This window comes from Streptomyces sp. HUAS YS2 (assembly GCF_033343995.1).
Classification (GTDB): domain Bacteria; phylum Actinomycetota; class Actinomycetes; order Streptomycetales; family Streptomycetaceae; genus Streptomyces; species Streptomyces solicathayae.
In genome coordinates this window covers 4,633,471-4,688,516 of the sequence record NZ_CP137573.1, presented here as the reverse complement: position 1 = coordinate 4,688,516, position 55,046 = coordinate 4,633,471, and the positions used below count along the sequence as shown (strand labels likewise).

The window sequence follows — 55,046 nt, the reverse complement described above, 5'->3', positions numbered from 1 at the left end:
TGGCGCTGGTGACGGACCTCGACGCGGGTACGGAGACGGGCGAGGGCGTCTCCCACACCGAGGTGCTGCGGGTGTTCGGTGAGAACGTCGGACGGCTGCGGACCGTGCTGTCCGACGCGATCGGAGCGCTCCCCGCGACGATGGACCGGGACTGTCCCTGCACGCGAGCGCTGGACGGATGGGAACCGGGGATCCGGCTTCCTTGACCACTCTCCCCCTCCCGCGAGACCGCGGCAATCGCCGTCACGGGTGAGGAAGTTGTCCACAACCGGTCGGTGGTCCACAGGCCGGAGCGGGATCGTGGCGGAAGGCGGAAGGTGGTGCGTGCTCCGGAAATCCCGGGGCCCCACGCACCGAACGGCGGTGTCCGCGATGACCACCCGACCGTCCTCCCCATCCCCTTCCTCCTCTCCTTCCCCCCCTTCTCCCCCTTCCCCTGACGCCTTCCGCTCCGGCGGCTTCTCCCCCGCCTCCGACGCGGACTCCGACTCGGCCTGCGCCAGCCACGCGTACGTCCCGCACGTGCCGGAGCCGTCCGCGGTGCCGCAGTTCGCGCCGCTGCGGGTGCGCGGCGGCCGCAGGCGGCTGCGGCGCACCCTGCGGCGCAGGCGCAGGACGCCCGCCGCGGTGCTCGCGACGGCCGCCGTCGCGCTCGCCGCGGGCGGCGCCGCGAGCGCGGTGTCGGCCGACTCCCCGGCCGAGCGGAACGCGCTCGCACGGGAGAAGCGGAAGCCGCCCGCGGTGCGGCTGGTGGCCGCCCCGGTACGGATCGCGGATGCCGCGACCGTCCGGCTGCTGCGTCCCGGCGACCGGGTCGACGTGATCGCCGCCGCCAACTCCCCCACGGGCACGGAAACTGACGCCCACGTGGTCGCGACAGGCGCTCGAGTGGCCGAAGTTCCGCGCACCAGTGAGACTCGACCGGACGGCGGAGCACTGGTCGTGCTGTCCGTTCCACGGTCGACGGCGACGGTGCTCGCCGGCGCGGGCGCCACCTCCCGACTGGCGGTGACACTGTGCTGATTCGTACTGACTGCCTGTCAAGTAGCCGGTCCGTGTGTACGGATTGGACGTTCCTGCACCCTTCACGGCGTAATGGCTCCGCCAACTGCACACGCAACGAGAGGCGCCCTGGTGAGTCAGAAGAAGGAAAGCGTGCTGGACGGCTTCAAGGCCTTCCTGATGCGCGGGAACGTGATCGACCTGGCCGTCGCGGTGGTCATCGGCGCCGCGTTCACGAACATCGTGAACTCGGTCGTGAAGGGCGTCATCAACCCGCTGGTCGGCGCTTTCGGAACCAAGGACCTGGAGAGCTACAAGTCCTGCCTCAAGGGCCCCTGTGTGGTGGACGACGCGGGGAACGTCGTCTCGGGCATCCCGATCATGTGGGGCACGGTTCTGAGCGCCGTGCTGAGCTTCGTGATCACCGCCGCCGTCGTCTACTTCCTCATGGTCCTGCCGATGGCGAGGGTCCTCGCCAAGCGGGCCGCGCACGACAGGGCGAAGGAGGGCGTCGAGGAGACCCTGGAGGTCAGCGAGCTGGAGGTGCTCAAGGAGATCCGCGACCACCTCATCTCGCAGCGCGATGGCGGTCACGACTCCGCGGCGCGCAACACCCCCTAGCCGGCACAGGCCGGCATCAGAGGTGGTGCGGCGGCTTCTCGTCGAGGAAGCGCGCGAGATCGGCGGCACTGTCACCGCCGGGAGGCCGCTCGCCCCACCCGCGGTCCGTATCGTCCGCGGACTGCTGGTCCAGTGGATCGTCGAAGATCAGCGTCGGCCTGGGACGTGCGTCGGGCTGGTTCTCGGCTCGCGGTCCGTGGGCGGGGGCGGTGCTCATACCCCCAGGGTACGCCGCGGCGCCCGGCCCACAGCGTGCCCAGCGTGGCCCTCCGCGTGAGCCTCTGCTGTGCTGGGCGCATGACACAACCGTTCCTGCCGCTCACCGCACGCTCCCGCGAGGAGTCCCATCGCGCGGCCACGCCGCTCGAGCTCTTCTTCGACCTGTGCTTCGTCGTGGCCGTCGCCCAGGCCGGAGCCGAGCTCGTGCACGCGGTCGCCGAGGGGCACGCCGGCGAAGGCCTCGGCTACTACGTCCTGGTCTTCTTCGCGATCTGGTGGGCGTGGATGAACTTCACCTGGTTCGCCTCCGCCTACGACAACGACGACGTCCTGTACCGCGTCGTCACCCTCGTTCAGATCGCCGGCGTCCTCATCCTCTCCGCGGGCGTCTCCCGGGCCTTCCAGGAGCACGACTTCCTGGTCGTCTTCCTCGGCTACCTGGTGATGCGGCTGGCCATGGCCAGCCAGTGGCTGCGCGCGGCGCACCACGCAGGATCGGACGCCGAGCGGACGATGTGCCGGCGGTACGCGGGCGGAGTGATCGCCTGCCAGATCGGCTGGGTCGCGCTGCTCCTGGCCCCCGAAGAGGCCCGCCCATGGATCTTCGTGGTCATGGCGCTGCTGGAACTGGCCGTCCCGATGTACGCGGAGAAGGACCTCAACACCCAGTGGCACCCGCACCACATCGCGGAGCGGTACGGGCTGTTCACGATCATCGTGCTCGGCGAGAGCATCGCCGCGGCGACGGTGGCGGTGAAGTCAGGGATCACCGAGAACGACGCACTCGGCGAGGTGCTCCCGATCGCGGCGGGCGGGCTGCTCATCGTCTTCGCGGCATGGTGGATCTACTTCGTCGTCCCGGCCCACGACCGGCTGGCGGAGACAGGGAAGGGGTTCCTGTGGGGCTACGGGCACTACGTGATCTTCGCTTCGGCGGCGGCGATCGGCGCGGGCATCGAGATCTCGGTCGAGCAGGCGGTGGGTGAGGCCCACATCTCGACGCTCGCCGCCTCCTCGGCCGTGACGATCCCGACCGCGGTGTTCCTGCTGTCGGTGTGGGTGCTGCACGCCCGGTACTTCAAGGTCGGTATCGCGCAGCAGCTGGTGCTTCCGGTGTCGTCGCTCGTGATCCTGGTGTGCACCTTCGCCGGCCACTGGGCGGTGCCGGCCGCCGGTGCGGTCGCGGCGGCCACGGTCGCGGTCGGGGTGACGCTGACCCGGCGCAACCCGGCCACCCGGCACTGACCCCGTGGTAGGCAGGAGGACATGACGAACCAGGACGCGGGCAGACGGGGCGGCGGGTACGACGGGCTCACGGATGTGGCGGGCCTCCGGGTGGGGCACGCGCGGGTCGCCGGTCCGGGGGCACTGAGCGGCACCACCGTGGTCCTCGCCCCGGACGGCGGGGCCGTCGCGGCCGTGGACGTGCGCGGCGGCGGTCCGGGCACCCGGGAGACGGACGCTCTCGACCCGCGCAACCTGGTCCAGCGGGTCGAAGCGGTGGTGCTGACCGGCGGCAGCGCGTACGGCCTCGAATCGGCTGCGGGGGTGATGGCCTGGCTGGAGGAGCGGGGCCGCGGGGTGCGGGTCGGCCCGGACCCGACGCACGTGGTGCCGGTCATCCCGGCGGCCTGTGTGTTCGACCTGGGCCGCGGCGGGGACTTCCGCGCCCGGCCGGACGCGTCGACGGGCCGGGCGGCCGTGGAGGCGGCGGCCGCGTCGGAGGCCGGCGCGCCGGTGGAGTGCGGGGCGGTGGGCGCGGGCACGGGCGCCGTCGTCGGCGGCCTCAAGGGCGGGGTCGGGACGGCGAGCACGGTCCTGCCGTCGGGCATCACGGTCGCCGCGCTGGTCGTCGTCAACGCGGTCGGCTCCGCGATCGACCCGACGACCGGCGTGCTCTACGGCCGGTACTTCGGCCCTGTCGAGGGGGCGGACGGGGTGGGTGGCGCGGGTGGGGTGGGCGGGGCGGGGGAGGGGGGAGGCCCCCCGCCCCTGTACCCGGATCCGGCCGTGCATGCGGCGGCGCAGGAGCGGCTCGCGCGGGCGAGGGAGACGAGCGTGCCGCCGCCGTTGAACACGACGCTGGCCGTGGTCGCGACGGACGCCGACCTCACCCGCGCACAGGCGCACAAGCTCGCGGGCACGGCGCACGACGGCATCGCGCGCGCCGTCCGTCCGGTGCATCTTCTCAACGACGGGGACACGGTGTTCGCGCTGGCGACCGGGGAGCGCCCGCTGCCGCCGGAGGGCGGGCCGCTGGCCCCGAACGAGATCCTCGCGGCCGGGGCGGACACCGTCACCCGGGCGATCGTGCGGGCCGTGCTCGCGGCGGAGGGCGTGTCGGGGCCGGGCGGCACGTTCCCCTCGTACACGGAGCTCTACGCCCCAGGGGCGACGCGGGCGTCCACGGCCGAAAATACGAAGAAGGCCAGCGGTCAAGGGAGTTGAGGGCGCGCGGGAACTTGGCGCGCTCCCCCTTCGTTTTGCCGAACCCCGGACACGATGTCAGACCCAGGGGCTACGTTAAGCGAGCACCACGTGACATGCGGCGACGGCCTGGAGACCCACCTTGAACGATCCTCACGATCCGTACGAGACCACCGAGACGCACGTCGAGCGGCTCCTGGGCCGGGCCCTCAACTCCTTCGAGCTGCCCGATTCCACGGTCGAGCGGCTGGAGACCGCGCTCGCCCACTCCTCCGCCCTGCACTCCTCGCACCACAGCTCGACGCTGCATCGCAGCACCTACCGGCACACCTACCTCCTGGCGGACGGCACCGCGCTGAGCCTGTGGGAGCTGGTGCACAACGGCGGTCGCGACGGCGCCGAGCACCACGAGCTGTACGCGGACGAGGCGGAGGCGACGCTCGCCGCGTCGCGGCTGCCCGTCACCTTCGACGGCGAGTGGGGGGTGGAGCGGTCCGGTGTGCTGTCCAACGACCCGGACGACGAGCTGGAGAACGACCTGGAGGTGCTGACGGCGCTGCTGTCCCGGCCGGTGCCCCGGCAGCCCCGGATGTACGTGCCGGACAACTCGGCGGACCACGCGCGGCGGGTGCTGCGGCGCGCGGAGAACGCGGACCGGCCGGGCGAGGAGACCGCCCACCGGCTGCGGGTGGCCTTCGCGCACCACATCACGCAGGCGTTCGGACGGCAGTGCCCCGTGGAGGGCCGGGACGCCGGGTTCACGCTCTACGAGCACGCGTTCCTGCTGCTCGACGGCAGCGAGATGAGCCTGTGGGAGGTCGAGCACACGGCGACGCCGGACGGACGACACATGTGCGAGGTCTACGAGGACGAGAACACGGCCCGGGAAGCGATGGAGTCGCGGGCCCGGGTCCGTTGAGGGCCCGGGTCCGTCGAGGGCCCGGGTCCGCGGGCCCGCTGGGCACCGCCTCTCGGTCCCGCTGAGGCCCGCCTCTCGGTCCCGCTGAGGCCCGCTGGGCATGCGAAAGGCCGGCGGCACCCGAACGGGGGGGGTGGGTGCCGCCGGTCGCTGAGGGGCGCCCGCGTGGCGGGCGCGTCGCCGTCGGCCCGGCCGACGCGCCGGTGCTTACTTGGCGAGGGCGTTGACGCCGGCCTGGGCGAACTTCTCGTCGAGGTCGCCGCTCGGGGCGCCGGCCACACCGATGCCCGCGATCGGGGCGCCCTTGGCGGTGACAGGGGCGCCACCGGCGAGGAAGAGGGTGCCGGGGATGTCCTTCAGGTTCGGCGCCTGGGCGAGGCGGCCCGCGAGGGTCGAGGTGGTGGCGTTCCAGGAGACGGCCGTGTACGCCTTCTTCTCCGCCGACTCGTACGACTGCGGGCCGGCGCCGTCGCCGCGCAGCGTCACGATGGTGTTGCCGTTGCGGTCGACGACCGCGACGGAGACCCGCTGGTTCTCCTTCTCCGCGGCGTCGAGCGCGGCCTGCGCCGCCTCGGTCGCGGCCTCGATCGTCAGGTGCGTCGACTGCGTCGTGTTCTTGTCGGCCGCGTCTGCCTTCGCCACCGCGGCGGCCGGGGCGGCGGCGGGGGTGGCCGCGTTGGCGGACACGGCGCCGAAGGCACCGGCGGCGAGGGCGGCGCCGGCGACGGTACCGGTCAGGACACGGGTGCGCAGGGACAGCTTCTTCATGGTCAACGGCTCCTTTGGAATCTCCCCCTGAGGGGTTCGGGAAGCTCTGCGTTCCCGCTCTGACATCCATCCTGGTGCCGCCCAGGGCCTCGTACGGTCGGCCTGCAGGCTCCCGTCGGCGCGCCCGCCGGGGGACGCGAGAGTCAACCGATCGGCTGATGGGGAAGCCGATACGGTCGCGAACGGAAGCGGAGACGGAGACGGCTCGGGGCCCGGGGGACGTGTCCCCCGGGCCCCGAGCCCCGGCCCCTTCGGGCCCGTACCGCCTGCCGGTCCGCCGACCGCCGGCAGCCGACCGCAGTCACCCGGCCGCCGGTCAGCCTGCCAGTGCCGGTTCCTTCGTCGGCTCGCCCGCGTCCCCGGCATCCCCGGCGTCCTCCGCCGAGTCGTCTCCCGCGTCCGCGCCCTCCATGTGCTGCTTCGGCTTCGCCGGCAGCGCGAACATCACCAGGAAGATCGCCGCCAGGACCGCGACCACCCAGCCCAGCGCGTTCTGGAAGGCGTCCGCGAACGCCGTGCCCACCTCGGCGGGCATCTGCTGCAGCCGCTTCTCGTCGATCACTCCGAAGAAGACGACCGACACCAGACCGAGTCCGAGCGCGTTGCCCATCTGCCCGGTCGTGTTGATCAGGCCGGACGCCGAACCGGCGTGCTCGCGCGGCACGTCGGACAGCACCGCGTCCGTCAGCGGCGCGACGATCAGGCCCATGCCGACGCCCATGACCACGAGCGGCAGCGTCATCTGCCAGGGAGCGATGGAGGTCCCGTACCGGCCGGCCTCCCAGATGTAGAGCAGGACGCCCGTCGCCATCGTCAGCGCACCGGCCTGCAGCACCTTGCGGCCGAAGCGCGGCACCAGCTTCTGCACCGACATGCCGGCCGCGGCCGAGACCGCGATCGAGAACGGCACGCCGGTCAGGCCCGCCTTCAGCGGGCTCCAGCCGAGCCCGATCTGCATGTACAGCGTCCAGACCAGGAAGAACACGCCCATCACGACGCCGAAGGTCAGCTGGACCGCGATGCCCGCCGCGAAGCTCTTCACGCGGAACAGGCTCAGCTCCACCAGCGGCGAGCCGTCCTTCTTCGTCTTGTACTTCTCGTACGCGACGAGGGCGCCGAACACGACGAGGCTGCCGGCCATCATCAGGTGGCCCCACAGCGGCCAGTCCAGCTCGCGGCCGCGGGTCAGCGGGTAGATCAGCATCAGCAGCGCGACCGTCACGAGCAGCACGCCGACGAGGTCGAGGCGGAGCGCCTTCGGGGCCTTGGACTCGGTGATGAACTTGCGGCCCAGGATCAGGCCGGCGATGCCGACCGGCAGGTTGATCAGGAAGATCGGCCGCCACTCCAGGCCGAACAGGTTCCACTGGGTGAGCAGCGCGCCGAGCAGCGGGCCGGAGACCGCGCCGAGGCCGATGATCGCGCCGAACATGCCGAACACCTTGCCGCGTTCGTGCGCGGGGAAGGTGACGTGAACGATCGACAGGACCTGCGGGACCATCATCGCGGCCGCCGCGCCCTGGAGCAGGCGGGACGCGACCAGCATCTCCGGCCCGGCGGCGAAGCCGCAGAGCGCGGAGGCGAGGGTGAAGCCGGCGGTGCCGACGAGGAACAGCCGCTTGCGGCCGTAGATGTCGCCGAGGCGGCCGCCGGTGATCAGGCCCGCGGCGAACGCGAGCGCGTATCCGGCGGTGATCCACTGGATCGCGCCGAACGAGGCGTCGAGGTTCCGCTCGATGCTGGGGATCGCGATGTTCACGATCGTGGCGTCGACCAGGTCCATGAAGGCGGCGGTCATGACGATGGCGAGGGCGATCCAGCGCCTGCGGTCCTCGGCCCCTTCGGCGGGCGCCGTCGCCTCGCCTGTCGCCGCGTCGGCCGTCTCGGTGGCCGCCTGCGCGGCGGCGTCGTGTGAACTCATGAGAGGACAGTAGGACCGATGTAGGTCAGGTCACGTCCTAATTAACCAGCATCCTGGAACGCATGACGGACACCCCGGCACGACTTCTGAATCTGCTGTCGCTCCTGCAGACGCCACGCGAGTGGCCGGGCAGTGAGCTCGCCGAGCGACTCTCGGTCTCTCCGCGCACCATCCGGCGGGACATCGACCGGCTGCGGGACCTCGGCTATCCGGTGGAGGCGACGAAGGGCGCGATCGGCGGGTACCGCCTGGTCGCGGGTACGGCCATGCCGCCGCTGCTCCTCGACGACGAGGAGGCGGTCGCCATCGCGGTCGGCCTGCGGGCGGGGGCCGGGCACGCGATCGAGGGCGTGGAGGAGGCCTCTGTACGGGCCCTGGCGAAGCTGGAGCAGGTGCTGCCGTCCCGGCTGCGGCACCGGGTCTCCACGCTCCAGAACGCGACGATCCCTCTGACCAGGGGTGACGGCGCGACCGTCGCCCCACAGACGCTGACGGCGCTGGCGGGTGCGGTGACCGGCCAGGAGCGGTTGCGGTTCGGCTACCGGGCGGGCGACGGGGCGGAGAGCCGACGCCTGGTGGAGCCGTACCGGCTGGTGTCGACCGGGCGGCGCTGGTACCTGGTGGCGTACGACCTGGGGCGGGAGGACTGGCGGACGTTCCGGGTGGACCGGGTGAGCGAGCCGTTCCCGACCGGGGCACGGTTCACGGCGCGCGAGCTGCCGGCGGGGGACGCGGCGCAGCTGCTGACCCGCTCGATGTCGCGGGCCCAGCCGGACGTGGAGCTGGACGTACGGTTCGAGGCGCCGGCCGCGTTCGTGGCGGCCCGGCTGCCGGCGCATCTGGCTCCGGCCCCGACTGGCGAGGGCACCTGCCGGCTGCGTACGCGCACGAACGACTCCGTCGAGTGGCTGGCGCTCCGGCTCGCCCTGGTCGACGCCCCGTTCACGATCAAGGCGCCGGACGCGTTGCTGACCTATACGCAGGACCTGGCGTCCCGCCTGGCGGCAGCGAGCGCGCACGGCTGAACGGCGCGCGCACGACCGAGCGACGGCGACCGCGGCTCAGCGGCGTCCATGGCTCTGCGGGCCCGCCCGACTGAGAGCGACGGCTGGCGCGCACGGCTCAGCGACGGCGAGCGCGCACGGCTGAGGAGCCCCGTTGAGGTGCGAGCGGGCCCGGACCTGTCAGGGTCCGGGCCTCCGCGCCGTCACGCCACCGCGTCGAAGCCGGTGTCGTGGGCCATCTTCTTCAGCTCCAGGAGCGCGTGCTTCTCGATCTGGCGGATCCGCTCGCGCGTCAGGCCGTGCTCCTTGCCGACCTCCGTCAGCGTGCGCTCCCGACCGTCCTCGATGCCGTACCGCATCCGGATGATCGACGCGGTGCGGTTGTCGAGCTTGTCGATCAGGTCGTCGAGCTCCTCGCTGCGCAGCAGCGTGAGTACGGACTGCTCCGGCGACACCGCCGAGGTGTCCTCCAGGAGGTCACCGAACTGCGTCTCTCCCTCGTCGTCCACCGACATGTTCAGGGACACCGGGTCGCGCGCCCAGTCCAGGACGTCGGTGACCCGCTCGGGGGTCGAACCGAGCTCCTCCGCGACCTCCGCCGGCTCCGGCTCACGGCCGTGCTCCCGGTTGAACTCGCGCTGCACGCGCCGGATCCGGCCGAGCTCCTCCACGAGGTGGACGGGGAGCCGGATGGTGCGCGACTGGTCGGCTATGGACCGCGTGATGGCCTGGCGGATCCACCACGTGGCGTACGTGGAGAACTTGAAGCCCTTGGCGTAGTCGAACTTCTCGACGGCACGCACCAGGCCCGCGTTGCCCTCCTGGATCAGGTCGAGCAGGGGCAGTCCGCTGCGCGGGTAGCGCCGCGCGACCGCGACGACCAGGCGCAGGTTGGACTTGATGAAGAGGTCCTTGGCACGCTCGCCCTCCGCGTACAGCGCTTCGAGCTCCTCGCGGGAGGCGTCGCCGCCCTTGCTCTCCACCTCGCCGTCGAGGATCTGCCGGGCGTACACGCCCGCCTCGATGGTCTGCGAGAGCTCGACCTCCTTGGCGGCGTCGAGAAGCGGCGTCCGGGCGATCTCGTCGAGGTACATGCCGACCAGGTCGCGGTCGGCGATCTCTCCGCCCACGGCGCGAACGCTGCTCGCCCGGCTGCGTCCGCTCGCGCCGCTCTTCGTGCTGGTGCTGCTGGTGGTGCCGGTGGTGCTGTTCGTGGCGGACGACTGACGACGGGCGACGGCACGGGTTGCCATGCGTGCTCCCTTGCTGAGTAGGCCGCGACACCCTTTCGGGTGCCCTGCATCCGACGGAAACAACGACTGGAATCAGGACAGAATTCCCACTGGGCGCATCGATTTTCGCGATCATGCAGTATCCTGCGCCGCCACGGGGCGCGCCGAGGCCGTCGGAACGGGCGAAGGTGCAGGTCAGGCGGCTCCCTCGACGCCACTGCCAACCTTGAGGACGCGACCCGCCTTCATACGGTTGCTCGTACGACTACAGCCGGTTGCCCGTACGACCCAGGCGAGACCCGCACCACGCACCCTGCCCGCACGACGCACCCTCCCCGCACGGCCCACTCGACCCGCATGGCCCCCACGCCCCGCACGGCGCACCACGGCCTCCGCCCCCTCCGTCACCCGAACTGCACCGACCGCTTCGCCAGCCCCATCCAGAAGCCGTCGATGACGCTCCGCCCGCCGTCCAGGTCGCCCGCCGCCTCCGCCGCGCCCAGCGTGACGAACAGCGGGGCGAAGTGCTCCGTGCGCGGGTGGGCGAGCCGGCCGGCCGGGGACTTGTGCTCGAAGTCGAGCAGCGCGTCGACGTCGTGCGCCTCCAGGGCCCGGTGGCCCCAGTCGTCGAACTCGGCGGACCAGCCGGGCACGCCGCCGCCGGTGTGCCGCAGCGCGGCCAGGTTGTGGGTGAAGAAGCCGCTCCCGACGATCAGGACGCCCTCGTCGCGCAGCGGCGCGAGGGTGCGGCCGATCTCCATGAGTTTCTGCGGGTCGAGGGTCGGCATGGAGATCTGGAGTACGGGGATGTCGGCGCCCGGGAACATCTCGACGAGCGGGACGTACGCGCCGTGGTCGAGCCCGCGGTCGGGGATGTCCTGGACGGGCACGCCGGGGGCGCGCAGCAGTTTGCGGACGGATTCGGCGAGCGCGGGCGCGCCGGGAGCCGCGTACTGCACGCGGTAGTAGTGCTCGGGGAATCCCCAGAAGTCGTATACGAGGGGGACGGTCTCGGTCGCGCCGAGGGCGAGCGGGGCTTCCTCCCAGTGCGCGGAGACCATGAGGATCGCGGTCGGGCGGGGCAGATCGGCCGACCAGGCGGCGAGCTGGCCTGGCCAGACCGGGTCGTCGGCGAGCGGCGGCGCGCCGTGGGAGAGGTAGAGGGCGGGCATCCGTTCCAGCGGGGCGTCCATCGCGACCGCCTCCTTCCCGGGGGAGGAAATGGAACTTGAAGATTCAAGCTCACCTGACGTGACGAGCTTAGACCCGATGTAGTTCAACTTTCAAGAATGAGTCGTACGATGGGGGACATGACCACCGCATCCCAGGAAGAGCCTCGCTGGCTCAGCGACGAGGAACAGCACGTATGGCGTGCGTACCTCCACGCCACCACCCTCCTCGAGGACCACCTCGACCGCCAGCTGCAACGCGACGCCGGGATGCCGCACGTCTATTACGGACTGCTCGTGCAGCTCGCCCAGGAGCCCAGGCGCCGGATGCGGATGACCGAGCTGGCCAAGAGCGCCAAGATCACCCGCTCCCGGCTCTCGCACGCCATCGCCCGCCTGGAGAAGAACGGCTGGGTGACCCGCGAGGACTGCCCGTCCGACAAGCGCGGCCAGTTCGCGCACCTCACCTCTCAGGGGTACGAGGTCCTGAGCCAGGCCGCCCCCGGCCACGTCGCCGCCGTACGGCAGGCGCTGTTCGACCGGCTCTCCCCGGAGCAGGTGGAACAGCTCGGCGCGATCATGAAGGTGATGGCGGAGGCTCTGCAGCCGACGGGTCCGGACGCGGATCTGCCCTGGCTCCGCTAGGGAACCAGGGCAGATCACATCAGGCGGCCACCGCCCGGTCGTCAGCTGTCAGCCGTCAGCCGTCAGCCGTCAGTCTTCAGCCGTCAGTCTTCAGCCGTCAGTGCGCAACGACGGGGATCTTCACCTCGTCCTCGACGCCCGCACCCTCACCGGAGCCGGCGGCCGGGCTCGCCGCCCCGCCCGACCCGGGCTTCCCGGTGTTGATGAACGTGAACGCGATCGTCGCGGCGACGGCGAGGATGCCGACGGCCCACCAGATCGCCGCCGAGTAGCCCTCGACCATGCCCTGGAGCTGCAGCACCTTCTGGGCGGCCGGGGTGGTCGCGCCGGCCACGTGGTCGGCGATGTACGCGGTGGTCGCCGAGGCCGCGATGGTGTTCAGGAGCGCGGTACCGATCGCGCCGCCGACCTGCTGCGAGGTGTTGACCATCGCGGAGGCCACACCGGCGTCCCGCGGGTCGACGCCGTGCGTCGCCAGCGACATGGCAGGCATGAACGCCGTACCCATGCCCAGGCCCAGCAGCAGCTGCGCGGGCAGGATCAGACCGGCGTACGAGGAGCCGACCTCCAACTGCGTGAGCAGCAGCATGCCGACACCGGCGGTCAGGAAGCCCGGGCCCATCAGCCAGCGCGGCGGGACCCGCGTCATCAGCCGCGTGCCGATCTGCGTCGAGCCGGTGATCATGCCCGCGATCATCGGGAGGAAGGCGAAGCCCGTCTTGACCGGCGAGTACCCCTTCACGACCTGGAGGTAGTACGTCAGGAAGAGGAACAGGCCGAACATCGCGATGATCGCGAGGCCGAGGGAGAGGTAGACCCCGCCCCGGTTGCGGTCGGTGACGACGCGCAGCGGCAGCAGCGGCGACTTCACCTTCGCCTCGGTGAGCGCGAACGCGGCGAGCAGCACGGCGGAGCCGATGAACAGGCCGATCGTGGTCGGGTCCGACCAGCCGTCGGACTCGGCGCGGGTGAAGCCGTACACCAGCGACACCAGACCCAGGGTCGAGAGCACGACACCCGGGATGTCGAGCGGCGCGCGGTTGCGGCCGCCGGCCGGCTCGCGGATGACGAAGTACGCGCCGAGGGCGGCGACGACGGCGAACGGGATGTTGACGAAGAAGGTCCAGCGCCAGTCCAGGTACTCGGTGAGGAAGCCGCCGAGGATCAGACCGACGGCGCCGCCACCACCGGCGATGGCACCGTAGATGCCGAACGCCTTGGCGCGCTCGCGGGTGTCCGTGAACATCACGGCGAGCAGGGAGAGCGCGGCCGGGGCGAGCAGCGCGCCGAAGGCGCCCTGCAGCGCGCGGGCGCCGAGCATCATCGCCTGCCCGGTCGCCGCGCCGCCGAGGGCGGAGGCGGCGGCGAAGCCGACGAGACCGACGACGAAGGCGCGCTTGCGACCCCACAGGTCGGCGATGCGGCCGCCGAAGAGCAGCAGGCCGCCGAAGGCGAGGGCGTAGGCGGTGATGACCCACTGCCGGTTGCCGTCCGAGATCCCCAGGTCCTGCTGGGCGGAGGGCAGCGCGATGTTCACGATCGTCGCGTCGAGCACGACCATCAGCTGGGCGAGGGCGATGAAGACCAGCGCTTTCCAGCGGCTGGGATCGGGCGTTTTCGACATGGGGGTAGCCACCTCTTGGTGCATAAGCGAAGAAAAGGACGTACTGAAGTACTGCTGAGGTACTGCTGCTGACGTACTGAAGTAGGGGGTCCGCCGACGCGGCGGACGGGGCTCTAGGCGGACATCACGCCTCACCCTCGCCCTGGCGCGCGTCCGCGTCGCGGCGGCGCAGGTCCTCCAGCGTCGCCGCCGAGCCCGGCAGCACGGAGCGCGCGGGGGCCTGCAGCCCGTCGAGGAGGAGCTGCAGATGACGGTGGACGAACTGGTCGAAGTCGAGGCAGGCGCTGCCCGGCAGCGGGCGCGTCAGCTGGGAGAGGGCCACCAACAGGTCTCCGACGGCGACGTCGGCGCGGAGGCTGCCGGCCTGCTGCGCACGGTCGACGAGGCCCTGCACGGCCTCCTCCAGGCGGACGCGTTCGGCCAGGAGCTCAGGGTGGTCCTTGTCGAAGGTGCCGTCGAGCATCGGACACAGGGCGCCGATCCGCTCGTCGGCGGCGGCATGCGTGAAGCGGCGCAGCGCCTCGAAGGTGTCCGACTCCTCCGCGGCCGCCTCGTCCGCCCGGTCCGTGGTGCGGGACATGACGGAGAGGACGACCTCGTGGACGAGGTCGGAGCGCTCGGGGAAGTTGCGGTAGAGGGTGGCGTTGCCGACGCCGGCGCGGCGCGCGATCTCGTCGAGCGGCACCTGCGGGCCGAACTCGACGAACATCTCGCGGGCCGCCGTGACGATCCGCTCCCGGTTGCGCAGCGCGTCGGCCCGCGGTCGCGGGACGCGACGTGCGGGCGCGGCGCAGGCGGTACCGGCGGTGTCGGCGGTGCTGTTCACGCCACTCACTCCTGACGAAGGTGATCCGGGGACGCGGTCCCCACTTCCTCGAACACAGGCGTAAACGGGGACCCGGTCCCCGGTTATTTCACGTGCGCGATGTGACCTGCGCCACGCCACCCCTCGGGCCCCCTCCCGCACCGCTCCCCCACCCCTCCACCACTCCTCCCCCGCCCCGCGATACCCACGATCGGGCCACCCGGCGCGCGCCCCCCGACCACCCGGCACACGCTGATCGAACAGCGCAGTACGGACCCGGCCGGCTGCCGCGCACCGAAGGCGACCGCATGCAGCAGACCCGCCGGCGGATACGCAGACCCCTCGCCCTGGCCGTGGCCGGGGCGCTCGCACTGGCCACCCTGGCGACGGCGAGCGCGACCCTCCCCGGGCCCGCCCCCGCCTCCGCGGGCCCCGCCCCGGCCGCCCCCGGAGACGCCCAGCTCGGGCCGTGCCGGATCGCGACGGCGCTGGGTGTGCAGATGTCGGAGGGACTGCCGACCGCCCCGGGTTACGTACGCTCCACCGGACGCGTCCGCGCGCTGAACCTGATGATCGACTTCCCGGACGCGGAGGGCGAGGGAACGGCGATGAGCCGGTTCCGGGAGTTCTTCCCGAAGACCTCGGACTGGTTCCGGGTCAGCTCGTACGGGCGGCTGACGTACCAGCCGGAGACCCCGCTGTCCGAGTGGCTGCGGATGCCGATGCCGTTCGCCTCGTACGGGATAGAGCGCGGCTCGCCGTACGAGCCGGGCTACCGCAAGCTGGTCGAGGACATCGTGAAGGCCGCGGACCCCGAGGTGGACTTCAGCGCGTACGACCTGGTCAACGTGCTGGTGACGCCGAACGCCGGCCCCTCGGCCCTGGACACCGTCCTGTCCGTCACCTTCTCCGGGAACGAGGACGCTCCGTACGCGGACGGCGTCCCGCTCTCGAACACGTCCTTCGTCTACAGCCGCCAGGACGACGGCTCGGGGTCGTACGACGAGACCGGCTACCGGGTGCTGCCGCACGAGAACGGCCACGTCTTCGGCCTGCCCGACCTGTACACGGTGGACGGCGGCGGGACCGTCGGGCACTGGGACATCATGTCCGAGGACTGGGGGGCCAACAACGACCTGCTCGGCTGGCACAAGTGGAAGCTGGGCTGGCTCGACAACGACCAGGTGCGGTGCGCCTCGACGACCGGTGCGAGCGAGTACGTGCTGACGCCGCTGGCGGTCGCGGGCGGGCCGAAGCTCGCGTTCGTGCCGCTGTCGGAGCGGTCCGGGTACGCGGTGGAGGTCCGGACCCGGGAGGGCAACGACGAGGCGGTCTGCGAGCCGGGCGTCCTGGTCTACCGGGTCGAGTCGGACGTGGACACCGGGCACGGGCCGATCAGCGTCTCGGACAGCGACCGGGAGAGCGGCGGCTGCACGCGACGGCCGAACGTGCACGCGGAACTGTCGGACGCGCCGTTCCGGCCGGGCGAGTCGTTCACGGACCGGGCGAACGGCATCCGGATCTCGGTGGTGAAGGAGGAGGGGGACGGCAGCTTCCGGGTCCGCGTCACGCGCTCGTGACAGCGACCGGGTGCCACCCCGGCTCCGGCCGAGCGCGGGCACATGGCTCACCCGAGCTGCTGCCCCCGGCGTCGCCCGGGCGCGGCCGCGCTTCACCCGAGCGCGGCGAACGTGGCTCACCCGAACGCGGCCCCGGCGGCACCCGAGCACGGCACGCGACTTACCTGAGCGCGGGCCCCGGCGTCACCCGAGCGCGGCCCACGCGACTCACCCGAGCGCGGCCCGCAGCTCCCGCTTGAGGACCTTCCCGGCGGCGTTGCGCGGCAGCGGGGTGTCCCGTACGAGGATGTGCGCGGGCACCTTGAACGCCGCCAGGCTGCGGCCGACGTGGTCCCGCAGCTCCTCGGTCGTCGTCGTCGCGTCCTCCCTGAGGAGGACGACGGCGGCGACTTCCTCGCCGAGCCGGGGGTGCGGGACGCCGAGGACGGCGGCGTCGGCGACGGCCGGGTGGTCGAGCAGCACGGCCTCGACCTCGACGCAGTACACGTTCTCACCACCGCGGATGACCATGTCCTTCAGCCGGTCGACGACGGTGACGCGGCCGTCGGCGTACGTGGCGAGGTCGCCGGTGCGGAACCAGCCGTCCTCGGTGAACGCCTCGCGGGTCGCCTGCTCGTCACCCCAGTAGCCGCGGATCAGGGACTGTCCGCGCAGCCACAGCTCGCCGACGCCGGAGTCGGGGTCCGGGCTGTCGATCCGCACCTCGGTGACGGGCGTGGGGCGGCCGACGCTGTCGGGGTGGGCCCGGTACTCGGCACCGAAGTTCGCGGTCACGCCGCCGCAGGTCTCGGTGAGCCCGTAGCCGTTGCGCGGCTCGACGCGCTCGCCGAGCAGGGCGGTGAGGCGGCCGACGAGGTGGGGCGGGGCGGCGGCGCCGCCGGTGTTGAAGTGGCTGACGGTCGCCAGGCGGCCGGCCTCGCCGCGCCGCTCGACGAGGTCCAGGAGTTGGAGGGCGGTGGTCGGCACTCCGGCGTAGTGGGTGACGCGGTGCTTCTCGATCAGTTCGAGGGCACGTTCGGCGTCCCACTTCCGCATGAGGACGAGGGTGCCGCCGGCGGCCATCACGGCGTAGAAGGAGGTGAAGGCGGCGACGTGGAAGAAGGGGAACGTGGTCAGCGAGACGGGCGCGGGCCCCTGGCCGGGGATGACGCCGCGCCGGAGCGCGGAGGCGGAGGCGAGGTAGCGGGGGTTGATCGCGGCGCCGACCTGGGCGAGGTGGGTGGCGACGGCGCCCTTGGGCCGGCCGGTGGTACCTGAGGTGTAGATGATCGTGGCGTCCTGCTCGGGGAGGACGTCGACGGGCGGAGGCCCGAGGGTGGGATCGTCGTCGGCCACGTACGCGAGGAACTTCTGCGGCAGCGCCTCGTCCCCCGGATGGAAGACGATCCCGGGCACGTCGTGCTTCCCCGCCCACGCCCGCACCCGCTCGACCCGCTCGCCGTCGACGAGCAGGACGCCGGGCGCGCAGTCGTCGAGGGCGTACGTGAACTCGTCCTCGGTCCACCAGGCGTTGAGCGGTACGGCGACGAGGCCGGCGAGCTGGGTGGCCCAGAAGGCGATGTGCCACTCCGGATGGTTGCGCATGGCGACGACGGCCCGGTCGCCGGGCCGCAGCCCGTACGTGTCGGCCAGCCGGCGCGCGAGCCCGCAGGCGGCGGCGAAGAACTCGGCGTACGTGTGGGTCCGCTCCTCGGCGACGAGGAACGGCCGGTCGCCGAACGCCCAGGTCGCCTCGACGAACTCGCGCAGCGTGCCGGGCCCGTCCACGTACCGGCCGTCCCGTACGGCGAAGGGCGCGCCGGGCGCGGTCAGCCGCGCGGAGACCCGCTCGAACTCGGAACCATCACCGTCACCGCCCACGTTCGCATTCACGCCCACGCACCCTACCCTCGGCGAAATCGCGCCACCGCCGGCCAGAGCTGACAAGGCACCGAGGCACCTGATCACAACCCAGATGCACACCTCACCCCACCCGCTACACTGTCGGCGGTGGCCCAGCCCTCACCGGCCGACCCACCACCCCGCCACCACCGTGGCAACGCCTTCGTAGCTCAGGGGATAGAGCACCGCTCTCCTAAAGCGGGTGTCGCAGGTTCGAATCCTGCCGGGGGCACAAGCGAAAAGGCCACCTACCGATCTTGGTAGGTGGCCTTTGACATCCACGGCTGACATCAACGGCGGCGGTCAGGGACGGCCGGGACGCCTCTTGAGCAGCCGGTCCATGTGACTGATGGCTTCGCGCTGCGTGTCCTGGACGACGTGCGTGTACACGTCCATGGTGATGCTGATCTGGCTGTGACCGAGGATCTCCATCACGACGCGAGGCGCGACGCCGGCGGCAGTGAGCAGCGTGGCGCAGCCGTGCCGGGCGTCGTGCAACCGGATCACCCGGAGGCCGGCAGAGTCGGCGACGCGGGTGAAGGAGCGGTACACGTTCCGCGGCTCGACGGGTCGGCCGGTACGCGTGGTGAAGACGTAGCCGCCTTCCTCCCACTTCTCCCCCGCTTTGGTTCGCTGGTCGTTCTGCCGCATCCGGTGCCAGCGGAGCGGGGCAATGCACATGGCGGGCAGCGGCACGGCCCGGCGGCGGCGCCCCTTGGGATCGTCGTCGTACAGGACGCCCCGGCGGCGCTGGGTCTGCTGCCGGACATAGAGCACCCGATTGTCGAGGTCGAGGTCCACCCAGCGAAGGCCGATCAGCTCGCCACGACGAAGACCCATGGCGATCGCGAGGACGAAGGCCGCGTACAGCGGGTCCCGGCGGGCAGCGGCGAGGAAGTCGAGCGTCTCGTCCAGGGACCAGGGCTTCAGCTCGCGGGCCTTGGGCCGGGGCGGCTCGACGAGCGTGACCACGTTGCGCGTGATCAGCTCTTCGCGGCAGGCGGCGGAGAGCGCGGTGCGCAGCACGCGATGCGACTCCTTGGCGGTCGCGGCAGTGGTCGTCTTCTCCAGCTGGACGAGGAAGCGCCGGACGTCGGCGACGCCGAGGGACTCCAGCCGCTTTGTGCCGATCAGCGGGACGAGGTAAAGCCGCACGTGCGCCTCGTACTTGTCGTACGTGCTGAGCTTGCGGCGCGGCTTGATGACGTTGTCGAGCCAATACGGCAGCCACTCCGAGAGCTTGGCCGACCTCGTGGGCACGGGCACGCCCTGGTCGACCTTGTCGAGGAGGGCCCGGCGCTTGGCATCGCATTCGGCCCAGGTCTTGCCGTAGGCGAACTTACGAGCACGGGTTCCGTCAGGCTGAAGGACGTAGACAGCGGCCTGAAAGCGGCCGTCCTTCCGCTGAGTGATGGTGCCGGCCCCGTTGGGGTTGCGCTTGCGCTGGGCGGCCATCAGACGGCCTCCTCGATCTGGTCATCGATGAAGTCCCGTACGGCGTCAGCGGGGATGCGCCGGGACCGCCCGATGGTGATCGAGGTGAGACGACGCGAGCGGATCAGGTCGTAGACCGTGGAGCGTCCGACCTTGAGCCGCACCATGACCTCGGGCACGGTCAGCAGCTCGGCGGTGGCGGTGGTCATGCTGCGGCTCCTTCCAGGGCGAGTTGGTCACGTAGGGCTTCGCGGGCGGTCTCCCGGTTGATCTGGATGTCGCGGGCGATGGACGCGGCGAGCACGGCCTCACCACGGGTGTGGCCCTGTCCGACGTACTGCCAGTCGGTGAGGACGAGCACGGTGTCCGGCTCGATGTCGTCGAGGCCGCGGGCGGTGCGTTCCTGGGCGGCGCGGTAGTCGGCGCGGGTCTGGCGGAGGTCGGTGAGGGTGGTGGAGTACCGGCGCGACTTGGTGGAGAAGTGGCCGCGGAAGCCGAGCATGTGGGCCCAGGCGGTGAGTCGGCGCTCGGGATAAAGCAAATCCAGGTCGAAGCAGGCTTCGACGAGGCGGCGGGTGTGGTCCGGGACGCCGAGGAGTAAGAGGGCCTCGCGGTTGCCGATGCGACGGTCGAGGCTGCCGGTGGTCTCTGCGGCCTTGGTGGCGTACTTGGCGATGTAGGAGGCGACGGCCTGTTCTGTGATGTCGGAGCCGTCGCCGAAGGCTTTGACGGGCCGGATGTCGAGCTGGGTGCCCCAGCGCAGGCGGCGGGAAGGCTGGTCGCCGCCGGCGGGGACGGTGACGGTCGTGTACGAGTGCGCGGCGGCGGCCTGAATGGCGTTCGTCAGAAGTTCCGTGGTGGCCCACGCCGGGGGCGGGGTGCCGGGGCCGTCGGGACCGTCGAGGCGGACCACGGCGTGAAAGTGGACGGCCCCGCGCTTCTGGAACTCGGCGACCTTGCCATACGAGAGCCGGGCGACCTCCTTCAACTCCCGCTGCGACAGCCCGGCCGAAGCAGCGATCTCCCTGCGCAGGCGGGTCGTGAAGCGCTGCCAGAGCTGTCCGGAGTGGTTGTTGAAGAGCACGGCCCCGGCGTAGTCGTACTTGTCCGGGTCGAGCGGGTTGCCCAGGGCGGGGTCGTCCTCGGGGTGGTGGGTGCCGCAGCGGCAGGGCCGGGGATCGGGCCGGTTGTGGACCGGGCCGAAGGACGGGGCGGTGAGGGTGAGGAAGACGCGGGGGTGATCGCGGACGGCGGCGGGGATGTCCCGGCGGTCGTCCCCGGCGAGGCCGGCGCGGATCAGGTGGTAGGTGTCGCCAGCGTAGGTCCAGGCGCAGGCGGGACAGCGGGAGGCGCGGCGATTGCCGCAGGCGATGCGGAGGCGTCCGCCGGGCTCGGCGTCGGTGGAGTAGCGGTGCAGCGTCTCGCCGCTGGTCTTGTCCCGGGTCAGCGTCCAGCCCTGGAGGTGGATCGGGTTCGAGCAGCCGCCGGTGCGGTGGATCTGCTCGCGCCAGCGGTCGAAGCCGGGAGTCCTGGCCACCCGGAGCATGTCGCTCAGGGTGGCCGGGTCCAGGCCCGCGAAGGTCGCGGGGGCGGTCATGATGGGCGGGTTCCTTTCGGTTCTCTGGACTGTGAAGGGCACGGCTCCCGGGCGGCGGATGCTTGGCGGTATCGAGGCCGCCCGGGGGCCGGTCAGTGGCGGTTGTGCTCGGCGTTGAGGAGCGAGCGCAGGACGACGGCGCAGACGGCAACCGAGGCGGCGCTCACGGCAACGGCGAGCAGCATCGAGACCAGGACCGCGCCGACGACGAGGACGAGTCCGGCACCGCCGGCGACGACGGCGACGAGGCCGGTCGGGGTGAGGCGGACGGCCGGGACCTGGACGCGAGGCGCGAGTGGAGTCGGCTGCGTGGCGGTGTGCGGCTCAATGTCGGCCGTGGGGACCGGCTGAACGAGCGGGGTGACGAGGCCGGCCGGGAGGGGATTGACCGGGACGCGGGGTCGGAACACGGCGGTTCTCCTTCCTAGTTGATCGCGGTGTCGATGGCGGGGGCGAGGACGCTGTCGGCGAGGAGGTAGCCGCCGAGGAGGATCACGGCGACGAGCCACCAGGGCGGGCGGATGAGCTTGATCCCGAGCGCACCGACGACGATCAGGGCGAGCCAGAGCGGGACGTCCATGACGCGGTCTCCTTCGGTGTCAGCGGGGGTCGCAGCGGTGAGTGCGGGCGGCGAGCTGGGCGGCGGACTGGTTGGAGTAGTCCGAGGACCAGCCGCAGTCCTCAGCGGTGCAGACGGCCGCGTGCTTGGTGCGGCCGTGGCGGTCGCGGTGGGTGCCGATCTGCACGGGGCCGATCCGCATGACGGAGTGGAAGAGGTCGCGGGCGGGCATGGGAGTCACCTCCTGTCAGGCGAGTTGGGCGGCGATGGCGTCGGCCATGAGGGCCGGGACGCCGAGTCGGGCGCGCAGGGTGTCGGTGTCGATCGGTGAGCCGGTCCGGGCGTGGTGGTCGGCGGCGACCTTCCGGGCATGGGCGACCAGCGCCGGCGGCGCTGCCACGGCAGGCGCGGCGGGGATCGGCTCGGGTGCCGGGGCCAGCTCGACGGCGGGCAGCTCTGGCGGAGTCTCCGGTTCGCGCTCGACGACGGCCGCGACAGCGGGCGGCTCAGGGATGGCCGCGGTTTCCAGGGTGGACGGGTTGTGGGCGAGGAGAGTGCCGCCGAGGAAGGCGAGAGCGGGCCATCCGGCGACGAGGATGCGCAGCCAGTCCGGGACGTCCGTGAGGTCGAGGAGGCCGGCGGTGGCGACATTGGCGCCGAGCGACGCGGCCAGGGCGACCGCGAACCAGCTCCAGGCCGATCGGGTCGGGGCACCGCTCTCGCGAAGCGTCCGCAGCCGACGCCAGGCAGCGACGAGCAGCAGGTCGACGGAAACCGGGTAGGCCCACGCCTTCCATCCGGTCTGCCCAGCAGCCGCGGCGAGGTCGTGCAGGTGGGCGAAGGACAGAGCACCGGCGATCACGGCTTGCACGAGGACGGCATCCGGCCGGAACGTCGCGCGCATCGCAGTTCCTCCCTTCTGGTTTTTGGCATGGGCGGGGTAAGGACGTGGCGTGAGGCGGTCACGCCGACCGTGGAGCGGGGTGGGTCAGGCGAGCGCCGGAGCGGTCTCGCTCGCCGGGGCCGAAGCCTTGTCCAGACTCGGCAGGACCGGCCGGAACGGGTCCAGGGCGGGAATCGCCGGGGTGCGGTGCGCGTGTGCGTTGCAGGTGTTCACGGCCCGCCGCAGGGTGAGGTGCGGGGTGCGGATGCGGCACCAGCCGCCGGAGGAGTCGCCGGCGACGGCGGTACCGGGCCGGTCGGTGGGGATCTGGATGGTGGCGAGGACGGCATCGGGGGCGATGTCGCCGAAGGCCATGTTGGCGGAGGTCTCGTCGTTGACGCGGTGGGCGGTTCGGCCGGTGAGCTGGGCGCGGAGCATCGTGATCCCCTTACCGAGCTCGGAGCCGAATCGCTGCCCGCAGACCTCCAGGTAAATGCCGGCCGCGCGCCCGAGCTGGGCGAGCCGGACGAGCGCGGTGATGATCCGGTCTCGGCGCTTCTCCTCGTCCTTCGTGGCGTACAGCGCGAGTTCGGCGACCTCGTCGACCAGGAGGACGATCGGGGTCGGTCGCAGGTGGTCGGGCAGGTCCCAGATGTCGGCAGTGATCTCCGCGTCCGGGACATCGGCGCTGAGCCGCTGTTCACGGCGGATGACCTGATAGACGTCGCCCATGTGCTCGACGAGCGCATCCAGCAGTTCGGCGGCGGTGTCGGGGTTGTCGGCGAGCGCGGTGAACCGACGGGCGAGCGGGGCGAGTTCCACGCCCTGCTTGCAGTCGATGCCGACGAGGGCGACATCCAGGGCGGCGAGGCCGGCGACCAGGTTGCGCTGGTAGACCGACTTGCCGGACTGGGTGGCGCCGACGTTCAGCGCATGCGGGGTCTGTCGGTAGTCGCGGCAGAAGACCTCTCCGTCCTCCCGCATGGCCACCGGGACCCGCATCGGACCGACATCGGAGGCCGCGGGCATCTGCACCCGTTTGAGGACGTCGTAGCCGGTCATCCGCAGCTCGACCACACCCGACCGGATCTCCCGGGCCGTGACGTTCTGCATGACGAACGAGTGCCGCAGCCGGTCCGAGGCGGCGGAGAAGTCGAAAGCGTCCTGACCAGGCCGCAGCTTCACCCGCAGCACCAGCCCGGTCCGGGTCGGCCGCAGCCGCAGGATCCGGGGCGCCCGGGACTGGGGGACGGGTTGGTTCGTGATCCGAGCGACTGCGAGGCGGAGACGGGAGGGCGGGACGGTCAGCCCGCACGCATCCATGACCGACGAGTACCGGACCAACAACCGCACCACGGCGAACGTGACGCCGAAGGTCATCCAGTACCAGGCCGGACGCTGCCACCGCAGCAGCAGCGCACCCGCGGCAACCAGCGCCAGCGTGACCGTTAAGGCGGTCGCGTTCACGGTCATGCCGCCTTCGCAGCGGACAGCGGGGTGACGGCAACCGCACGGAAGCTGATGCCGTGCCGCTTCTGGCCGTTGAACTCGTTCTCCCACGGCCGGGCGACGACGCCGGTCAGGGCGACCGGGGTGCCCATGGCCAGCTCACCGCCGATACCGGTCTGCGGGACGACCAGGTTCAGGATCTCGGCGTTGCCGTCCATCACGAACATGACGTCGACCGTCATCAGCGTGGCACCGGTCTCGCGGTCGGTCGCGATCTCGCCGGTCTGACGGTTCGCGATCTTCGGGGCCGGCGGCTGGGCCACCATCACGAGCGCGCTGGAGGTGTCGACAGGGATGAGACGCACAGGAGTCACTCCTCTATAGATGCTGCACTCCGTCACTCATGTATATGAGTAACAGGAAGAAGAGTGCACGACTCCTGTACATGAGTCAACCCGCCGCGAAGAAGAACGCGCGGCGGGCTGTGGGAAGTTGAGCGAGCGTCAGTCGGTCGCAGGGATCCGGTACTGGAAAACGAACTGGTCAGCGGCCATGAGGGTGTCACACACCTCCACGACGCGACCCGTCTTCGTCACCGCGTCGCGAAGCAGGTGGATCACGGGGGCACCCGGGCTCAGGGCGAGTTCCGAGGCTTCAGCCTTGGTGGCCGGCCGCGCTTGGAGCGTCTCCACGAACTCGGCGAAGGTGTGCCCGTGGTCTTCGAGACGGGCATAGATGCCGCCAGGACCGGGGTTCTCGGCGAACAGCTCGGGGATGTCCTTGACGACATCCCACGGCAAGTACGAGGACGCAGTCTCGACGGGCGTCCCGTTCCGGAAGTACAGCCGCCGGCGAGCGAGCACCTGCGTGCCGGCCTCGACACCCAGCCGCTCGGCGATGTCCGCGGGCGCCTCCATGGGTCCTATGTAGAGCACGCTCACCTTCGCCGTGGCCCCGGACTGCTCGGACTCGGCAAGGTACGCGGCCTTACCGCCACGACGGTGCGAGGCACGGAAACGATCAGACGAGCGGAGCCGCACGGGCGGCCGATCCTTCACGATCGAGCCCTTGCCGTGCCGGGTGTCCACGAGACCACTGGCCCGGACCTCGACCATGGCCTTACGGATGGTCCCCCCGGCGACGCCGTAGCGCGCAACGAGCTCCGACTCACTCGGCACCATGTCGCCAGGCTTCAGCACGCCGGCCCGGATCTGCTGAACGATCTCGTCCGCGATCTGCACGTACCGAGGTACCGCCCTATCGCCTCCCACTGGAGTTCCCACAGTCCTACCCACTCTCCTATGCTCCTGTACATGAGTAACAGCGCGCGCGAAGCCCAGTCAACGCCACTGCACTCCGTGTCGGTGGCCGGGGCGGTCGTACGCGAAGACGGACGCCTTCTGGCGATCCGCCGAGCGGACAACGGAACTTGGGAGCTCCCGGGCGGAGTCCTCGAACTGACCGAGGCCCCAGAAGCTGGCGTAGTCCGCGAGGTCTTCGAGGAAACGGGCATCCAGGTCGAGGTAGACGAGCTGACCGGCGTCTACAAGAACACGACCCGAGGCATCGTCGCCCTAGTCTTCCGCTGCAAGCCCTCAGGCGGCGCCGAGCGCACCTCGGAGGAGTCCACCGCGGTCGACTGGCTCACGCCGGCAGAGGTCGAGGAACGGATGGCCGAGGTCTACGCGATCAGGCTTCTGGACGCGCTGGACGGAGCGGGCCCTCACGTCCGCAGCCACGACGGCCGCCGGCTGATCGCACAGCAGTGAGCGTGGAACCGGTCCGGACGATGAGCCGCGAGGAAGCGATCTCCCTCGTCGAGCGCCTCATGAACGCCGAGGGGACCGACGAGGAAGAGTGGGGCGAGATGCTGGACGCCCTTGAACGCGGCTTGGTCTGCCCACACATCAGCGACTACATCTATTGGACCTCACCGAACTGACTGTCGAACAGGTCGTAGACAAGGCCGTGGCCTACCGTTCGATCGCCCTCTGAGGCCCCAGCGGACGCGTGCGGTAAGAGTTTCTCTACTTCATCAAGGGCACTCGCCGCGCACGGCGCGGCGCGTGCGGCCCGTCGTCCGGGCCGCCGCTCCTGTCTGCGCCCCGCTCCGGCCCAGCCGCCAGCCGCACGCCTGACAGCTCGGGTTGATGGGTGGTGAACCTCTCTATGGCTGGGGCGGTCGGCTCCACGGCTTTAGGCAGCCACTTTGGCGCGAGCCTCGAAGATCATGGCCCCACGTCGTGCTTGAGCGGGCAGGTCCACAGACTGCCCGACGCGCCGGAAGCTTACGGGGCCATGATCACTCGCGCCAAAGCAGCTCCAGCCCAAAGCCGCTCCACCGACCGCGCATCAAGGGGAAGGCCCCCGACCGACCCGGTCAAACCCTGAGGAGGGATTTGCGCCGTTCCGTGATGCTCGCACCAACGGAACTTTCCAGCTCTGGATTAACGGATAGAAGGTCCCGATGCTCACGCCATAGCAAGTTGACCCGCTCGACAACCTCGAAAACCGTCTCCGGAAGATCTGCGGGGCTGACATTGAGTCGAGCTTGCAGCCTCCTAAATAGACCTAGATTGACGGTGTCGAATCTCCTACTCCCACCGAATTTCAATCCCAGATTTTCTGGCTTCTCGTCAACCCGATAGAATTCAGTAGAAACGAGGTCGTAAGCTGGCGACAAAGTGGGGATCCGGGGATTCCGGTAGATCAATGACCAGTTCTTCAGGTGAGCATCCCCATTGGAAATAAGGATGTTGAATGCGAGTCGTCGCGTAAATTCTTGAAGTGCCTGAAGATCCCTACCGCGATAGATCAACGCGGCGACCGTCTCGAAGTTCCCGTTGTACTTATCATCCGGGTAAAAGGATCGAACTTGAGCCAGATCTTCGATATGGATGCGTCTGCGACTGTCGTCACGGTCGAACCTCCTGACGGCGTAGGCCCACTCTTCGCGACCACGCCATACGTGAGACGGAAGACCCTGAATGGCGTCCCGGTGAACTAGTTGCGTATCCGGGACTTCTAGGCCAGCAGCGCTGGCAAGACGCATCATCGCGAACTCGTTATGAGGAACGTTAGGATAGTCAGGGTCTGGAAGTTTAACAATCCAATCTCCCCCCTCGCCGAAGGCTGGCAACGTTAGGCGGTCCCCATTTCGTAGCATAGAAAATTTCAATCCTACACCCGCTAGCGAAAAACGCCATTCTACGTGCTTAGCGGATCCTTGGGGCATGATGGAGGGTGTGTCTTTGTCGAAATTCCAGTCGGATTCGTCGTCTTCTTCAGGAAGCTCGATAACCCGTACAGCCCCAGGCAGGTCGTGCCCGACTTGCGCGAGCAGTTCCATTTCACGGTCTGGGGAGACTTTTCTGTCGTCTGCGATCCAGCGCCGCAACACGCCTTCAGGTAGCAGATTTGAAAACCAGGGAGGTAGTCGCAGCGCAGATGTAATCGAATCCCTCAGCTGCTCCTCAAACCTCAACCCGAGGACTGGGCGGTTCGGATCCTCCAGGTACCGTTCAGTGAAAATGAACCGGGTGTAATCGCCGCGCTGACTTATCGTGCCGACTCTCCGGTTGTATAGGTAAACGGCATGGCGCCTCTCATTGACACTCATTCACTTTCTCCGTTTTCCCGACCGGTGAGCGAGGTATCTTCTGGGTCGAAGCCGTATAGGTCCTCAATTTCGAATTCATCGAGGGGTGGCGTATTCTCGAAACCCCATTCGCAGCGTCGCTGGAGAAATGTCTTCAAGTTCGCCTCAAGCAACTCCTGTCGAGCCTCGAGGAAATCGATCACCTGGCCAGAGGCCAGCAGATTCGAGATCTTTTCATCGAGTTGGTGCGAGCGAAGGACATTCATCCAGACCGTCTCATCAATTTGAATTGGGCGATTCGAGATGAGATCGACAAGTTCATTTGACGGCACTTCTTCGGTCGGCAAGAGCAACCGGTTGGCGGCCCACATCCGATATTTTTCAGGCAGCCCTGATCGGCTGATGATATAGGGAACCGCCTCCGCTGCGGTTCCTCGATCGGCCAGGAATTCGGAGATCACGGTATGCTCGAAAATATCTCCGGTAATGAGAGAGCGAGGATGGGATTCCCACCAGGCGCATAGAGTGAGCTTAGCCGAGCCTGTATTAGTTCTAAATTTCTTAATATCAGGCAACTGCGTGTGAGGACGGTCGACTGCTTCGATTAGCCCTTGGATGGAGCCCGTGAGATCACCTCGCCTGACCTTTACACACAACGCCCGCATGGCACCGGTTGCGCTTCCCTTAAAGATCTCAGGTCCTACAACTGCGGCCGACCAATACCATCGACGAAGAAGCTGCAAGTTCCTTTCGTCAGGATTAGGAAAGTGCCCAAAAACTCGCGCTAGCACCACAAGTAGATAGCGATATGCAAGGAGGCTAAAATGGGGTACTCCGACCTCCTCCTTAAGGAAGCTGACCGACCTAAGGAGTGCCTCCTCTCCAAGTCGAAACGCTTCATCGCGTCCCTCAGAAGGGAATTCGACGGCCTCTCTGCGGCTTGATTCACTGAACTCGACTCGGATCTCGCGGCTAGGATTTGGCCCCCTGCGTGCGAGTACGGCGCGCAATACGGTGTCTGAGTCAATCAACCCAAATCCCGTAGCGTCAGAGACATGCTGTGAGATTAGGTCCAATGTGAGGGTAGATTCACTGTCTTCCTCGCTGCCGGCAAAGAGAGCAGAGAACACTTCTGCCCGGCTCAACCTCTTTCCGTAGTTATTCATCCTGTCAAAGATGTCCTGCAGTACGGTGGCATCTCCTTTGTCCACCTGGTAAGCAGGCACCGAGAACTGTCGAATCACGGTAGTAAGGCGAGATGCTTGATCGAGTCGATCCGATACCTCCGGGTTCTCTGCAAACCATCTAATTAGGCGAGTTAGATCAAAGATGACGGGCAGCGGAACGATGTGAGGTTCCGATCGTGCAGGTAGCGGAACGAACTCCTTATCGCGCAGGTCGTAAGCGAGATCGAATCGCTCATCGGGAGGCCTGTTATCGCTCAATGCATTTGCAAGACTGACGATGCGCTGCTGACCATCGACAACCCAAAGGGCTTGACTTGCCTCTTGGGCTTCGATGCTCATGGAGCCGAGTCGCACAAGTTCCTTTCGTGCAGGTCGCAACCACATCAAAAGGCTGCCAATTGGATAGCCCTTCACAATGCTATCGAAAAGACGGATAACATCGCGTTGACTCCACCTGAAGTCACGCTGAAAGTGAGGAACGCGTACTTGACCATTCCAGGCCCTATTAACTAGCTCTTCAAGCGTGAAAGTCGTCGCGCTGGGGCTTGAATCTAGTCCGGTTGCCATGTTCCTCCTCCTGCCGTCGCTAGTCAGGATGTCACGCACTGTGGTGATGCGTCTCGCGTCTGACGAGACCAAGCACCTGCGTACCTGGCTGGTGCGTGCAAACACGCGGTGCTGTCAAGACGGCCTCCAACCTTGAACCACCGCTGACGGGTCGCAAGTGGACTCGGCCAGCCAGACAACCATTCGGCCCAACATGTCACGCGCGCCAACGTCTCGCACCACAGTCGTAAGTGCACTGTGGGCTGCTCGCTGTGCTGGACAGGTCCTGCCAGGGGGTTGCGGGGGCATCTCGGCCTGTCCACACCCGGGTGAGCACCTTCAGGACTCCAGAACATTCTGGGCCGCCGCTGGCACTGGCGTTGCCTGGGGCCCGCCGACAACGCCTCCTTTGTGGCCCAGGTCCCTTCTGGCGTGCGGAAAAGGCAAGGAGCTTGGGCCCTCCGGAATCGTGCGCCAACGACAGGGGAGCTCCTGACTCCATCCGGGGCTCCCCTGCCGTTGGGATGTGCGTTGCTGCTAGCCGAAGGCTGCTGCTGGCAGTCGAGGACCCTCATCGTCGCCGTCATGACCAGCCGAGTCTGGTGCTGACAGGCGGTGGCCTCGGCTTGTGGCTACGCGGAGAGTGTTTCGCAGGGCTCCGGTCAGCTTCTCTGCCAGGAGTCGAAGATCTGCCGGAGCGAGCGCATCGTCGCCCAGCACATCTAACGCGTGGTCCAGGAGCTCGGAGACCAGGCCGAGTTGGATCGCTTCGGTGTTGTCGGCCAAGCGGGATAGGTGGCCGTTGCTGTCGTCTGTGCTCAGGAAGCAGGGTTTACCGTCCGAGCCTGACCACGGGAGGAGGCGCAGTTCGTTGTGAGGAGTCATCCTTTCATTCCACTCTCTTCGGTTGTGGGGTGGGTGGTGAAGAGTGCGTCTGCGCGGTCAGCAGGGAGCACCAGGAGCGCGGCCTCCACGACGCGGCCGGTCGCGTCGGCTGCCACCCGGTTGATCGCGAGGACGGCCAGGGTTGAGTTGATGCGGAGCATTGCCGCTTCCTCTGGCGTCGGGAGGCGGGAGCTGACCTTCTCTCGGATCTCAGCCAGTGGTGGGCGGAGCTCTGCCAGCCTGGCTTCCACTTCCATGCACCCGGGTGACTCGCTCGGCATGTCAGCCGGCGCCAGGTCGCGGGGGACGTAGATGCGGGCCAGGCTGTGCGGCGAACCTCCCTCGTGGCTGAGGCAGAGGAACTCGGTCAGTGGGCTCCTTGTCCGCACCCCCAGCAGGGCCGTCAGGTGCCCACGCGCGCGAAGGTTCGTGGTGCGGATGCTGAGGCGCAGCGGTGCTTCGGCCGGGAACTGGGTGTGGGACGGGCGGCCGCCACCTACGTACGTGATTCTGCGGAGAGGGTGGCGGACGAAGTTGCCCTTGCCGTGGATCTTTTCCACTAGCCCTTCGCCCTGGAGGAGTGCGAGGGCGTTCCTCAGGGTCGGTGTGCTGACTGCATAGCGCTCGGCGAGCTGTGCCTCAGACGGGAGTCGGGTGCCGGCCTTGATGCGACCGGCGGAGATTTGGATGCGGAGGTCGTCGGCGATGGCGTGGCGGCGGGAGGCCATGGCTGAAATCACCATTGCCTCTGCATGCGCAGCGCGATGAGGCGGGTTCTGCGGTGCATGGTCAGGAGTTCGCCCGACTCGAAGATGAGTCGCTTTGCGCCGCCGGGCAGTTGGAAGAGGTCGGCTACGCGGCATGGCTGGCCGCCGACCTGGATGACGTCGCCGCGCTGGACGTTGGCCGTCGTGATCTCGACGTTGGTGGCCAGTGCGCCGCCGGGTGCCCATCCCCTCACTGGGGCACCTCCCTCAGCGAGGCCGGGTCGGCCGTGTGGCAGGAGCAGTCGCACGCTTCGTGGACCACGGGGACGCCGATCGGAGCTGTGGCAGGAGAGGACTGGGCGCACTCGCCGTGCGTACCGATCCGGCATGAGCTCGACCGGTACGGGACTGCACTCATGTGCGTTGCGCGAGGCTGCTGCCGGGCGGGCATCAGTGGGCCTCCGCCGGCACGAACCAGGCGTACGCGGAGAGGTCATGCGGAACGGTCATCGAACGCCGTCGAGCGCGTTCCTCCGAGGCCAGGACGTACGGGCGGACGAGTGCGGTCTCCTCGCCTGCGAGGACGTCCATGCGGTCGCGATGCCAGTTGGCGGCACCGAGGTGAACGACCGTCTGTCGGGTGGGCGTTAAGGGGCGGCAATGCCGGCCCGGGAGGTGCCGCCTTCTGGTGCGCGCTACGGCGCGGCGGATACGGTTGAACACGCTGATCAGCTCCTATCGCTGATGGCCAGGTCCCCGGACATCGCCCGTCGCGGGGACCGCTTTGTGTACGGCGGCCCATAAGGTGCGGCCGTTCGCGCTGCTGGCGACGAGTCCGAATCGATCGGCCCCCGCCACCACTTCTAGGACCTCCCGCCATGTCTCGGCGGGGAGGGATTCCGGTACCTCCGCCTCGATCGACGTGTGTCGGGCGTGCTCCTCCACGCGTGCGGTGAGCCCGACGGCGGACAACCGGGCGGCGATCAGCCCCGCGCTTACTTCTGGAGCAGGCACAGGGCAGCCTCCGTCACCGCGATCACTTTCAGTGAAGCTAGTTAACTAGATTAGAGCTAGTGGACTAGATTTTCCATATGCCTGAGCAGCCGCCCTATCTCCGCATCGCCGACGTACTGCGGCAGCGGATCGCGGAGCACGAGTGGACTCCTGGAGACCGGCTGCCCTCACGCGCCCAGATCGCCCAGGAGTGCGGGGTGGGCGAGAACGTCGTCCGGCGGGCCCAGGAGCTGTTGATCTCCCAGGGTGTGTTGGAAGGGCGAGCCGGGTCAGGGACGTACGTGGCGGAGCCACGACAGCGGGTGCGGATGGTTCGGTCCGCGGCGCGCGAGCAGCCCGACGGGTCGCCGTTCCGGGCCGACATGAAGGCCGTGGGACGCAATGGCGGCTGGGAGAGCCGGACCGATGCGAAGGTCCCCGCGCCGGCGGAGATCGCTGCACGGCTCGGGATCGGTGAGGGCGAGCTGTGCGTCCGGACCGTGTACGAGTTCCTCGCCGACGGGCGACCCGTGCAGTTGTCGACGAGTTGGGAGCCGTACGACCTCACCGGCGGGACCCTCGTCGTCCTTCCCGAGGGCGGGCCCCACGCCGGGGCCGGCGTCGTGAACCGGATGGCCGAGATCGGCGTCACGATCAGCCATGCCGTCGAGCAGCCCGAGCCGCGGCAGGCCACCGCCGAGGAGGCATCACTTCTCGGGATCCAGAAGGCCGCACTCGTCACGCACATCCGGCGGACGTACTACAGCGACGAGGGGCGGCCCGTGGAGACGGCGGACATCGTCGTGCCCGCCGCGCTATGCGAAATCGTCTACGAGGTTCCCATCAGTCGCTAGCGGCGCCACCACCCGGACCGCAACCGACATGAGCCTCTTCGGTTCGTCAGCAGGTCGGATCGACCCACCTATATGACCACGTTGACCGAAGGATTGAGGGCCTCCTGTGCCGCCTCCACGAAGGCGTCACGGCTGCTCCGTGCATCCGCGCGGCTCTGGTTCATCAAAGTTCGATGCTCTGCCACGTGGGCAGGATCGCCGGAGCACACAGCGTCATTGAGTCGACGAGTTGCACTCCAGAAGGCGTTTATCGCTTCGTAGAGCTGACGCACAGCAACTCCAACCGGCGGTGGTCCCTCCAGGGCAGCCACGTGCATCGCACTCATGAGCATCGCCCGCTCTGCCCGCGCCTCGTCCAGCAGCAGAGAGAATGCAGCCGAGTCGCCAGCAACGGCGACCATGTCGCCAAGCCTGCTGTGCAGAACTCCAGCGGCCTTCGCAAAGTCAGCGTATGCCTGACGGCGCTGCTGGTATCTGTGCTCGACCTGCGCATGGCGAAGTTGGGCAACCTGCATCTCACGATTCAAGCGGGCTTGTGTCCTCGCAGCGACCGTAGTGAACCAGCCAGTCGTTGCGCTGGCCACAACAGCCGAGCCGGCAGCGATCAGGGCCGTCCATGAGGCATCCATGGTGCCGAGGGTACGTGTGACGCATCGCCCAGGGGGACGCTAGCTCTGCCCACTTCCAGACGTCGCAGCCGTGCCAGATGGCGCGGAGATCGGCGGGTGCTGCGGGGAGCTCCAGAGCTCTCCCGGTCATACGATCAGGGGATGTCTACTGAAGAACCGAAGGTCGTCTGGGTCCTGGAGGGGTACAGCAAGGCGGACGAGTTCCTGCGCACCAAGTACCCCATCAGACGCGAGCAGATTCTGCGGCTTCGGGAAGTGATCAAGCCGGATGCGGATGACGCCTGGATGCTCTACTGCTACGCCGTACCGGTCGAGGTCTGGCCGGCGGTGGACGCGATCCTGCGGTGCGGGCCGCCTGATCCGGAGCTCGACTACTTCACGAGCGCCTACGCGGCGGAGTAAGCGAACCGTTGCGGTACAGCAGCCGCGCACCGCAACCCCAGCAACCTCCCCCGTCCGGTAGCGTCCCGCATGGGCCCCGTAGCGCCCGGAATAGCCATGCCTGACCGATCCGGCTGGAGCTACGGATCAGCCTCGATGCGTGCCATGCAGCCATCCCACCTGACATCTCCAGCTGACATCAACGACAGTGGACCGGCGCAGCGTTGAGTGGTCGGCAGCGGTACGTCGGCGCGCGGGTGGACGTGCATGGGAGCGCGCCCGATCGAACTCCTAAAGCGGGTGTCGCAGGTTCGAATCCTGCCGGGGGCACATGGCCAAGGGCCAGTTCAGGGGCTTGGTGCCCTCGGGCTGGCCCTTTCGCATGATCACGGCCGTGCCGCACGCGCCGATCAGCAGGCGCGCGTCGCCGGCTGGGTGGCCTGGCACCATGCCTGGCATGGACGAAGCTTTGAAGACCCTGGAGCACGAGTTCCGGTCTGAGCCCGGGAGCTTCCTGCTGGGGTTGCGAAGCGATCTCGTCTGGGACCGGGACGGCTTTACGAGGCTGGAGAAGGCCATGCGCGCCGTGTGTGAACGCTCGCAGGGCGCCGAGGAGCTTCCTCGGTGGCTGGCGGAGGGGTACTACCACGTCGCCACGGACGTTCCCTCCTGGACGGCGCACCCCCACTTCCCCCGGCCGGAGCCGGCGGAGTACTTCGACGCGTGCATCGAGCGGCTCACGGATCTGGCGGACTGGTTCTTCCGTGGGGAGCACGTTTACATCGAGCCGCACACCTGGCCCGAGCTGTAGGGGCCCGAGCCGGCACGGCCCAGCGTTCAGTGGGGGTGCGTAGGGTCTGGGCGGGTGGTCCGAGGGGCGGGCCGTCCAGGTGGGGGTGTGGCTGTGAGTATTCATCTGCATTTTCGTGCGGTTGCCGGGGGCGAGATCCGGGACGATCACGCCTGGCTGGCCGAGTTCATGTGGGCGGCCTGGAAGGTCCATGCCGAGGAGTACGCGGCGGGGGTCACCGACTCGATCGACAAGGCGTGGGATTCCGTCAACGAGCTCTACACCGCGGCCGAGGGGCTCGGGGTGGAGGGGGACGAGCCCTGGAGGCTGCCGGTCTACGGTGGGCGGCCCGTGAGGTACGGCGGCGGCGCCGAGCGTTACGACCCGCCCCTGATGGTCATGGATGCGGCTGACGTGTCACGGGCCGCGGAGTTCCTCGCCGAGGTCTCCTTCGACGAGCTGTGGAGCGTCGCCGGGACGCGGCTCGGTGCCGGCGGGGAGCATGAGGCGCTGTTCCGGCAGGAGTATCTCCAGTATCACGAGTCCCTGCGGGGGTTCTACGGGCGGGCGGCCGCCGCGGGGCATGTCGTCGTCAAAGCGGTGTGGGCCTAGCGGTCGTCACCTGACGGGGGCGCGGGCGGCGGCAGCAAGGTTCGTCCAGGGCGCGCAGGCAGACATCACCTGGGGTCACTGACAGGGGCGCGGAGTCCGCGTGTTTTGCCCCGGAGAGCGCCGTCGCGTCGCTACCGTCTGTGTCACGGGGCCAGGAGCGCGGGGGTGGGTTGTCGTGGCGGAGCGGTTGCTGCTGGACGTGGCGGAGGACGGGCGGGTGGCGCTGCTCGCGTGGCCCGAGGGCGAGGCGTATCCCCAGGGGGTGGGCGAACCGGTCGCGCTGGACTGGCCGTTGGACCGGGCGGCGCTGGACGAGCTGCGCTGGTATCTCGAGGACTATTTACGGGCGCCGTTCGGGGTGTACGGCGAGCGGGGCTCGCAGGTGGCGGGGCGGCTGCCGGAGTGGGGCGAGCAGGTCTTCGAGGCCGTGTTCGGCGCCGGGCCGGCGCGGGACGCATATCTGCGGGCGCGGGCCCGCGCCGAGGCGCGGGGCGGTCGGGTGGAGCTGGTCGTGCGGTCCGGGGCGGCCGAGCCGTTGGGGTGGCCGTGGGAGCTTATGGCCGAACCTGGCCGGCCGACGCCGCTCGCGCTGGACTCCCGTACGACGGTCTCGCGCACCCTGCCGGCGGCCGATCTGGGGGACGTCTTCACCGTCGCGGGAGCGCGGCTGCGCGTGCTCATGGTCATCTCCAGACCGCGGGGAACTCGGGACGTCGGCTACCAGATGATCGCCCGCCCGCTGCTGAGCCGGCTGGAGGCGGTGCGCGGGCAGGTGGATCTGGTCGTGCTGCGGCCCCCGACGCTCGCGCATCTTCAGCGGGTGCTGACCGCCGCGCGGGAGGCGGGTGAGCCGTTCCAGATCGTGCACTTCGACGGGCATGGCGTCTTCGGCGCACCGTCGGGGCCGCTCGGCGGCGCGGGGCTGCCCGTGATGTACCGGGGGCCAGGGCCTCAGGGAATGCTGGCCTTCGAGAAGCCCGAGGGCGGATCGGACCTCGTGCCCGCGGACGAGGTGGCGCGCGTGCTCAAGTCGGCCCAGGTGCCGGTGGTGGTCCTCAACGCGTGCCAGTCGGCGGTCGTGGGCTCGCAGGTCGAGGCGGCGGTGGCGACCCGGCTGCTGCAGGAGGGCACCGCGGCTGTCGTGGCGATGGCCTACAGCGTGTACGCCGTGGCCGCCGCGGAGTTCATGGCCGCGTTCTACGAGCGGCTGTTCGCCGGCGACCGTGTGGCCGAGGCGGTGGCCGCCGGGCGCCGGCGCCTCGCCCAGCGGGACCTGCGGCCGTCGCCGAAGGGCCTGATGCCGCTCGCCGACTGGACGGTACCGGTGCTGTACTCGCGCAGCGAGGTCCGGTTCCCGGGTCTGCACACCGAGCGCCCGGTCGGGACGACCCTGGAAGAGATGCTGGACGAGATCCGCGAGCGGCCCCGCACCGGCGAGGGCGGCGATACGGGCCCGGAAGCGGAGCCGGACACATCGCTGGAGGCGGTCGGGGAGTTCGTCGGCCGGGACGCCCTGCTCTACACGCTGGACGTGGCCGCCCGGCTCCAGCGCGTCGTGGTGCTGCACGGGCCCGGCGGGACGGGGAAGACCGAGCTGGCCAAGGCGTTCGGGCGGTGGTGGCGCGACACCGGCGCCCTGGAGCATCCGGACGGGGTGGTATGGCACTCCTTCGAGCCCGGCGTCGCCTCGTTCGGCCTCGGCGGGGTGATCACCGGCCTCGGACTGCGCCTGTTCGGGGCCCAGTTCGCGCTGCTCGACTCCGAGGAGCGCCAGGAGCTGGTGGAGCGGGTCCTGACCGAGCGTCGACTCCTCCTGGTCTGGGACAACTTCGAGTCCGTCCACACCATGCCCGACCCCACGCAGGCCACCCCGCCCCTGCCGGAGCCGGAGCGGGACGCGCTCCGCGACTTCCTGGCACGGATCGCCGCCCGCGGCTCCAGCGCCGTCGTCGTCACCAGCCGCACCCCGGAGACCTGGCTCGGCCCCGAGGCGCGCCGGCTGGGGGTGCCCGGCCTGGACACCGAGGAGGCCGGGCAGTATGCCGATCATCTCCTCGCCCCCTACCCGGACGCCCGTCCCCGGCGGGAATCGCCGGCGTTCGGGAAACTGATGGAGTGGCTCGACGGGCACCCGCTGAGCATGCGGATCGTCCTCCCCCATCTCGACACCACCGGCCCCCAGGATCTTCTGGCCGGCCTCCAGGGCGTCGAACGGCTGCCGGACACGGACACCGGGACCGCCGACCGTACGACCTCCCTCGCCGCCGGCATCGCGTACTCCTTCACCCATCTGCCCGCGGCGGACCAGCACGCGCTGACCGCGCTGAGCCTCCTCCACGGGGTAGCCGACGCCGACGTCCTGGGCGCTTTCTCCAGCGTGGCGGACGTCCCCGAGCCGTTCCGGGGCCACACGCCCGCCGTGTGGCAGGGGGTGCTGGATCGCGCGGCCGAGGTCGGGCTGCTGACGCCGCTGGGGGCGCGGATGTACCGCATCCACCCCGCTCTGCCCGCCTACCTCACCGCACACTGGCGCAGCCATGCCCTCGGCGCCTACGCCGACCAGCGCACGGCCGCCACCCGCGCCATGATCGACGCCTATGCCGCTTTCGGCCTCTGGCTGACGCGGGAGATCAACAGCGGTGACGCCGCAATCGCCATGGCATTGATCGGCCATCACCAGCGGACGCAAGGAAGCATGCTCGGCCATGCACTCGACCAGGGGCTGTGGGTCCAGGCTCAGGACATCGGCGAGTCACTGGATCTGCACTGGGACGCGCGGGGAATGGCGGAGGAAGCCCGTGCCTGGGCCGACCGGGCGCGACTGGTCCTGGAAACCGCCGACGGTGCTCCGCCCGACCTGGACACGCCGGCCGGCGGACTGTGGCTGTTCCTGGTCGGAGCACAGGCCAACCAGCATGTCTGGCAGGGCCAGTTGGAGAAAGCCGGGCACACCTATCGCCAGATCTTGGACGCCCTGAGCAAGCAGTCGGGGACGCCTCAGCAACAGGCGCGCCTGGGCATCACGTACCACCAGCTCGGCGTCATCGCCCATCAGCGCGGGAAGTTGGACGAGGCCGAGGACTGGTACCGCCAGTCCCTCGCCATCGACGAAGAGCTGGGCAGCCGGAGCGGCGCGGCCGGTGTCTACCATCAACTCGGCATCGTCGCCCAGGAACGCGGGCAACTGGACGAGGCCGAGGACTGGTACCGCCGGTCCCTCACCATCAACGAGGAACTCGGCAACCGAACCAACGTGGCCACGTCCTACCACCAGCTCGGCACCGTCACCCATGCGCGGGGACAGCTGGAGGAGGCCGAGAACTGGTACCACCAGGCCCTCGGCATCTGCAAGGAACTCGGCGATCGACTCGGTACCGCCCGCGCCTACCATCAGCTCGGCATCTCCGCCCAGGAACGCGGGCAGCTCGACGAGGCCGAGGACTGGTACCGCCAGTCCCTCGCCATCAGCGATGAACTCGGCAACCGGCCGAGCACGGCAGGTGTCTACCATCAGCTCGGGATCGTGGCCCAGGAACGCAGGCAACTCGACGAGGCGGAGAACTGGTACCGCCAGTCCCTCGCCATCCACGACGAGCTCGGCAATCTGGCCGGCACGGCCCAGGCCTCCCATCAACTCGGCATCGTCCACCAGGAACGCGGACAGCTCGACGAGGCCGAGGACTGGTACCGCCGGTCCCTCGCCGTCAGTCGCGAGCTGGGCAACCGGCCCGCCACGGCGAGCAGCTACGGGCAGCTCGGTGTACTCGCCGGAATCCGAAATCGAGACGGGGAGGCACTGGAATGGGTGGTCCGTTGCGTGACCACGTTCGACCAGTTCCCGCACCCCTCCACCGGGCCGGGCCCGGTGCATCTTGCGGAACTCACCGATGTTCTCGGCATCGCTGCCCTCGAACGGACCTGGCTCGCCGTCACCGGCAGAACTCTTCCGTCCGCAGTACGCGACTTCCTCCTCGCCGAACCACCCACCGACACCGCCACCCCCTGACCCCGACCCTCACCACCCGACCCTTACAAGGAGAGCGAACCGCATGTCCGACCCGATCGAAGCCGGTGCGCGCGCCGCGGCGCAGCGTCTCACCTCCTCGCACGGCCCCGACCTCGCGACCGACGTGGAGGTCGCGCTGCACACCCGCGGGGCGACGGCCCGACCCGGTCAGTACCTGGACCCGATCTCGCTGGGCTCGCTCATCGTGAGCATCGCGAGCCTGGCCTGGACGGTCTACAGCGACCTCAAGAAGGAGACGCCCGCGCCGCAGCGCGAGGTCGTCGCCCGGCACGTACGCGTACGACTCGGTCAAGGGGACTCCGCGCAGCCCGCCCTCTCCCCCGCGGACCAGGACCGGTTCATCGACATCACCGTCGAGGAGACGCTCGGTGCGGCTGGGGGCACCGGGTCCGGAGAGGGCTGAGGCCACGGGCTGATCAGACGTGCGCCGTGCCGCCCTCCGTCGCCAGGGCGTGGGCGATGTGGCGGTTCGTCCGCTGCCACTCGTCCGCCGGGACCTTCGGGAGGACGTCGCCCCACAACGGCAGGCAGGTGCCGCGAAGTTGGAGCATGCCGGCCGGGCGGGCGAAGAACCAGACGTGGAAGTGCGAACCGCCGTCGCCGTAGCGGTTGATGTGGACGCGGGCGATGCCGTCCAGGGTCATGATGGCCCGCTCCACGCGCTGGAGCATCCCGCCGAATTCGGCCAGCCGCTCCGGCGGCAGGTCGGCCAGGTCTCCGTGGGCCTTCGGCAGCAGCATCACCTGGGCCGGTACGCCCTCCGGCTCGGTGAAGCCGCGCAGCTTCCAGTGCTCGTCGCTCCACAGGACCGGGCCCTCCCAGTCCCCGCAGCCGGGGCACTCCTCGCCGTCCTCGCCCTTGCGCGGCGGTTCCGGCAGGACGGGCTCGTCCAGCGGCTTGATCCGGATGTCCCCCTCGTACGGGAAGACCTCCCAGAACGGGATGCCGCCCTCGGGCAGGGGGATCTCCTCGCCGATCGGCAACCGCTTGACGTAATCACTGGGTTCGGCAGATTCGACAGGTTCGACACGTTCGACAGTCATGGCCGCAGCTTCGCACGGCGTGATCATGCTGTGGGTGTGCGGACGAATTTCCTGTCCCGCTCCCGCACCGCCGCCCGCGGGCCCGCCGCACGCAGCGTCACCTCCAGGGCCCTCGCCGGATCCGCCGCGTACACCGTGCTGAACCAGGGCATGTTGGCCTCCACGACCGCCCACGCTCCGTCCACCAGGCCGACGTCCACGACCACCGCGCTCGGCAGCCCGTCCCCGTGCTCGGCCAGGAGGTGCGAGGCGAAGTCCTGGACGGGGTGCGGCAGCGGGCCCACCTCCAGGTGCCCGTACGTCGCGTACTGCGCGCCGGTACGGATCTCCCCGTCCAGCACGAACAGGCGGAACTCCGCCGCCCAGTCCACCACTTCGCTGACCAGGATCGGCAGTTCGTCCGGCCCGTCCGGACCGTCCGGCAGTTCCTCGCCCGACCCGTACACCGCTGCCGGGAACGTCTTGTCCCGCGGGGGTTTGACGAACACCGGCCCCTCCAGGCCGCGGGCCTCGCCGAGCGTCGTCGCGTGGATCGTCCGCCGGGTGAACTCCCGCCCCAGCCCGGGCAGCCAGTCGTCCGTCGGTTCGAGCAGTGCCACGCCCAGGTCGTCCGCCACGGCCGCGCCGAGGCCCGGGCCGCCGTAGAAGTGGCCGCCCGGGCGGTCCCGCAGCGCGACCGCCGTGCCCGGAGCCACCAGTTCCACGATGTCCATGCCGCGTCGCCGCGCCGCCGCCGCGAGGAGGTCCCGCGTCGGGCCGGCATGCGGCGTCACCGCGAGAAAGCCGGGGTCGCTCATCGGCAGGTCAGGCGCATCTGCCCCGCCCCGTGATGCGCGCCCTCCCACTCCGCCGAGCCCCAGTCCCGGCCGCGGTCGACGAGCCGGACCGTGAAGGTGTCGCCCCGCAGCGGGTACGCCGCCGTGGTCAGCAACCGGCCGTGGTGCGCGGTCTGGTCGACGCTGAACGTCGCGTACGGGACGCCGTCCGCGAGCACCTGGTACACCGACGGGTCGCCGGCCGCGTCCTGCGGGCGGGGCGGCGACGGTACGTGGACGGCGAGCGCGCAGCGGGTGGACGGGGCGCCGACGTGCCACGTCCACGTGGCCGCGTTGTCGTGGTCCTCCGTCGCGCTGCCGGACATCGGCAGCGCCGTGAAGCGGCCGTCGCAGCCGCCGCCCCGGTAGCCGCCGCGGGTCACCGTGTACCAGCCGTCCAGGCCGTCCGCGTACCGGCCGTACTCGCGGTACTCGCCGCCACCCGCGCAGCCGGGGCCCGCCCACGACTCGTACGTCGGCGGCCGCGAGGCCGAGGGCCGGGCGGACGGAGTCGGCAGCCGCGTCGGCGTCGGTGTCCGTGAGGTGGACGGGCCGGACGACTCCGGCTCGGTCTCCTCCTCCGTCGGGAACTCCGTGGGCGTGATCCGGGTCGGGATCGCGCGGACCGGCCCGTCCCCCGGCCCGGCCCCGGGCCGGCCCGCCGCGACCGCCGCCGGCTGCGCGCCGTCGCCCCGGCCCAGCACCACGACCGTGACCGCCACCAGGGTCATCGCCACCACGCCCGCGGCCAGGAGCGCGGCTCCCTTCGCGGGCCGCCGCCGGGAGGAGGATCCCGCGGCGGCGCACTCCGGGCACACCATCCCCGGCAGCGGACCACGCCGTCCGCTCCCGCACTGTTCGCACGCCATAGCGGCCCACTATGCAGGACGACACCCGACTCCGGGGAGCCTCAGGACAGTTACCCCAGGTATCAGACGATGGCCGGACGGCCACCCGACCGCCACCCGGCCGCCACCTCAGCTCCTCCGAGGCCGCTCCCCGACCGCTACCTCAGCTCCTCCGGGCACGCCGTCCCGCGCGGGAAGAGCTTGTACGGCGCGGCCAGCCGGTAGACCCCCGGCTTCGGGGCGAGGAGCTCCACCCACTCGTCGCCCTCCGCGTCCGGCTCCGCCTTCAGCAGGCAGCCGTCCGCGTTCACGAACTGCTTCGGCAGCTCCGTCTCGGAGGCCTCCCGCGCCCTCTTCGACGCCTCGGTCTCCTGCGGCGGCTCCAGCTTCCCGCCGTTCTCGTCGAGCAGCGCGAGCCATGGCGAGTACGGCACCCGGATCAGCACCCGGCCCGCCGTCTCCAGGCGGATCGTCACCTCGTTCTCGCCCGCGCGCTCCACCACCGCCGGCGGCTCGGCGAGCGGCGTGGGGTCCTGGACCTCGTACAGCCGCCAGTTGGCGTCCGACCACACCCGCTTCAGGTAGGGCAGGCCCTCCTCGACGAGCTTCGCCTCGCGCTCGCCGCCGGTGTCCGGCGCGCCCGTCGGCAGCACCACGTAGTGGACGGCCCAGCGGTCCAGCCACTCCTGGTAGTTCGCGGCGTCGAGGGTGTCGTCGTAGAAGATCGGGTTGCGCTCGATGTCGGCCTGCCGGTTCCAGCCCCGGGCGAGGTTGATGTACGGGGTGAGCGCGGACGACTCGCGGTGGCTGCTGGCCGGCACCACCTCGACGCGGGCCTTCTCCGCGCCCCGTACCTGGAGTTCGTTGACGAGCGGCGCCAGCTCGCGCGCCCAGGAGGCGTCGGGGGCGGTGCGGATCACGTCGTCGACGCTCTTGAAGCCTATCCACAGGTTCAGGCCGACGATCGCGAGCACCAGCGCGTACCAGCGGCGGGTGCGCGGTGCGGTGTACGGGAGCGCCGCGAGCAGCACGACGCCCGCGAACAGCATCGGCAGCCGCGAGATGTTCGAGCCGATCTGGGAGTCGATCAGGCAGGTGAGCGCGGTCCCGGCCGCGTACACCGCGGCGCCGGTGCGGACCGTCCGCCAGTCCTTCGGTACGAGGACGAGGACGAGGACGCCGAAGAGGAACGGCAGCGACGTCGAGGCGAGCGACATGGGCTGGGTGCCGGAGAACGGGAACAGCCACGCGGACACGGCGACCACCGCGACCGGCGCGAGTCCGAGCGCGTACGCCCCGGGCCGCCGCTTGTTGAGGAACAGCGCGGCCGCCGCGACGCCGAGGAAGAGTCCGGCGACCGGGCTCGCGGCGGTGGCGAGACCGGCGAGCGGGGCGGCGACGGCCGCCTTCGCCCAGCGTTTGCGGCGCCAGCGGTGCGGCCAGCAGAAGACCGCCGCGACGGCGCCCAGCGCGAAGGTCATGCCGAGCCCGAAGGTGACCCGGCCGGACAGCGCGTTGCACAGGAACGCGAACACGCCCGCGAGCGCGCACGCCATCGGGTTCCGCACGGCCCGCAGCCGGACCAGGATCAGGGCCGTCAGACCGGCCGAGACCGTCCCGACGATCATCATCGTGGTCCGCACGCCGAGCACGGACATAACGTACGGCGAGACGACGCTGTACGAGACCGGGTGCATCCCGCCGTACCAGGCGAGGTTGTACGCGGAGTCCGGGTGCCGGCCGACGAACTCGGCCCAGGCGTCCTGCGCGGCGAGGTCGCCGCCACTGTTCGCGAACAGGAAGAACCACAGGATGTGGGAGAGGGCGGCGACGCCGGTCGCGACGAGTACGGGGTAGCGCCGTTTGCGGCGTGGGCCGGTACGAGGGGGCGCGGGGCGCCCGGGGACGGCCGCGGCCCGCTCCCCCGAGGCGGCCGGTGACCCCGAGGCGGACCGCGGAGCCGGGAGATCTATTCGCGGGGGCGCGCCGCCGGTCCGGGGATCCGTACCCAGATCGGCCTCCGGGTCGGCCTCGGTGTCGGCCTGCGCGTCGGCCTCGGTGTCGGCGTCGGCTCGTGTCGGTTCAGCCGTGGTCACTGCGGCCCTCTCCCGTACTCCTGTTGCCCGGAACGCTAACAGTCACGGCCCCGGTGCGTACCGGGGCCGTGAGGGCGGCGCGGCCGTCAGCCGAGCCGGGTGAGCTTCTTGTCGATGCCGGGTTCGGCCAGGTCGGTCTTGAGCGCGACGGGGGCGCTGACCTTGCCGGTGCCGGTGCCGATCGAGATCTGGCCGACGATGTCGCCGGCCTTGCCCGAGTGCGGCACGACCTTCCCGCCGTCGGTCAGCTCCAGGTCCACCTTGAGGCCGGCCCAGCCGATGGCCTTCAGCTCCTTGGTGGCGACGACCGGGGTACGGCCGCCTAGGCCGTCGTCGACGTAGCCGACGACCTGACCCTCGCGGACCACGGAGGCGGAGGTCACGTCCTTCTGCGCCTGCTGGATGAGCTTGAGGCTGTAGTCGATGGAGAGCTGCAGCTTGTCGTCCAGGATCTTGGCGTCCTGCGCGCCCATGACGATGCCGAGGACGCGGCGGAGCTTGCCGTCGACGACGGTGTTCGCCGCCCACAGCAGGTTGCCGCCGGCCGGGGTGGAGGAACCGGTCTTGATGCCGCTGACGCCGGGCTCCAGCAGGATGTTGTTGTTGTTCTCGATCCGGCCGGGGATGCCCTCGACGGTGACGTTCGGCATGTTCACGATCTCGCGGAACACGTCGAACTGCATGACCGCCTTCGCCAGCTTCAGCTGGTCCTTCGGGGTGGAGACGGTGGTCGAGTCCAGGCCGGAGGGGTCGGTGTACGTCGACTCGGTCATGCCGAGGTCCTTGGCGGCGGCGTTCATCTTCTCGACGAAGGCGGCCTCGGAACCGGCGTCCCAGCGGGCGAGCAGCCGGGCCACGTTGTTCGCGGACGGGATCATCAGGAGCTGCAGCAGCTCCTTCTCCGAGTACTCCTGGCCCTTGCGCACCGGGGCCCGCGACTCGTGCGTGTTGCCCGCCTCGGCGGCCGCCTTCTTGTCGATCGTGATCTCGGGACCGTCCTGCTTCCCCTTGAGGGGGTGGTCGCGCAGGATCACGTACGCCGTCATCGTCTTGGCGACGCTGGCGAGCGGGGCGGGCTTCTGGTCGCCGTACGTGCCCATGGAACCGACGCCCTCGACCTCGACGGCGCCCTGGCCCTCACTGGGCCACGGCATGTCGAGCCGGCCGCCCTGGAAGGTGAAGGCGGGGGCGACGGAGAGCGTGAGCACGGGCTGCGGCAGCGGGCGGACGAACTGTACGACCGCAAAGACGATCACCAGGAGCAGGACCAGCGGGGTCCAGATCTTCACCCGGCGGACCGTCGTACGGAGCGGAGTCGGCGGCGGGGGCGGGGTGTTCGTCAGCTCGGCGAGCAGGTCGAGCGGGGGCAGCGGCGGCATGGGCTGCTGCTTGGTCCGCTCGGCCTCGCTGAGCGACGCCGGCGGCGGCACGGCGGACGCCGCCGGGGCGGGCGCGGGCGGCGGCACCGACACGCGGGGCGCGGCGGGCGGGGCGGGCGGGGTCGGCGCGGGGGCCGGTACGTCGTCCTTCCGGAGCGGCACGAAGGTGCTCGGGCGCTCCGGCTCGGCTTTCGGCTCGGGCCGGGGCGCGGCCGGCGGCGTGACGATCTTGAGCGCGGTGGTCGGCTGGTCGACGACCGGCGGCCGGACCGCCTTGAACATGGTGGTCGGCTGGTCCACGCCGTCACCGGCGGGCTTCTCGGCCGGCTCGGCCGCCTCGGGGGCCTTCGGGGCCTCGGAGGCGCCCTGGGCGGGCTCCTCGGCCTCCTCGGCCTTCTCGGGCGCGCCCTGAGGGGCCGCCACGGGCTTCTTGGCGGCGAACCAGGACTCGGCGGCGGACTCCGGGTCGGCGGGAGCCGCCTCGGCCTCCGACGCGGGCGCCTGCTCGGCGTCGGCGTCGGTGGCGGTCTCCGTCTCGGGCTCGGACGCGTCGTCAGCGTCGTCGCCCGCCCCGTCGGCGGCGTTCGCCGTCGCGGAGACGTCGGCCTCGACCTCCGGCGCGTCCTCGGCCGGCTCCTCGGCCGTCTCCGGCTCGTCCGTCGCCGTGGCGGCACGATCCTGCACCTCGGCGTCGGCGGCGGCGCGCGCGTCGACAGCGGCCCCCGGCTCGGCCTCGGGCTCGACGGGCTCCGCCTCCGGTTCCGCCGCCTCCGTCGCCTCGTCCGCGGTCTCCCCGACGGCGGCGGCGTCCGCGTCCGCGGCCACTTCCGCGTCCCCGTCGGACTCCGCGGCCGTCTCCCCGTCCTCGTCCTCGTCCGTGGCGACCCACGCCGCCACCGCGGCCTTCAGGCGGGCGTCGTCGCCCTCGCCGGGTTCGGGCGTCTCGGGCGCAACCGCGTCGGCCGACGGTGCGTCCTCCTCCGGGGTACGCGGGGCGACGGCCTTGAAGACGGCCGTCGGCTGGTCCACCTGAACCGGGGATCCGGACTCGCCGAACATGGCCAGCCGCGGATCCTGTCCGCCCGAAGCCGTCTCCCCCGACGACCTCCGCTGCTCCGACCTGTCGGGGGACTCGCCCGCCACCGTGCCTCCTCCATGCGTCATCTGTTCGTCCGAACCATCTACCAGTGTCCTGTGTGAACCCCTTGGCTCCCGTGCTAGACGAGAACGACATACCTGCCGGTTCCCGCCCGAACCGACCAGGCACTCTCGACAGATGAATGTGAGAGGGGTCACCCTGTCATTCATCCACGCGGGGAGGCATGGATGGGCAGGAGCCGCAGAACACTTCCGGAGGAGCTTCTGCTGCTCGCTCTGGACCCGGCCACGGGTACCACAGCGCAGCCGCAGTCGCTCGACCTCGGCCTCGCCGGAGCACAGCTAGTGGAGCTGGCTCTGGCAGGACGGATAGCCCCTGACGGGGATCGTATCGCCGTGGTGATGCCACGGCCGACCGGAGATCCGACTCTGGACTCCGCACTGGAGCTGCTGCGCAGGCGTGGCAGCCCGGTACGGGCCGTCCACTGGATCGGCGGACCCCGACTGGGGCTTCGCCAGACGTATCTCTCGCATCTGGAGCGGTGCGGCATGGTGCATGCCGTGGCGGGACAGATGTGCGGGGTGCTGCCGACGACTCGCTACCAGGCGACGGACACGGCGATCAGCCGGGAGATCAGGTCCCGGCTGGACAGTGCGATCCGCACCGGTGTACCGCCGGACCCGCGGACCGCGGCGCTCGCCGCACTGGCCCACGCGGTCGGTCTCGGCAAGCACCTGTACCCCGGCAACGAAGGACGGTCGTCGCGGTCCCGACTGCGCGACCTGATCCGGCACGACCCGATGGGCGGTCTCGTCGCGCACGCGGTGATGGACGTCCAGAACGGTGTGGGCGCGCAGCCCCGCCGTGGTTCCGCCGCGCCCGGCGGCCGCCAGGCGGCGGTCCCGGTGCAGCCGAGCCGCGGCAGCATGGCCCGCGCCGTCTGACGCACCGCACGGCACCGCACCACCCGCACGAGCGCACCAACACGGCACGACCGCAGCACACGGCACGACCTCAACACACCGCACCATCACCGCACGACCCGTTCCGGGAGCCGCACGGGTGCGCGGGGCAGCCTCACCGGCCGCCCCGCGCACTCGCGTTGTCGCTGTTTTCCAGCGCGCCCCGCACCTTTGGTGGCAGTCTGCCAAGCAGTAGATACGTACAGCTACGCAGCCGGAGGTGCAGTTTCCGTGGCGTCCAACGTCAACCCCACCGTCAGGCGACGCCGATTGGGCCAGGAGTTGCGCCGGCTTCGCGAGCTCAAGGGCATGACGGCGGAGCAGGTGGCGGAACGCCTGCTGGTCTCCCAGTCGAAGATCAGCCGTCTGGAGAACGGCCGCCGCTCCATCAGCCAGCGTGACGTCCGCGATCTGTGCGGGGTCTACGAGGTGGAGGACGACCGGGTCGTCGAGTCGCTGATGCAGATGGCCAAGGACTCCCGCCAGCAGGGCTGGTGGCACGCCTTCGGCGACATCCCGTACAGCGTCTACATCGGCCTGGAGACCGATGCCGAGAGCCTGCGGGTGTACGAACCCCAGATCATCCCCGGCCTGTTGCAGACACACCGGTACGCCGAGGCGCTGATCACCGGCGCGTTGCCCGAGTCGACGCCCGGCGAGGTCGAGAAGCGGGTCAATGTGCGCACCCGGCGGCAGGACCGGATCCGGACGCAGGAGCATCCGCTGCGGCTGTGGGCAGTCATCGACGAGGGCGCGCTGCGCCGGATCGTCGGCAACAGGCAGTTGATGGTCGAGCAGCTGGAGCATCTCGTCGAGCAGTCGCAACTGCCGCATGTGACCGTTCAGGTCCTTCCCTTCGACATGGGTGCACATCCGGGCATCAGCGGGCATTACGCGATTCTGGAATTCCCGGACGCTTCGGACTCCAGCGTCGTGTACATCGAGGGCGTGACGAGCGATCTGTATCTGGAAAAGGCGAATGATGTCGCCAAGTACAGCGTCATGTACGAGCACCTTCGCGCACAGGCCCTGAATGTCGAACAAACCCGGCAGTTCATCGAGCGGATTGCCAAGGAGTACGCGTCCGGGAACTGACGCCGGCGAAAGGGCGGCACGGTACCGTCCGAGCTCGCCCCAGTGGAAGTCCACCTGGAATATGCCACTCTCACGAGTGAACGCCTGCCCCACGCCCCGAAGGCGACGAGTAGCGTCGATCACGCCAACAAGGACGTCGGCGGAAATGTCGGCGGACCACTCGATCGGCAGAATCGGAGCCAAGAACATGGCGATTATCCAGGGCGGTACGGACACCTGGACGAAGTCCTCCTATTCCGGCGGAAACGGCGCCTGCGTGGAGGTCAAGTCCCCGGTCCTGGCCTCCATCGCGGTGCGTGACTCGAAGGCGCCCGAGGGCCCTTCGATCACTTTCGCCCCGCACACGTGGAACGCCTTCGTCGGAGAAGTGAGCACGGGAACCCTCTGAGTGCTCCGTACTCCCCGAGCCGCACCAGCAACCCGCACCAGCACAGAGCCCTCTCGACCGGCTTCGCCGTCCTGGCCGAGAGGGCTCGGCCTTTTTCACCTCAGCTCGTCGACGTACCGGTCCGTCCCCGGCACGGTCGGGACGAACGGCGCCACCAGCTCGACCCTGCCGAGCCCGCCCGCGTCGAGGCCGGTGAAGTGCTCCTCCCAGCACTCCCGCGGGTCCGCCTCCAGGAACCAGAGCAGGGTCAGCCGGGTGTCGACGCCCTCCACCTGCTTCACGTAGGTCATCCGGTCGCCGGGCAGCGGGGTCGGCCGGAAGACGGTCACCATCGCCGCCGGGGAGCCGGCCAGCCGGCGCGGGAGTTCCCGGGACCGCAGCCACTCCAGGAGTTCGGCCCGCTGCTCCGCGCTCTCGGCGTCGATCACCTGGACGACGAGCCCCTGGTACGGGTGGTCCAGGGCGTGGAAGTCCCGGGGGCCGGCGGCGCCGTCGCGGTAGACGGTGGCCTCGTGGTCCTGGAACGACGTGAAGACGTGGGTACGGGCCTGATGGACCCGAGCGTCGCGGTTGAGCCGCTTGTTGATCCCGACGGTCCACTTCATGTGGTCGGCGTAGCGGCCGTCGGTGATCCAGTACGTGGAGATGTAGCAGCCGGCCGTCACCGGCTGGGCGACCGCGGACTTCTCCGGGTAGCGCAGCTCCTGGAGTGCGCGGGTGGCGACCCAGCGGCGGCCTGCGTACATCCAGGGCATGGCCATCGCGCCGGCGTAGTAGTGGTCGTCCTCGTACCAGCGGTTGTAGGCGTACTCGTGGCCCGGGTGCGGTTCCACCATGGTGATCAGGGCGTGGCCCGGGCGCACGCCGTACGGGCCGACGGCGGCCAGCTCCGCGTACACCTCGCTGCGGGTGTCGTCCTCGCCGTGGGTGCCGTCCTGCTCCTCGCTCATTCGCTGCCCCTTCCCAAGTCGATGCGGGAGACCTACTCTGACGGGCCGTCAGATATATGGCCAGAGCCGGGAGGTCGCGGATGCTGCTGCAGGGAAAGACCGTCGTCGTGTCCGGGGTCGGCGCGGGGCTCGGACACCAGGTCGCCGCGACCGTCGTGCGCGACGGGGGCAACGCGGTCCTCGGTGCCCGCACCGAGGCCAACCTCGCCGCCTGCGCCGCCGAGATCGACCCGAAGGGCGAGCGGACCGCGTACCTGTCCACGGACATCACCGACGAGACGCAGTGCGAGGCCCTGGCGGCGCTCGCCGAGGAGCGGTTCGGCGCAGTCGACGCGGTGGTCCATGTCGCTGCCTGGGACAGCTACTTCGGCGGTCTGGAGGACGCCGACTTCGACACCTGGCGGGGCGTCATCGACGTCAATCTGCTCGGCACGCTGCGGATGACCCGGGCCTGCCTGCCGGCGCTGAAGCGGCGCGGCGGCTCGGTCGTCGTCATCGGCACGCAGTCGTCGGTGGCCGCGCCCTCGCAGGTCCAGCAGGCCGCGTACGCGGCGCCGAAAGGGGCGCTGACCTCGGCGATGTACTCGATGGCGCGCGAACTCGGACCGCACAGGATCCGGGTCAACACCGTCCTGCCCGGCTGGATGTGGGGTCCGCCGGTGCAGGCGTTCGTGACGTTCACCGCGCACACCGAGGGTGTGCCGGAGGACGAGGTGTTGGGGCGGCTCGCCGAGCGGATGGCGCTGCCGGAGCTGGCGACGGACGGGGACGTGGCGGACGCCGCCGCGTTCCTCGCCTCGGACCGCGCCCGCTCCATCACCGGCCAGTCGCTCCTGGTCAACGCGGGCGAACTGATGCGGTAGCGCTCCGCTCGTGTCAGTCCCTCGGGTAGCGGGCCAGCCAGCCCGGGGAGGAGTCGGTGGGGCCGTGCAGGGCGGCGCCCTGGGTCATCTCCATCGCGAAGTCGTCCGCCAGTTCCAGGACCGTCGAACGGCCCTCCAGCTCGGCCAGCCAGGCCGGCGGGAGGGCCGTCTCGCCGTGCAGGGCGCCGAGCAGCGCGCCGGTCAGGGCGCCGGTCGCGGCCGACGGGCCGTCGTGGTTGACGGACAGGCGCAGGCCGTGGCGCAGGTCCTCGCCGACGAGGGTGCAGTACACGGCGACCGCGAGGGCGTTCTCGGCGCGGTCCTCGGCCGCGCCGAGCGCGTCGACCCTGCCCGGGCCGGGTATCCCCTGGCGCACGGCCCCGAGGGCCTGCTGGAGCGCGTCGGTGACCGGCTGGTGGCCGGGGCGCCGGGCCAGCTGGGCCAGCGCCCGCTGGACCGCGCCGTCCACGGTCTCGCCGCGCGCCAGGCCGTGCACGATCAGCGCGAACGCCCCGGCGGACAGGTACGCGGCGGGGTGGCCGTGGGTCTGGGTGGCGCACTCGACGGCGAGCTGGCAGACCAGGTCGGGCTCCCAGCCGACGAGCAGCCCGAAGGGCGCCGAGCGGACCGCCGCGCCGGCGTCCCGGGCCTCGGGGTTCTTGGGCTTGTCGAGGGTGCCGACGTGTTCGTCGCCGAGGCCGGTCAGGCAGGCGCGGGCGGGGTCGCGGCGGGCGTAGAGCCACTCCTGCCGGGCCAGCCAGCCGTTGTCCTTGCGGCGCTCGTCGGGGCCCCAGTCGCGCTGGGTGGCGGCCCAGCGCAGGTGGGCGCGGTGCACGTCGGTCGGCGGGTGCCAGGCGCCGATGTCCCGGCGGACCTGCGCGCGGACCAGGCCGTCGACGGTGAACAGGGTCATCTGCGTGGCGGCGGTGACCGCGCCGCGCCTGCCGTGCGCGGGGGCGGGCTCGGTCAGGCCCTGCGGCCCGTGGGCCTCGCGTATCTCCTCGAGCGTGAGCCCGGCGACACCCGCCCCGAACGCGTCCCCGACCGCGCCGCCGAGCAGGCAGCCTCTCACCCGCGAACGGAAGTCCTGCTGTTCGGCCCGGCCCCAGACGGCGGCGGCTGCTGCTGTGGTCACACGTCCCCCCGTGGTTCCCGTGGCGACTCGGCGGCGGTCTGGCGCAGCACTGTAACCGATCAGGAACGGTCGGTTCAGGGCCCCTTCCGGTCAGCCTGGCCAGGAAGCGCCTCCGCCACGCGGCGGACCGGGTCCGGACCCGAGGCGGACGTGCGGACCCCTGCGGGTCGGCGACGCTCGGGGAGCAGCCCCGCCCTCTCCCCGTCAGGAGCCCACCGTGCTGAAGAACACCCTGCGCGCCGCCGCCGTGCTCGCCCTGGTCGCCGCCGTCGCCGCCCCCGTCGCCGTCGCGGCGCCCGCCCCCGCCGACCCGCCGCCGGCGCCCCGGACGACCCACTCGTCCCTGAAGGGCGACGCGCGCATGGGCTACGCGGTGGCCGACGAGGAAGTGCGGGTCAGCGTGAACGCGCACGCCGAGTTCGGGCCCGCGAGCCTTCCCACCCGTTCCTGGGGCACCTTCCGGATCTCGCACGAGATCGACGGGACCGTCCACTGGGGCGAGTTCGCGGTCGACTGCCTCACCACCGGCGGCCCCACCGCCACCGTGACAGGCCGCCTGATCCGCACCAGCCCCGGCCACATCTGGCGCACGACGCTGGAGCCGCACACCCGCATGGGGGTGAGCTTCTACGTCCCGGCGGACGCGAAGCAGGGCGGCGAGGCCCGCATCGGGCTCTCCGGAGCCACCGAGAAGGGCGAGCCGCTGCTCACGAAGTGCATGGCGCCGGCCGCCGACGCCCCTGTGGGCGACGGCGGCTACTCCCTGCGCGACAGGTTCTAGCCTCCTAGTCGCCCAGGACCGGCAGCAGCTCCGGCAGATGGCCGTCGGATGCCTCCGCGGCCCGTACCCGCTCCTCCGGCACCTCCCCGTACAGCGTCGTACGCGGCTTCGCCGGCCGCCCCGCCGCCTCCGCGATCGCGACGAGGTCCTTGACCGAGCGGTACGAGCCGTAGCTGGAGCCCGCCATGCGGGAGATGGTCTCCTCCATCAGCGTGCCGCCGAGGTCGTTCGCGCCCGAGCGGAGCATCTCGGCGGCGCCCTCCGTGCCCAGCTTCACCCAGCTGGTCTGGATGTTCGGGATGTGCGGGTGCAGCAGCAGCCGGGCCATCGCGATGACCGCGCGGTTGTCGCGGACCGTCGGGCCGGGGCGGGCGATGCCCGCGAGGTAGACCGGCGCGTTGGTGTGGATGAACGGCAGCGTCACGAACTCGGTGAAACCTTGCCGCCCTGAATCCAACGCAGCCTGCTGGATGCGGGACAGGGTGCGGAAGTGGCCGAGCCAGTGCCGGGGCTGGTCGACGTGCCCGTACATCATCGTGGACGAGGAGCGGATACCCAGCTCGTGCGCTGTGGTGATCACCTCGATCCAGGTCGCCGTCGGCAGCTTGCCCTTCGTCAGCACCCAGCGCACCTCGTCGTCGAGGATCTCCGCGGCCGTGCCCGGGATCGAGTCGAGCCCGGCCTCCTTGGCGGCGGTCAGCCACTCGCGGATCGACAGGCCGGTGCGCGAGGCCCCGTTGACGACCTCCATCGGCGAGAAGGCGTGCACGTGCATGCCGGGGACGCGCTGCTTCACGGCCCGTGCGATGTCGAAGTAGGCGGTGCCGGGCAGGTCCGGGTGGATGCCGCCCTGCATGCAGACCTCGACCGCGCCGACGTCCCACGCCTGCTGGGCCCGGTCGGCGACCTGGTCCAGGGACAGGGTGTACGCGTCGGCGTCGGTGCGGCGCTGCGCGAAGGCGCAGAAACGGCAGCCGGTGTAGCAGACGTTGGTGAAGTTGATGTTCCGCGTCACGATGTACGTGACGTCGTCGCCGACCGCCGCGCGGCGCACGTCGTCGGCTGTCCGGGTCAGCGCGTCGAGGGCCGGGCCGTCGGCGTGCAGCAGGGCGAGGGCCTGGTCGTCGGTGAGCCGGGTGGGGTCGTCGGCGGCGACCGCGAGGGCCTCGCGCACGTCGGTGTCGATGCGCTGCGGGATCATGCCGGGTGCGGCGGCCTCGCGCAGCGCGTCCCAGTCGCCGTACACCTCGTCGAAGTCGTCACGCCGGTCGTGCGTGCGGCCCTCGGTGTCGATGGTGCGGTGCAGGTCGGTGCGTCCGGCGGCGCTGAACGCCTCGTCGGGCTCCTGCCAGGGCAGGCCGCGGACCTCCGCGTCCGGGTTCGCGAGGCCCGTCTCGGGGTCGGCGAGGGCGCGCACGTGCGGCAGCAGCCGCGGGTCGAGCCAGGGCTCGCCGCGGGTGACGAACTCCGGGTACACGCAGAGCCGTTCGCGCAGCTCGAAGCCGGCCGCGGCGGACTTCTCGGCCAGTTCCTCGATCCGCGGCCAGGGCCGCTCCGGGTTCACGTGGTCGATGGTGAGCGGGGAGACCCCACCCCAGTCGTCGATACCGGCCCGGATCAGCCGCTCGTACTCGGCGTCGACGAGGTTCGGCGGGGCCTGGAGGCAGGCGGACGGGCCGAGGATGTGCCGGGCGACGGCGACGGTGGCGACCAGGTCGTCCAGCTCCGCGTCCGGCATGCCGCGCATGGCCGTGTCCGGCTTGGCGCGGAAGTTCTGGATGATCAGCTCCTGGATGCCGTGGTACGCGCGGGAGACGCGGCGCAGCGCGAACAACGACTCGGCGCGCTCCTCGTACGTCTCGCCGATGCCGAGCAGCAGCCCGGAGGTGAACGGAACGGAGGAGCGCCCGGCGTCCTCCAGGACCCGCAGCCGCACGGCGGGTTCCTTGTCGGGGGACCCGTGGTGCGGCCCGCCGGGCTCGGACCACAGCCGGGTCGCGGTCGTCTCCAGCATCATCCCCATGGACGGGGCGACGGGCTTGAGTCGCTGGAAGTCGGTCCAGGACATCACGCCGGGGTTGAGGTGCGGCAGGAGTCCGGTCTCCTCCAGGATCCGGATCGCCATGGCCCGCACGTACGCGAGGGTGTCGTCGTAGCCGTGCGCGTCGAGCCACTCGCGGGCCTCGGGCCAGCGGTCCTCGGGCTTGTCGCCGAGGGTGATCAGGGCTTCCTTGCAGCCGAGTTCGGCACCGCGGCGGGCGATGTCGAGCACCTCGTCCGGCGACATGTACATCCCGTGCCCGGCGCGCCGCAGCTTGCCGGGGACGGTGACGAAGGTGCAGTAGTGGCACTTGTCCCGGCAGAGCCGGGTCAGCGGGATGAACACGCTCTTCGAGTACGTGATGACGCCCGGCCGCCCGGCGGCCGCGAGCCCCGCGTCCCGCACCCGGCCGGCCGACTCGGTCAGGTCCTCGAGGTCGCCGCCGCGCGCCTGCAGCAGCACGGCCGCCTCCGCGACGTCGAGCGCGACGCCGTCCCTGGCCCGCTTGAGCGCACGCCGCATCGCGTTCTCGGTGGGCCGTCCTGCCTGCTGATCCGTCATGAACCGAGCATACGAGCGACCACCGGCGGCCGGGGTGGGACC

56 protein-coding genes and 1 tRNA gene (1 of these 57 running past the window's edge) are annotated in these 55,046 nt (G+C 70.4%); 23 read left to right on the top strand and 34 right to left on the bottom strand.

The features are described from left to right. The 3 genes from R2D22_RS21780 to mscL form a co-directional block, all read left to right on the top strand. Nucleotides 1–206 carry the 3' end of an S-methyl-5'-thioadenosine phosphorylase gene (locus R2D22_RS21780; RefSeq protein WP_318106227.1) on the top strand. Its footprint begins 655 nt before the window's first position, so the window shows 206 of its 861 coding nt (coding positions 656–861); its start codon lies beyond the left edge, outside the window; it ends in the stop codon at nt 204–206. A 316-nt stretch (nt 207–522) separates the two neighbouring features. Then, complete coding sequence (locus R2D22_RS21775; protein WP_318106225.1) at nt 523–1,023, top strand: hypothetical protein; 501 nt, start codon at nt 523–525, stop codon at nt 1,021–1,023. 111 nt (nt 1,024–1,134) lie between these two features. Continuing rightward, nucleotides 1,135–1,623 carry a large conductance mechanosensitive channel protein MscL gene (gene mscL, locus R2D22_RS21770; protein ID WP_318106223.1) on the top strand — a complete coding sequence of 163 codons (489 nt, stop codon included), beginning with the start codon at nt 1,135–1,137 and terminating at the stop codon, nt 1,621–1,623. 16 nt (nt 1,624–1,639) lie between these two features. Here mscL and R2D22_RS21765 read toward each other — a convergent pair whose 3' ends face one another. After that, nucleotides 1,640–1,840, bottom strand: a complete 201-nt coding sequence (locus R2D22_RS21765; RefSeq protein WP_318106221.1) for a hypothetical protein — start codon at nt 1,838–1,840, stop codon at nt 1,640–1,642. A gap of 80 nt (nt 1,841–1,920) precedes the next feature. Between R2D22_RS21765 and R2D22_RS21760 the strand changes: the two genes are divergently transcribed. The 3 genes from R2D22_RS21760 to R2D22_RS21750 all read left to right on the top strand — a co-directional run bounded on the left by R2D22_RS21760 (nt 1,921) and on the right by R2D22_RS21750 (nt 5,188). Further along, nucleotides 1,921–3,087: a low temperature requirement protein A gene (locus R2D22_RS21760; protein ID WP_318106219.1), complete on the top strand. Its 1,167-nt coding sequence runs from the start codon at nt 1,921–1,923 to the stop codon at nt 3,085–3,087. Between the two features lie 21 nt (nt 3,088–3,108). Next, complete coding sequence (locus R2D22_RS21755; RefSeq protein WP_318106215.1) at nt 3,109–4,290, top strand: P1 family peptidase; 1,182 nt, start codon at nt 3,109–3,111, stop codon at nt 4,288–4,290. Nucleotides 4,291–4,411: 121 nt separating this feature from the next. Next, on the top strand, nt 4,412–5,188 hold the full coding sequence (locus tag R2D22_RS21750) for a DUF6227 family protein (protein WP_318106213.1): 777 nt from the start codon (nt 4,412–4,414) through the stop codon (nt 5,186–5,188). A 207-nt stretch (nt 5,189–5,395) separates the two neighbouring features. Here R2D22_RS21750 and R2D22_RS21745 read toward each other — a convergent pair whose 3' ends face one another. Further along, nucleotides 5,396–5,956 carry a GlcG/HbpS family heme-binding protein gene (locus R2D22_RS21745; RefSeq protein ID WP_318106210.1) on the bottom strand — a complete coding sequence of 187 codons (561 nt, stop codon included), beginning with the start codon at nt 5,954–5,956 and terminating at the stop codon, nt 5,396–5,398. Between the two features lie 316 nt (nt 5,957–6,272). Further along, entirely contained in the window at nt 6,273–7,877 is a 1,605-nt protein-coding gene (locus R2D22_RS21740) for an MFS transporter (protein ID WP_411977060.1), read from the bottom strand. 62 nt (nt 7,878–7,939) lie between these two features. On the opposite strand from R2D22_RS21740, the gene R2D22_RS21735 reads away from it, so the two are divergent. Then, complete coding sequence (locus tag R2D22_RS21735; protein WP_318106207.1) at nt 7,940–8,902, top strand: helix-turn-helix transcriptional regulator; 963 nt, start codon at nt 7,940–7,942, stop codon at nt 8,900–8,902. Between the two features lie 182 nt (nt 8,903–9,084). Here R2D22_RS21735 and R2D22_RS21730 read toward each other — a convergent pair whose 3' ends face one another. Beyond that, the gene (locus tag R2D22_RS21730) at nt 9,085–10,134 is read right to left on the bottom strand and encodes a sigma-70 family RNA polymerase sigma factor (RefSeq protein ID WP_318106205.1); all 1,050 of its coding nucleotides are present in this window, start codon (nt 10,132–10,134) and stop codon (nt 9,085–9,087) included. A gap of 383 nt (nt 10,135–10,517) precedes the next feature. Continuing rightward, nucleotides 10,518–11,306, bottom strand: coding sequence for a dioxygenase family protein (locus tag R2D22_RS21725; RefSeq protein WP_318106202.1), 789 nt, complete (start codon nt 11,304–11,306; stop codon nt 10,518–10,520). Between the two features lie 108 nt (nt 11,307–11,414). On the opposite strand from R2D22_RS21725, the gene R2D22_RS21720 reads away from it, so the two are divergent. Then, a complete protein-coding gene (locus R2D22_RS21720) occupies nt 11,415–11,927 on the top strand; it encodes a MarR family winged helix-turn-helix transcriptional regulator (protein WP_411977059.1) in 513 nt (170 codons plus the stop codon). A 97-nt stretch (nt 11,928–12,024) separates the two neighbouring features. Here the strand turns inward: R2D22_RS21720 and R2D22_RS21715 are convergent, their stop codons facing one another. Both R2D22_RS21715 and R2D22_RS21710 read right to left on the bottom strand, forming a co-directional pair. Continuing rightward, on the bottom strand, nt 12,025–13,551 hold the full coding sequence (locus tag R2D22_RS21715) for an MFS transporter (protein ID WP_318106197.1): 1,527 nt from the start codon (nt 13,549–13,551) through the stop codon (nt 12,025–12,027). A gap of 124 nt (nt 13,552–13,675) precedes the next feature. After that, entirely contained in the window at nt 13,676–14,377 is a 702-nt protein-coding gene (locus tag R2D22_RS21710; RefSeq protein WP_318106195.1) for a TetR/AcrR family transcriptional regulator, read from the bottom strand. 287 nt (nt 14,378–14,664) lie between these two features. Here R2D22_RS21710 and R2D22_RS21705 point away from each other — a divergent pair, with 287 nt between their 5' ends. Continuing rightward, nucleotides 14,665–15,936 (top strand): M6 family metalloprotease domain-containing protein, encoded by a 1,272-nt coding sequence (locus R2D22_RS21705; RefSeq protein ID WP_318106191.1) that lies wholly within the window; start codon nt 14,665–14,667, stop codon nt 15,934–15,936. A gap of 207 nt (nt 15,937–16,143) precedes the next feature. On the opposite strand, the gene R2D22_RS21700 is transcribed toward R2D22_RS21705, so the two are convergent. After that, complete coding sequence (locus R2D22_RS21700) at nt 16,144–17,808, bottom strand: class I adenylate-forming enzyme family protein (RefSeq protein WP_318106189.1); 1,665 nt, start codon at nt 17,806–17,808, stop codon at nt 16,144–16,146. A gap of 168 nt (nt 17,809–17,976) precedes the next feature. Between R2D22_RS21700 and R2D22_RS21695 the strand changes: the two genes are divergently transcribed. After that, nucleotides 17,977–18,049, top strand: a tRNA-Arg gene (locus tag R2D22_RS21695). Between the two features lie 71 nt (nt 18,050–18,120). On the opposite strand, the gene R2D22_RS21690 is transcribed toward R2D22_RS21695, so the two are convergent. The 10 genes from R2D22_RS21690 to R2D22_RS21645 all read right to left on the bottom strand — a co-directional run bounded on the left by R2D22_RS21690 (nt 18,121) and on the right by R2D22_RS21645 (nt 24,980). Next, entirely contained in the window at nt 18,121–19,272 is a 1,152-nt protein-coding gene (locus tag R2D22_RS21690) for a tyrosine-type recombinase/integrase (protein WP_318106187.1), read from the bottom strand. After that, nucleotides 19,272–19,460 (bottom strand): helix-turn-helix domain-containing protein, encoded by a 189-nt coding sequence (locus tag R2D22_RS21685; protein WP_318106185.1) that lies wholly within the window; start codon nt 19,458–19,460, stop codon nt 19,272–19,274. Before R2D22_RS21685 ends, R2D22_RS21690 begins: the two co-directional genes overlap by 1 nt. After that, nucleotides 19,457–20,848, bottom strand: coding sequence for a replication initiator protein RepSA (gene repSA, locus R2D22_RS21680; RefSeq protein ID WP_318106182.1), 1,392 nt, complete (start codon nt 20,846–20,848; stop codon nt 19,457–19,459). Before repSA ends, R2D22_RS21685 begins: the two co-directional genes overlap by 4 nt. 92 nt (nt 20,849–20,940) lie before the next feature. Further along, a complete protein-coding gene (locus R2D22_RS21675) occupies nt 20,941–21,258 on the bottom strand; it encodes a SpdD-like protein (RefSeq protein ID WP_318106179.1) in 318 nt (105 codons plus the stop codon). A gap of 14 nt (nt 21,259–21,272) precedes the next feature. After that, nucleotides 21,273–21,428 carry a hypothetical protein gene (locus tag R2D22_RS21670; protein WP_318106176.1) on the bottom strand — a complete coding sequence of 52 codons (156 nt, stop codon included), beginning with the start codon at nt 21,426–21,428 and terminating at the stop codon, nt 21,273–21,275. Nucleotides 21,429–21,447: 19 nt separating this feature from the next. Beyond that, nucleotides 21,448–21,639 (bottom strand): mobile element transfer protein, encoded by a 192-nt coding sequence (locus R2D22_RS21665; RefSeq protein WP_318106173.1) that lies wholly within the window; start codon nt 21,637–21,639, stop codon nt 21,448–21,450. Nucleotides 21,640–21,654: 15 nt separating this feature from the next. Continuing rightward, nucleotides 21,655–22,311: a DUF2637 domain-containing protein gene (locus R2D22_RS21660; protein ID WP_318106171.1), complete on the bottom strand. Its 657-nt coding sequence runs from the start codon at nt 22,309–22,311 to the stop codon at nt 21,655–21,657. 84 nt (nt 22,312–22,395) lie between these two features. Further along, on the bottom strand, nt 22,396–23,763 hold the full coding sequence (locus R2D22_RS21655; protein ID WP_318106169.1) for an FtsK/SpoIIIE domain-containing protein: 1,368 nt from the start codon (nt 23,761–23,763) through the stop codon (nt 22,396–22,398). Next, nucleotides 23,760–24,104: an SCO3933 family regulatory protein gene (locus tag R2D22_RS21650; RefSeq protein WP_318106168.1), complete on the bottom strand. Its 345-nt coding sequence runs from the start codon at nt 24,102–24,104 to the stop codon at nt 23,760–23,762. The genes R2D22_RS21655 and R2D22_RS21650 overlap by 4 nt, the downstream gene beginning before the upstream one ends. A 138-nt stretch (nt 24,105–24,242) precedes the next feature. After that, nucleotides 24,243–24,980: a GntR family transcriptional regulator gene (locus R2D22_RS21645; protein ID WP_411977058.1), complete on the bottom strand. Its 738-nt coding sequence runs from the start codon at nt 24,978–24,980 to the stop codon at nt 24,243–24,245. A 60-nt stretch (nt 24,981–25,040) separates the two neighbouring features. On the opposite strand from R2D22_RS21645, the gene R2D22_RS21640 reads away from it, so the two are divergent. Beyond that, a complete protein-coding gene (locus R2D22_RS21640; RefSeq protein WP_318106165.1) occupies nt 25,041–25,508 on the top strand; it encodes an NUDIX hydrolase in 468 nt (155 codons plus the stop codon). A 20-nt stretch (nt 25,509–25,528) separates the two neighbouring features. Continuing rightward, nucleotides 25,529–25,681 (top strand): hypothetical protein, encoded by a 153-nt coding sequence (locus tag R2D22_RS21635; protein WP_318106164.1) that lies wholly within the window; start codon nt 25,529–25,531, stop codon nt 25,679–25,681. Between the two features lie 438 nt (nt 25,682–26,119). Here R2D22_RS21635 and R2D22_RS21630 read toward each other — a convergent pair whose 3' ends face one another. The 7 genes from R2D22_RS21630 to R2D22_RS21600 form a co-directional block, all read right to left on the bottom strand. Further along, nucleotides 26,120–27,358 carry a type II toxin-antitoxin system HipA family toxin gene (locus tag R2D22_RS21630; RefSeq protein WP_318106162.1) on the bottom strand — a complete coding sequence of 413 codons (1,239 nt, stop codon included), beginning with the start codon at nt 27,356–27,358 and terminating at the stop codon, nt 26,120–26,122. Continuing rightward, nucleotides 27,355–29,091: a DUF262 domain-containing protein gene (locus tag R2D22_RS21625; protein ID WP_318106161.1), complete on the bottom strand. Its 1,737-nt coding sequence runs from the start codon at nt 29,089–29,091 to the stop codon at nt 27,355–27,357. Before R2D22_RS21625 ends, R2D22_RS21630 begins: the two co-directional genes overlap by 4 nt. 516 nt (nt 29,092–29,607) lie before the next feature. Further along, nucleotides 29,608–29,955 carry a hypothetical protein gene (locus R2D22_RS21620; RefSeq protein ID WP_318106159.1) on the bottom strand — a complete coding sequence of 116 codons (348 nt, stop codon included), beginning with the start codon at nt 29,953–29,955 and terminating at the stop codon, nt 29,608–29,610. Then, nucleotides 29,952–30,683, bottom strand: coding sequence for a GntR family transcriptional regulator (locus R2D22_RS21615; RefSeq protein ID WP_318106157.1), 732 nt, complete (start codon nt 30,681–30,683; stop codon nt 29,952–29,954). The genes R2D22_RS21620 and R2D22_RS21615 overlap by 4 nt, the downstream gene beginning before the upstream one ends. An 8-nt stretch (nt 30,684–30,691) precedes the next feature. Then, nucleotides 30,692–30,916: a hypothetical protein gene (locus tag R2D22_RS21610; protein WP_318106154.1), complete on the bottom strand. Its 225-nt coding sequence runs from the start codon at nt 30,914–30,916 to the stop codon at nt 30,692–30,694. A gap of 196 nt (nt 30,917–31,112) precedes the next feature. Continuing rightward, entirely contained in the window at nt 31,113–31,253 is a 141-nt protein-coding gene (locus R2D22_RS21605; protein ID WP_318106152.1) for a hypothetical protein, read from the bottom strand. A 144-nt stretch (nt 31,254–31,397) separates the two neighbouring features. Then, on the bottom strand, nt 31,398–31,676 hold the full coding sequence (locus R2D22_RS21600; RefSeq protein WP_318106150.1) for a hypothetical protein: 279 nt from the start codon (nt 31,674–31,676) through the stop codon (nt 31,398–31,400). A gap of 77 nt (nt 31,677–31,753) precedes the next feature. Between R2D22_RS21600 and R2D22_RS21595 the strand changes: the two genes are divergently transcribed. Further along, nucleotides 31,754–32,509 carry a GntR family transcriptional regulator gene (locus tag R2D22_RS21595; protein WP_318106148.1) on the top strand — a complete coding sequence of 252 codons (756 nt, stop codon included), beginning with the start codon at nt 31,754–31,756 and terminating at the stop codon, nt 32,507–32,509. 68 nt (nt 32,510–32,577) lie between these two features. Here the strand turns inward: R2D22_RS21595 and R2D22_RS21590 are convergent, their stop codons facing one another. Next, complete coding sequence (locus tag R2D22_RS21590; RefSeq protein WP_318106143.1) at nt 32,578–33,138, bottom strand: hypothetical protein; 561 nt, start codon at nt 33,136–33,138, stop codon at nt 32,578–32,580. A 141-nt stretch (nt 33,139–33,279) separates the two neighbouring features. Here R2D22_RS21590 and R2D22_RS21585 point away from each other — a divergent pair, with 141 nt between their 5' ends. The 5 genes from R2D22_RS21585 (at nt 33,280) to R2D22_RS21565 (ending at nt 39,351) form a co-directional block, all read left to right on the top strand. Beyond that, entirely contained in the window at nt 33,280–33,540 is a 261-nt protein-coding gene (locus R2D22_RS21585) for a DUF7683 domain-containing protein (protein ID WP_318106140.1), read from the top strand. 436 nt (nt 33,541–33,976) lie between these two features. Further along, nucleotides 33,977–34,330, top strand: a complete 354-nt coding sequence (locus R2D22_RS21580; RefSeq protein WP_318106137.1) for a hypothetical protein — start codon at nt 33,977–33,979, stop codon at nt 34,328–34,330. A gap of 93 nt (nt 34,331–34,423) precedes the next feature. Continuing rightward, complete coding sequence (locus R2D22_RS21575; RefSeq protein WP_318106133.1) at nt 34,424–34,921, top strand: DUF1877 family protein; 498 nt, start codon at nt 34,424–34,426, stop codon at nt 34,919–34,921. A gap of 175 nt (nt 34,922–35,096) precedes the next feature. After that, nucleotides 35,097–38,927 carry a CHAT domain-containing tetratricopeptide repeat protein gene (locus tag R2D22_RS21570; protein WP_318106130.1) on the top strand — a complete coding sequence of 1,277 codons (3,831 nt, stop codon included), beginning with the start codon at nt 35,097–35,099 and terminating at the stop codon, nt 38,925–38,927. A 43-nt stretch (nt 38,928–38,970) separates the two neighbouring features. Continuing rightward, nucleotides 38,971–39,351 carry a hypothetical protein gene (locus R2D22_RS21565; RefSeq protein WP_318106128.1) on the top strand — a complete coding sequence of 127 codons (381 nt, stop codon included), beginning with the start codon at nt 38,971–38,973 and terminating at the stop codon, nt 39,349–39,351. A gap of 13 nt (nt 39,352–39,364) precedes the next feature. On the opposite strand, the gene R2D22_RS21560 is transcribed toward R2D22_RS21565, so the two are convergent. The 5 genes from R2D22_RS21560 to R2D22_RS21540 all read right to left on the bottom strand — a co-directional run bounded on the left by R2D22_RS21560 (nt 39,365) and on the right by R2D22_RS21540 (nt 46,293). Next, nucleotides 39,365–39,991, bottom strand: a complete 627-nt coding sequence (locus tag R2D22_RS21560; protein WP_318106126.1) for an HIT family protein — start codon at nt 39,989–39,991, stop codon at nt 39,365–39,367. Between the two features lie 23 nt (nt 39,992–40,014). Beyond that, nucleotides 40,015–40,788 carry an ATP-grasp domain-containing protein gene (locus R2D22_RS21555; protein ID WP_318106124.1) on the bottom strand — a complete coding sequence of 258 codons (774 nt, stop codon included), beginning with the start codon at nt 40,786–40,788 and terminating at the stop codon, nt 40,015–40,017. Beyond that, a complete protein-coding gene (locus tag R2D22_RS21550) occupies nt 40,785–41,627 on the bottom strand; it encodes an adhesin (RefSeq protein ID WP_318106123.1) in 843 nt (280 codons plus the stop codon). Before R2D22_RS21550 ends, R2D22_RS21555 begins: the two co-directional genes overlap by 4 nt. A 185-nt stretch (nt 41,628–41,812) precedes the next feature. Next, nucleotides 41,813–43,750 (bottom strand): MFS transporter, encoded by a 1,938-nt coding sequence (locus R2D22_RS21545; protein WP_318106121.1) that lies wholly within the window; start codon nt 43,748–43,750, stop codon nt 41,813–41,815. An 86-nt stretch (nt 43,751–43,836) separates the two neighbouring features. Then, nucleotides 43,837–46,293, bottom strand: coding sequence for a D-alanyl-D-alanine carboxypeptidase family protein (locus R2D22_RS21540; protein ID WP_318106119.1), 2,457 nt, complete (start codon nt 46,291–46,293; stop codon nt 43,837–43,839). 162 nt (nt 46,294–46,455) lie between these two features. On the opposite strand from R2D22_RS21540, the gene R2D22_RS21535 reads away from it, so the two are divergent. The 3 genes from R2D22_RS21535 (at nt 46,456) to R2D22_RS21525 (ending at nt 48,673) form a co-directional block, all read left to right on the top strand. After that, nucleotides 46,456–47,172, top strand: a complete 717-nt coding sequence (locus R2D22_RS21535) for a GOLPH3/VPS74 family protein (protein WP_318106117.1) — start codon at nt 46,456–46,458, stop codon at nt 47,170–47,172. A gap of 249 nt (nt 47,173–47,421) precedes the next feature. Beyond that, a complete protein-coding gene (locus R2D22_RS21530; protein WP_318106115.1) occupies nt 47,422–48,285 on the top strand; it encodes a helix-turn-helix domain-containing protein in 864 nt (287 codons plus the stop codon). 187 nt (nt 48,286–48,472) lie between these two features. After that, nucleotides 48,473–48,673, top strand: coding sequence for a DUF397 domain-containing protein (locus R2D22_RS21525; RefSeq protein ID WP_318106113.1), 201 nt, complete (start codon nt 48,473–48,475; stop codon nt 48,671–48,673). A 95-nt stretch (nt 48,674–48,768) separates the two neighbouring features. Here the strand turns inward: R2D22_RS21525 and R2D22_RS21520 are convergent, their stop codons facing one another. Next, a complete protein-coding gene (locus tag R2D22_RS21520) occupies nt 48,769–49,623 on the bottom strand; it encodes a hypothetical protein (RefSeq protein WP_318106111.1) in 855 nt (284 codons plus the stop codon). Between the two features lie 80 nt (nt 49,624–49,703). On the opposite strand from R2D22_RS21520, the gene R2D22_RS21515 reads away from it, so the two are divergent. Next, the gene (locus tag R2D22_RS21515) at nt 49,704–50,486 is read left to right on the top strand and encodes an SDR family oxidoreductase (protein ID WP_318106109.1); all 783 of its coding nucleotides are present in this window, start codon (nt 49,704–49,706) and stop codon (nt 50,484–50,486) included. 13 nt (nt 50,487–50,499) lie between these two features. Here R2D22_RS21515 and R2D22_RS21510 read toward each other — a convergent pair whose 3' ends face one another. After that, entirely contained in the window at nt 50,500–51,621 is a 1,122-nt protein-coding gene (locus tag R2D22_RS21510; protein ID WP_318106106.1) for an ADP-ribosylglycohydrolase family protein, read from the bottom strand. 217 nt (nt 51,622–51,838) lie between these two features. On the opposite strand from R2D22_RS21510, the gene R2D22_RS21505 reads away from it, so the two are divergent. Beyond that, nucleotides 51,839–52,402 carry a hypothetical protein gene (locus R2D22_RS21505; RefSeq protein ID WP_318106103.1) on the top strand — a complete coding sequence of 188 codons (564 nt, stop codon included), beginning with the start codon at nt 51,839–51,841 and terminating at the stop codon, nt 52,400–52,402. A 4-nt stretch (nt 52,403–52,406) separates the two neighbouring features. On the opposite strand, the gene R2D22_RS21500 is transcribed toward R2D22_RS21505, so the two are convergent. After that, nucleotides 52,407–55,004: a bifunctional FO biosynthesis protein CofGH gene (locus tag R2D22_RS21500; protein WP_318106101.1), complete on the bottom strand. Its 2,598-nt coding sequence runs from the start codon at nt 55,002–55,004 to the stop codon at nt 52,407–52,409. Between the last annotated feature and the right edge of the window lie 42 nt (nt 55,005–55,046).

Excerpts from the sequence above, each read along its gene's own strand:
- R2D22_RS21765 (WP_318106221.1), bottom strand. The coding sequence starts at position 1,840 with ATGAGCACCGCCCCCGCCCACGGACCGCGAGCCGAGAACCAGCCCGAC.
- R2D22_RS21760 (WP_318106219.1), top strand. The coding sequence starts at position 1,921 with ATGACACAACCGTTCCTGCCGCTCACCGCACGCTCCCGCGAGGAGTCC.
- R2D22_RS21755 (WP_318106215.1), top strand. The coding sequence starts at position 3,109 with ATGACGAACCAGGACGCGGGCAGACGGGGCGGCGGGTACGACGGGCTC.
- R2D22_RS21745 (WP_318106210.1), bottom strand. The coding sequence starts at position 5,956 with ATGAAGAAGCTGTCCCTGCGCACCCGTGTCCTGACCGGTACCGTCGCC.
- R2D22_RS21740 (WP_411977060.1), bottom strand. The coding sequence starts at position 7,877 with ATGAGTTCACACGACGCCGCCGCGCAGGCGGCCACCGAGACGGCCGAC.
- R2D22_RS21735 (WP_318106207.1), top strand. The coding sequence starts at position 7,940 with ATGACGGACACCCCGGCACGACTTCTGAATCTGCTGTCGCTCCTGCAG.
- R2D22_RS21730 (WP_318106205.1), bottom strand. The coding sequence starts at position 10,134 with ATGGCAACCCGTGCCGTCGCCCGTCGTCAGTCGTCCGCCACGAACAGC.
- R2D22_RS21725 (WP_318106202.1), bottom strand. The coding sequence starts at position 11,306 with ATGGACGCCCCGCTGGAACGGATGCCCGCCCTCTACCTCTCCCACGGC.
- R2D22_RS21720 (WP_411977059.1), top strand. The coding sequence starts at position 11,415 with ATGGGGGACATGACCACCGCATCCCAGGAAGAGCCTCGCTGGCTCAGC.
- R2D22_RS21715 (WP_318106197.1), bottom strand. The coding sequence starts at position 13,551 with ATGTCGAAAACGCCCGATCCCAGCCGCTGGAAAGCGCTGGTCTTCATC.
- R2D22_RS21705 (WP_318106191.1), top strand. The coding sequence starts at position 14,665 with ATGCAGCAGACCCGCCGGCGGATACGCAGACCCCTCGCCCTGGCCGTG.
- R2D22_RS21690 (WP_318106187.1), bottom strand. The coding sequence starts at position 19,272 with ATGGCCGCCCAGCGCAAGCGCAACCCCAACGGGGCCGGCACCATCACT.
- R2D22_RS21685 (WP_318106185.1), bottom strand. The coding sequence starts at position 19,460 with ATGACCACCGCCACCGCCGAGCTGCTGACCGTGCCCGAGGTCATGGTG.
- repSA (WP_318106182.1), bottom strand. The coding sequence starts at position 20,848 with ATGACCGCCCCCGCGACCTTCGCGGGCCTGGACCCGGCCACCCTGAGC.
- R2D22_RS21670 (WP_318106176.1), bottom strand. The coding sequence starts at position 21,428 with ATGGACGTCCCGCTCTGGCTCGCCCTGATCGTCGTCGGTGCGCTCGGG.
- R2D22_RS21665 (WP_318106173.1), bottom strand. The coding sequence starts at position 21,639 with ATGCCCGCCCGCGACCTCTTCCACTCCGTCATGCGGATCGGCCCCGTG.
- R2D22_RS21660 (WP_318106171.1), bottom strand. The coding sequence starts at position 22,311 with ATGCGCGCGACGTTCCGGCCGGATGCCGTCCTCGTGCAAGCCGTGATC.
- R2D22_RS21655 (WP_318106169.1), bottom strand. The coding sequence starts at position 23,763 with ATGACCGTGAACGCGACCGCCTTAACGGTCACGCTGGCGCTGGTTGCC.
- R2D22_RS21640 (WP_318106165.1), top strand. The coding sequence starts at position 25,041 with ATGCTCCTGTACATGAGTAACAGCGCGCGCGAAGCCCAGTCAACGCCA.
- R2D22_RS21635 (WP_318106164.1), top strand. The coding sequence starts at position 25,529 with ATGAGCCGCGAGGAAGCGATCTCCCTCGTCGAGCGCCTCATGAACGCC.
- R2D22_RS21630 (WP_318106162.1), bottom strand. The coding sequence starts at position 27,358 with ATGAGTGTCAATGAGAGGCGCCATGCCGTTTACCTATACAACCGGAGA.
- R2D22_RS21625 (WP_318106161.1), bottom strand. The coding sequence starts at position 29,091 with ATGGCAACCGGACTAGATTCAAGCCCCAGCGCGACGACTTTCACGCTT.
- R2D22_RS21620 (WP_318106159.1), bottom strand. The coding sequence starts at position 29,955 with ATGACTCCTCACAACGAACTGCGCCTCCTCCCGTGGTCAGGCTCGGAC.
- R2D22_RS21615 (WP_318106157.1), bottom strand. The coding sequence starts at position 30,683 with ATGGCCTCCCGCCGCCACGCCATCGCCGACGACCTCCGCATCCAAATC.
- R2D22_RS21605 (WP_318106152.1), bottom strand. The coding sequence starts at position 31,253 with ATGGACGTCCTCGCAGGCGAGGAGACCGCACTCGTCCGCCCGTACGTC.
- R2D22_RS21595 (WP_318106148.1), top strand. The coding sequence starts at position 31,754 with ATGCCTGAGCAGCCGCCCTATCTCCGCATCGCCGACGTACTGCGGCAG.
- R2D22_RS21590 (WP_318106143.1), bottom strand. The coding sequence starts at position 33,138 with ATGGATGCCTCATGGACGGCCCTGATCGCTGCCGGCTCGGCTGTTGTG.
- R2D22_RS21585 (WP_318106140.1), top strand. The coding sequence starts at position 33,280 with ATGTCTACTGAAGAACCGAAGGTCGTCTGGGTCCTGGAGGGGTACAGC.
- R2D22_RS21580 (WP_318106137.1), top strand. The coding sequence starts at position 33,977 with ATGGACGAAGCTTTGAAGACCCTGGAGCACGAGTTCCGGTCTGAGCCC.
- R2D22_RS21565 (WP_318106128.1), top strand. The coding sequence starts at position 38,971 with ATGTCCGACCCGATCGAAGCCGGTGCGCGCGCCGCGGCGCAGCGTCTC.
- R2D22_RS21560 (WP_318106126.1), bottom strand. The coding sequence starts at position 39,991 with ATGACTGTCGAACGTGTCGAACCTGTCGAATCTGCCGAACCCAGTGAT.
- R2D22_RS21555 (WP_318106124.1), bottom strand. The coding sequence starts at position 40,788 with ATGAGCGACCCCGGCTTTCTCGCGGTGACGCCGCATGCCGGCCCGACG.
- R2D22_RS21550 (WP_318106123.1), bottom strand. The coding sequence starts at position 41,627 with ATGGTGTGCCCGGAGTGCGCCGCCGCGGGATCCTCCTCCCGGCGGCGG.
- R2D22_RS21540 (WP_318106119.1), bottom strand. The coding sequence starts at position 46,293 with ATGACGCATGGAGGAGGCACGGTGGCGGGCGAGTCCCCCGACAGGTCG.
- R2D22_RS21535 (WP_318106117.1), top strand. The coding sequence starts at position 46,456 with ATGGGCAGGAGCCGCAGAACACTTCCGGAGGAGCTTCTGCTGCTCGCT.
- R2D22_RS21525 (WP_318106113.1), top strand. The coding sequence starts at position 48,473 with ATGGCGATTATCCAGGGCGGTACGGACACCTGGACGAAGTCCTCCTAT.
- R2D22_RS21520 (WP_318106111.1), bottom strand. The coding sequence starts at position 49,623 with ATGAGCGAGGAGCAGGACGGCACCCACGGCGAGGACGACACCCGCAGC.
- R2D22_RS21515 (WP_318106109.1), top strand. The coding sequence starts at position 49,704 with ATGCTGCTGCAGGGAAAGACCGTCGTCGTGTCCGGGGTCGGCGCGGGG.
- R2D22_RS21500 (WP_318106101.1), bottom strand. The coding sequence starts at position 55,004 with ATGACGGATCAGCAGGCAGGACGGCCCACCGAGAACGCGATGCGGCGT.